General features: G+C 56.8%; 38 protein-coding genes (2 of these 38 cut by a window edge). 18 read left to right on the plus strand and 20 right to left on the minus strand.

The window, feature by feature from the left end:
* The 3 genes from SH661x_RS12570 to SH661x_RS12580 all read left to right on the plus strand — a co-directional run.
* Positions 1 to 2,121, plus strand: the 3' end of a protein-coding gene (locus tag SH661x_RS12570; protein ID WP_437221862.1) for a CHAT domain-containing tetratricopeptide repeat protein. The gene continues 2,868 nt to the left of window position 1, outside the view; the window shows 2,121 of its 4,989 coding nt (coding positions 2,869-4,989); the start codon falls outside the window, past its left edge; the stop codon is at positions 2,119 to 2,121.
* Positions 2,122 to 2,152: 31 nt separating this feature from the next.
* Entirely contained in the window at positions 2,153 to 2,449 is a 297-nt protein-coding gene (locus SH661x_RS12575; protein WP_437221865.1) for a hypothetical protein, read from the plus strand.
* Positions 2,450 to 2,603: 154 nt separating this feature from the next.
* Positions 2,604 to 3,446, plus strand: a complete 843-nt coding sequence (locus SH661x_RS12580; RefSeq protein WP_437221868.1) for a hypothetical protein — start codon at positions 2,604 to 2,606, stop codon at positions 3,444 to 3,446.
* Between the two features lie 404 nt (positions 3,447 to 3,850).
* Here the strand turns inward: SH661x_RS12580 and SH661x_RS12585 are convergent, their stop codons facing one another.
* The gene (locus SH661x_RS12585) at positions 3,851 to 5,287 is read right to left on the minus strand and encodes a DUF1501 domain-containing protein (protein ID WP_437221871.1); all 1,437 of its coding nucleotides are present in this window, start codon (positions 5,285 to 5,287) and stop codon (positions 3,851 to 3,853) included.
* 35 nt (positions 5,288 to 5,322) lie between these two features.
* Entirely contained in the window at positions 5,323 to 8,310 is a 2,988-nt protein-coding gene (locus SH661x_RS12590) for a PSD1 and planctomycete cytochrome C domain-containing protein (RefSeq protein WP_437221873.1), read from the minus strand.
* A gap of 1,339 nt (positions 8,311 to 9,649) precedes the next feature.
* Here SH661x_RS12590 and kdpF point away from each other — a divergent pair.
* The 6 genes from kdpF to SH661x_RS12620 are packed head-to-tail and all read left to right on the plus strand — an operon-like array spanning position 9,650 to position 17,577.
* The gene (kdpF, locus tag SH661x_RS12595) at positions 9,650 to 9,742 is read left to right on the plus strand and encodes a K(+)-transporting ATPase subunit F (protein ID WP_437221876.1); all 93 of its coding nucleotides are present in this window, start codon (positions 9,650 to 9,652) and stop codon (positions 9,740 to 9,742) included.
* A complete protein-coding gene (gene kdpA / locus SH661x_RS12600) occupies positions 9,739 to 11,487 on the plus strand; it encodes a potassium-transporting ATPase subunit KdpA (protein ID WP_437221879.1) in 1,749 nt (582 codons plus the stop codon). The genes kdpF and kdpA overlap by 4 nt, the downstream gene beginning before the upstream one ends.
* A gap of 10 nt (positions 11,488 to 11,497) precedes the next feature.
* Positions 11,498 to 13,561, plus strand: a complete 2,064-nt coding sequence (gene kdpB / locus SH661x_RS12605; protein ID WP_437221881.1) for a potassium-transporting ATPase subunit KdpB — start codon at positions 11,498 to 11,500, stop codon at positions 13,559 to 13,561.
* A gap of 41 nt (positions 13,562 to 13,602) precedes the next feature.
* Positions 13,603 to 14,178 carry a potassium-transporting ATPase subunit KdpC gene (gene kdpC, locus SH661x_RS12610; protein WP_437221884.1) on the plus strand — a complete coding sequence of 192 codons (576 nt, stop codon included), beginning with the start codon at positions 13,603 to 13,605 and terminating at the stop codon, positions 14,176 to 14,178.
* Positions 14,179 to 14,196: 18 nt separating this feature from the next.
* Positions 14,197 to 16,878, plus strand: a complete 2,682-nt coding sequence (locus SH661x_RS12615; RefSeq protein WP_437221887.1) for a DUF4118 domain-containing protein — start codon at positions 14,197 to 14,199, stop codon at positions 16,876 to 16,878.
* Between the two features lie 9 nt (positions 16,879 to 16,887).
* Positions 16,888 to 17,577, plus strand: a complete 690-nt coding sequence (locus SH661x_RS12620; protein ID WP_437221889.1) for a response regulator — start codon at positions 16,888 to 16,890, stop codon at positions 17,575 to 17,577.
* A 94-nt stretch (positions 17,578 to 17,671) separates the two neighbouring features.
* Here the strand turns inward: SH661x_RS12620 and SH661x_RS12625 are convergent, their stop codons facing one another.
* The 6 genes from SH661x_RS12625 to SH661x_RS12650 form a co-directional block, all read right to left on the minus strand.
* Positions 17,672 to 18,259, minus strand: a complete 588-nt coding sequence (locus SH661x_RS12625) for a DJ-1/PfpI family protein (protein ID WP_437221891.1) — start codon at positions 18,257 to 18,259, stop codon at positions 17,672 to 17,674.
* Positions 18,260 to 18,270: 11 nt separating this feature from the next.
* Positions 18,271 to 19,215: a sugar phosphate isomerase/epimerase family protein gene (locus tag SH661x_RS12630; RefSeq protein ID WP_437221893.1), complete on the minus strand. Its 945-nt coding sequence runs from the start codon at positions 19,213 to 19,215 to the stop codon at positions 18,271 to 18,273.
* A gap of 81 nt (positions 19,216 to 19,296) precedes the next feature.
* The gene (locus tag SH661x_RS12635; protein ID WP_437221896.1) at positions 19,297 to 22,281 is read right to left on the minus strand and encodes a PVC-type heme-binding CxxCH protein; all 2,985 of its coding nucleotides are present in this window, start codon (positions 22,279 to 22,281) and stop codon (positions 19,297 to 19,299) included.
* Positions 22,282 to 22,284: 3 nt separating this feature from the next.
* A complete protein-coding gene (locus SH661x_RS12640; protein WP_437221898.1) occupies positions 22,285 to 23,193 on the minus strand; it encodes an alpha/beta hydrolase fold domain-containing protein in 909 nt (302 codons plus the stop codon).
* The gene (locus SH661x_RS12645; protein WP_437221900.1) at positions 23,190 to 23,585 is read right to left on the minus strand and encodes a hypothetical protein; all 396 of its coding nucleotides are present in this window, start codon (positions 23,583 to 23,585) and stop codon (positions 23,190 to 23,192) included. The genes SH661x_RS12640 and SH661x_RS12645 overlap by 4 nt, the downstream gene beginning before the upstream one ends.
* A 354-nt stretch (positions 23,586 to 23,939) precedes the next feature.
* Positions 23,940 to 24,989 carry a DUF1559 domain-containing protein gene (locus SH661x_RS12650; RefSeq protein WP_437221902.1) on the minus strand — a complete coding sequence of 350 codons (1,050 nt, stop codon included), beginning with the start codon at positions 24,987 to 24,989 and terminating at the stop codon, positions 23,940 to 23,942.
* An 834-nt stretch (positions 24,990 to 25,823) separates the two neighbouring features.
* On the opposite strand from SH661x_RS12650, the gene SH661x_RS12655 reads away from it, so the two are divergent.
* Positions 25,824 to 26,888, plus strand: coding sequence for a LacI family DNA-binding transcriptional regulator (locus SH661x_RS12655; protein WP_437221904.1), 1,065 nt, complete (start codon positions 25,824 to 25,826; stop codon positions 26,886 to 26,888).
* A gap of 35 nt (positions 26,889 to 26,923) precedes the next feature.
* Here the strand turns inward: SH661x_RS12655 and SH661x_RS12660 are convergent, their stop codons facing one another.
* The gene (locus SH661x_RS12660) at positions 26,924 to 29,890 is read right to left on the minus strand and encodes a protein kinase domain-containing protein (protein ID WP_437221906.1); all 2,967 of its coding nucleotides are present in this window, start codon (positions 29,888 to 29,890) and stop codon (positions 26,924 to 26,926) included.
* A gap of 577 nt (positions 29,891 to 30,467) precedes the next feature.
* Here SH661x_RS12660 and SH661x_RS12665 point away from each other — a divergent pair.
* From SH661x_RS12665 to SH661x_RS12700, 8 genes are all read left to right on the plus strand, one after another.
* The gene (locus SH661x_RS12665) at positions 30,468 to 31,598 is read left to right on the plus strand and encodes an ATP-binding protein (RefSeq protein WP_437221908.1); all 1,131 of its coding nucleotides are present in this window, start codon (positions 30,468 to 30,470) and stop codon (positions 31,596 to 31,598) included.
* A gap of 448 nt (positions 31,599 to 32,046) precedes the next feature.
* Positions 32,047 to 32,846, plus strand: a protein-coding gene (locus SH661x_RS12670) for an IS5 family transposase (RefSeq protein ID WP_437221910.1) whose coding sequence is annotated in 2 segments (ribosomal slippage) — positions 32,047 to 32,386 and positions 32,386 to 32,846 — 801 coding nt in all. Because the reading frame shifts where the segments join, the coding sequence is not laid out codon by codon here.
* A gap of 68 nt (positions 32,847 to 32,914) precedes the next feature.
* Entirely contained in the window at positions 32,915 to 33,436 is a 522-nt protein-coding gene (locus SH661x_RS12675; protein ID WP_437221912.1) for a sigma-70 family RNA polymerase sigma factor, read from the plus strand.
* A complete protein-coding gene (locus SH661x_RS12680) occupies positions 33,433 to 34,434 on the plus strand; it encodes a hypothetical protein (RefSeq protein WP_437221914.1) in 1,002 nt (333 codons plus the stop codon). The genes SH661x_RS12675 and SH661x_RS12680 overlap by 4 nt, the downstream gene beginning before the upstream one ends.
* 53 nt (positions 34,435 to 34,487) lie before the next feature.
* Positions 34,488 to 37,190, plus strand: coding sequence for a DUF1592 domain-containing protein (locus tag SH661x_RS12685; RefSeq protein ID WP_437221916.1), 2,703 nt, complete (start codon positions 34,488 to 34,490; stop codon positions 37,188 to 37,190).
* Between the two features lie 3 nt (positions 37,191 to 37,193).
* Positions 37,194 to 38,498 carry a DUF1552 domain-containing protein gene (locus SH661x_RS12690; protein WP_437221918.1) on the plus strand — a complete coding sequence of 435 codons (1,305 nt, stop codon included), beginning with the start codon at positions 37,194 to 37,196 and terminating at the stop codon, positions 38,496 to 38,498.
* Positions 38,499 to 38,582: 84 nt separating this feature from the next.
* Complete coding sequence (locus SH661x_RS12695; protein WP_437221920.1) at positions 38,583 to 39,593, plus strand: DUF1559 family PulG-like putative transporter; 1,011 nt, start codon at positions 38,583 to 38,585, stop codon at positions 39,591 to 39,593.
* 189 nt (positions 39,594 to 39,782) lie between these two features.
* Positions 39,783 to 40,262, plus strand: a complete 480-nt coding sequence (locus tag SH661x_RS12700; protein ID WP_437221922.1) for a carboxypeptidase-like regulatory domain-containing protein — start codon at positions 39,783 to 39,785, stop codon at positions 40,260 to 40,262.
* A gap of 340 nt (positions 40,263 to 40,602) precedes the next feature.
* Here the strand turns inward: SH661x_RS12700 and SH661x_RS12705 are convergent, their stop codons facing one another.
* From SH661x_RS12705 to SH661x_RS12755, 11 genes are all read right to left on the minus strand, one after another.
* The gene (locus SH661x_RS12705) at positions 40,603 to 42,231 is read right to left on the minus strand and encodes an NAD-dependent malic enzyme (protein ID WP_437221924.1); all 1,629 of its coding nucleotides are present in this window, start codon (positions 42,229 to 42,231) and stop codon (positions 40,603 to 40,605) included.
* Positions 42,232 to 42,291: 60 nt separating this feature from the next.
* Complete coding sequence (gene poxB, locus SH661x_RS12710; RefSeq protein ID WP_437221926.1) at positions 42,292 to 44,013, minus strand: ubiquinone-dependent pyruvate dehydrogenase; 1,722 nt, start codon at positions 44,011 to 44,013, stop codon at positions 42,292 to 42,294.
* Between the two features lie 419 nt (positions 44,014 to 44,432).
* Positions 44,433 to 47,594: an error-prone DNA polymerase gene (locus tag SH661x_RS12715; RefSeq protein ID WP_437221928.1), complete on the minus strand. Its 3,162-nt coding sequence runs from the start codon at positions 47,592 to 47,594 to the stop codon at positions 44,433 to 44,435.
* Between the two features lie 9 nt (positions 47,595 to 47,603).
* Entirely contained in the window at positions 47,604 to 49,151 is a 1,548-nt protein-coding gene (locus SH661x_RS12720; RefSeq protein WP_437221930.1) for a hypothetical protein, read from the minus strand.
* Positions 49,075 to 49,809: an ImuA family protein gene (locus SH661x_RS12725; RefSeq protein WP_437221932.1), complete on the minus strand. Its 735-nt coding sequence runs from the start codon at positions 49,807 to 49,809 to the stop codon at positions 49,075 to 49,077. The genes SH661x_RS12720 and SH661x_RS12725 overlap by 77 nt, the downstream gene beginning before the upstream one ends.
* 429 nt (positions 49,810 to 50,238) lie before the next feature.
* Positions 50,239 to 51,693: a DUF1501 domain-containing protein gene (locus SH661x_RS12730; RefSeq protein ID WP_437221934.1), complete on the minus strand. Its 1,455-nt coding sequence runs from the start codon at positions 51,691 to 51,693 to the stop codon at positions 50,239 to 50,241.
* Positions 51,694 to 51,745: 52 nt separating this feature from the next.
* Positions 51,746 to 54,973 carry a PSD1 and planctomycete cytochrome C domain-containing protein gene (locus tag SH661x_RS12735; RefSeq protein ID WP_437221936.1) on the minus strand — a complete coding sequence of 1,076 codons (3,228 nt, stop codon included), beginning with the start codon at positions 54,971 to 54,973 and terminating at the stop codon, positions 51,746 to 51,748.
* Positions 54,974 to 55,137: 164 nt separating this feature from the next.
* On the minus strand, positions 55,138 to 55,590 hold the full coding sequence (locus SH661x_RS12740) for a carboxypeptidase-like regulatory domain-containing protein (protein ID WP_437221938.1): 453 nt from the start codon (positions 55,588 to 55,590) through the stop codon (positions 55,138 to 55,140).
* A gap of 76 nt (positions 55,591 to 55,666) precedes the next feature.
* Positions 55,667 to 56,290, minus strand: a complete 624-nt coding sequence (locus SH661x_RS12745) for a DJ-1/PfpI family protein (RefSeq protein ID WP_437221940.1) — start codon at positions 56,288 to 56,290, stop codon at positions 55,667 to 55,669.
* 96 nt (positions 56,291 to 56,386) lie between these two features.
* A complete protein-coding gene (locus SH661x_RS12750) occupies positions 56,387 to 57,334 on the minus strand; it encodes a DUF1559 family PulG-like putative transporter (protein ID WP_437221942.1) in 948 nt (315 codons plus the stop codon).
* 222 nt (positions 57,335 to 57,556) lie between these two features.
* A protein-coding gene (locus tag SH661x_RS12755) for a PVC-type heme-binding CxxCH protein (protein WP_437221944.1) crosses the window boundary here: on the minus strand, positions 57,557 to 57,671 show its 3' end. 3,812 nt of this gene lie beyond the right edge of the window; only the last 115 of its 3,927 coding nucleotides appear in the window; its start codon lies off the right edge, out of view — the gene reads right to left on this strand; its stop codon occupies positions 57,557 to 57,559.

The raw sequence follows: 57,671 nt of genomic DNA on the forward strand, positions 1-57,671 counted from the left end.
ACTTCCGGAAATGGGAAGAAATTGTCGCCCCGCCTCGCTGTCGCTCTCGCCATGATTGCTCTGGCACGCAATGACGCTTCACATGTGATGGAGATCTGGGAGCGAGTCCGGATGGAGCAGGAGGGGGATACAGATGCGGATCGCATTCGACAGCTGAAGTTGATTGTGGCCAATGCTTTGATGCGTCAGGGAGATTTTCCGGCCGCGAAACAGCATCTTGAGGAGATTCTTGCCACCTTCACCGAGGATACTCCCAGAGCAAACAAGCGAATTCCCCTTTACCTTGTGCTTTCTGAACTGGCAGAACGTCAGCACGATGATGCACTGGCCCTGCAGTACAGCCGGCAGGCGTTCCAGTTGGCAGTTGATTCCTCCACGGAATTCAGTATCGCCTTGTCAGAGCGGCAGCAGTTGCTGCTGCGAGAGCAGACCCGGCCGATCGTGGATCGATTTCTAACTCTCGCACTTCGAAACAACGTCGACATCAACGAAGTGTATTCCGTCGTCCTCTGGTGGAAGGGAGGGGTTTACCGGCGTCAGCGTTTTCTGAAAGAGCAGATCAGTCTGGGCGATGCTTCCATCCGGTCGCTCGCTGAAGAACTGGCTGCCGTGAACCATCAACTTTCAGCGACCGCGTTTCTGGGTGTGGCAAAGGACTCCAGTGATGACAAAAGAATCAGCAGTCTGGTTGCTCAGCAGGAGCTGCTCGAGGGAAGGTTGAACGGACTTATCCCCGAAAGTGGCATCGATGCAGATGCGATCCTTCGTCAGGCTGAAGGACTGAACCGGGCGATTCCCGACGAGGCGGTGCTGATTGACTATCTCGTTTATGTTCCCCGGCAGCTGGTTGATGAGCAGGCGACCTCGGGAAAGGAACACCTGCTCGCATTTGTGACGCAGCACGATGATCCGGTCAGAATGTTCGACCTGGGACTGTTGAGTCCAATCTCCGAAGAGATTCATCAGTGGAATCATTCCATCGTGCAGTCGAACGCCAAAGCATTTCGGGAGTCCGGCAATAAAATCCGCAGCCAACTTCTGACGCCACTGCCGCAGATCCCGTTGGAAAAAGCGATCCTTGTCTCCCCGGACGGTCCGCTCGCGCGGGTTCCATTTGCAGCACTGCCGACAGAAACGCAAGAGAAGTATCTGCTCGAAGAGCACCCGCTGGTCATTGTTCCTGGACCTCAGGAATTGATCTCCCCACGCCGTAAAACCGAACGTCCCGATGAGATGCCGAGTGCGGGATTGCTGCTGGTCGGTGACGTGGATTTCAGTGAATCGTCTTCGGTGAAGAAGCCGACTCCAGCGACCACTCCGGCTCCGCTGCTTGCACAGACTTTTCGAGGCGGGAACAACAACCAGATGAGTTGGAACCGCCTCCCCGGAACCCGGGCTGAAATGGAATCGATCGGTCGAATTGCCCAGCAACTCGATGAGGAAGTCCAGGTTGTTCAGCTTTCGGGGAGCGAGGCGACTGAAGACGCCTTTCGCAGGGACGCTCCTCAGTCACGCTGGCTGCACCTTGCGACTCACGGATTCTTCGCAACCACGGAGTCCGATTCAATGCACACTCACACGACCGGGACCCGTTCACTGGATGCTGCGGCACTGGGCCGTGAGCGGATCGCTGGGTTTCACCCGGGAATGCTGTCTGGAGTCGTCATGGCCGGGGCGAATTCCGCATCGACGTCGGACGCTGCCGATGGCATCCTGACGGCACTGGAAATGGCATCGCTGGATCTAAGCGGAGTTGAAATGGCAGTTCTTTCCGCATGCGAAACCGGACTGGGGGAGCGGACAAGTGGTGAAGGAGTTCTGGGACTGCAGCGAGCCCTTCAGGTCGCCGGTTGTCGGAGCGTCGTTTCCAGCCTCTGGAAAGTCGATGATCAGGCGACCCGGATCCTCATGGAAGAGTTTTACTCGAACCTCTGGAAGAAGAAGCTCAGCCGCCAGGAGGCACTTCGTCAGGCTCAGATTGCCATGTTACAGCGATACAACATCGCTGAAGGAGAGTTGCGTGGAATCCGTCGATTGAGGACGGACAACGATGCCGGAAAGTTCAATCGAACGCCACCGGTCTTCTGGGCAGCGTTCACGTTCAGTGGAGACTGGGAGTGAACAGCAATGCATCACCTCATCCCTGACCGCCATGCCGCAACAGATTCATCCGGTTCGTCAATTATTGAAGGTCGCCGCAGGGGGTGAGTCGTCCGAGGGGCGTCGACCGAACGTAAAGATTGAACTGGTCAAATTCCACAGTGAGTATCAGATTACCCACAGCGAACCTTTGCCGCTCACTGGCGATGCCGGGACCTTGCAGATGCACGACGGGGATATCTTTGCGTTACGAATCACCAATCATGAATCTCCGGGATCGGGAAGACCTGTGTACGTGACGGTCTTGCATATCGACTCCAATCCGGGAATCGAAGTGATCCTTCCGTAAAGTGGTTTCATAACTGCTCAATCAATGGGTTCGGGAGGGCGACGCTCCTGCGGAGCCGCATCAAAAATCACGCGTGAAATCCATAGCGGCTCGGCACGAGCCTCGCCCTCCCAGTTTTCAACACATTCTGACGGAAAGCAGCAGCTGAATCCTCATGATTACTGCCCGTTATAAGGCTGAACACGACATTCACGATCCGGGGTTACTCGAATCGATTCTTCAATCACGGGTTCAGGCCCACGTGGATGCCATTGACGATCCGGAGATTTCGGATTGTGACTTGCTGCTGGAAATTTCCCATTTTGACCCCAACGGGAAATGTACCATTCTGCTTTCCGGGCAGATCAATGGTCGCCCGATCGAAGACACTCTGGTCCAGGTCCATCGACCGCCGTCACCCTCTTTGTGGTCGTCTAAAAGTCCGCGACCCAAAGCGGGAAAAGAGTACAGAGAGCATGCTCGAAGAAATGGCCTGGCACTGTTCCTTGTCTGGCACGTCGTGGAATTTTTCCGAAGCATTGTGAGAAAAATATTCCCTTCTGAGACGGTCAATGCCATTGGCACTTCATTTTTCGTGGGCAATGGGCTGAAGTCGTTCGATGCATCAACGGCGGATGTCTGTCACAGCATCGATCAGCAGATCGGCCGTGATCCGACCAACGGCCAGCAGATTTTCTGGACCACCCTGTTACAGACGGTCGGCGTCGTCGTTGTCTTTTCCCTGCTGGGCGGTCTGTGGTTTGAGTTCTCGAAGGAAGCCCCGGGGAAGACAGTTATCGCGGCGTTGCTGGCCGGCGGAGCGCTGGCAGCTTCGACGTTCGCATCCGGAGTCTTGAAGTTGCCTCACAGATACCTGACCGTCGAACCAGCGGGGCGGGCCTTTTTGAGATCGTCGGGACTGCGGAGTCCAAGAATCCTGCGGTTCTTCGCATTCATTCTGTTCATCACGTCCCTCCTGATGCTGGGGGCAGCTGGCTTCCTGTTTTTCGGCAACTAACCCGGCAACGCTAAGCAGCAACGGAGGAAACGAGAATTCGCTTTCCCGAAATGCGAATGCTCCTGCTGTTCAATGCCGACCACTGAGGAAATCGTTCTGCTGAAGTTGAGCCCGGGTTTCAATTGATGTTGGATATGAAATATTCCAATGTGTGCGGATTCTGGCTCGTTAGCTGCTGTCTCAGGGAAGTGTGGCGGCGATTCAGGGAGAGTTGTCGCTCGAAAGCTGTGTTGATCGCCGCCGGAACGCCAAACGTTCGTGAGATTCGCTCTAATGTTTCCGACTGTGTGTCGGCAGACAGACTGGATGTCCCGTTTTTGCAATTCGCCGCCAGAGGAAGGTTCGGCGAAACCTCCCGGCAGGGTGCTGATGCGCTACGCATTCGTTCAGCGACCCCGCCTTGCTCATGCCAGAAGTTCCTTGACGATGTGCCCGTGAACGTCAGTCAGACGGAAGTCCCGTCCCTGAAACCGGAAGGTGAGCCTCTCGTGATTGATACCGAGCAGGTGCAGAATCGTCACGTGCAGGTCGTGAACATGGACTTTCCCTTCCGTGACGGAAAACCCCATGTCATCGGTCGCCCCATGAATCAGGCCCGGCCGGGTTCCCCCGCCTGCCATCCACATGGTGAATGCATCCACATGGTGGTCGCGTCCGATGATTCCATCTTCGGCCTCTCCCATGGGGGTTCGCCCGATTTCGCCTCCCCAGATGATGAGGGTCTCGTCCAGGAGTCCTCGCTGCTTGAGATCGAGCACCAATGCCGCCGACGCCTGGTCCACTTCCTGGCAGACCTGCGGGAGATGTTCTTCGAGGTTTTGAGTCGGTCCTCCGTGATGATCCCAGTTCGTATGGTAAAGCTGCACAAACCGTACCCCGCGTTCGACCAGCCGGCGGGCCAGCAGGCAGTTATTGGCGAACGAAGCCCCGCCTGGCTGTGCTCCATAGAGTTTCAGCGTATCTTCTGTTTCGTCTTGAAGTCGCATGAGTTCCGGGGCGCTGCCTTGCATCCGGAAGGCCGTTTCATACGCATGAATCCGCGTGGTAATTTCCGGGTCCTGAACTGTCCGGTACTGCAAGTCATTTAATTCGGAGACCGTGCTGATGAACTCCCGCTGAGCATCCATGGTGATGCCGTGGGGGTTCTCCAGATCCAGAATCGGGCTCCCTTGTCCGCGCAAAGGGACTCCCTGGTAAGTGGTCGGCAGGAACCCGCTGGACCACAGGGTGTTTCCCGCCCGGGGCCCCCGTGGTCCAGACTGAAGGACCACGAACCCCGTCAGATTGGAGGATTCGCTGCCGAGTCCATACGTCACCCAGGAACCCAGGCTGGGCCGGCCAGGGGCCTGAAATCCGCAGTTCATAAACAGCTTGGCCGGGCCGTGATTGAAGACGTCGGTCGTCATTCCCCGCAGCCAGCAGACGTCGTCCACAATTCGCTGATGATGTGGTAGAAGATCACTCAGCGACATCCCGCATTCGCCATAACGCTGAAACGTGCGGGCGGACCCTTGCAGTTTCGCGTCCGGCTTGAGAAAGGCGAATCGACGGCCTTCCGTGAAACTGGCCGGAGGAGTCTGGCCGTCGTATTTTCGCAGCAGTGGTTTGTCTTCGAACATTTCCAGTTGGCTGGGGCCCCCAGCCATGAACAGGAAAATAACGTTCTTCGCCTTAGCCGGATAATGTCCGGAGTGGGCTGCCATCGGACTGGTCACGGGACCCGCCAGGGCGTTTCCGTTCAACAGCGAAGCCAGCGCCATGCTCCCCAGACCGATCCGGCAGTCCTGGAGAAAATGCCGACGGGTGAGGTGATCTTCGGGGCGGAATGGGAAACTCAGCATGTCGTATCTTCTATGAGAAGGTTTTTCCACGCAGGTCATTTTCGGTTTACAAATTCATCGGTGTTCATCAGGACCCGCGAGAGACTGATCCAGGCAGCAGCGTCCGCCCGCTGGTCTTCCTTGAAGAGCGGGCCCGGTGCCACCTGTTCCGCCGATTTGAGGTCGGCGGCGTATCGGTTCTGCTCCTTCTTCCAATAGCGTTCCAGCACCTGCTGCTCCGCGGCATCCGGAGCGCGAACCAGACAAAGCCGGAACAGGAAGTCGATCCGTTCAGTGAGGTCTGCCTCCGGGGCCGGTTCCGACAAAGCCCGCTGTGCTAAACCTTGCGCCAATTCGATAAAGATCAGGTCATTCGCCAGGGGCAACGACTGGAGCGGGGTATTGGAACGGGGACGCTGGGTGCAGGCTGCGCTGAAGCCTGGAGTGTCGAACGTCGACAGCAACGGATGCGGATCGCTCCGGTACAGCATGGTATACAGCGTCCGTCGATAACGGTCGGCCCCCTGACTTTCCGGCCAGGTTTTCTTGACCTGAGTGAAGCTGTATACGCCATCCGGCTGAGGCGGATGCACGCTGGGCCCGCCGATTGTCGGAGTGAGCCGTCCGCTCGCGGACAGGGCCATGTCCCGTATGATCTCCGCTTCCACCCGGAATCGAGCCTGTTGTGCCAGCAGAAGATTGCGGGGATCAACATTCAGAACGTCGGCCCGCACGTTGCTGGATTGGCGATAGGTGGCGGAAGTGACGATCTTCCTGTGAAACGCCTTCATCGACCAACCTTGCTCCATGAACGAATGTGCCAGCCAGTCCAGCAGTTCCGGGTGGGTCGGCGGGCTGCTCTGAAATCGGAAGTCGTTTTCCGTTTCTACCAGTCCCCTGCCGAAATACCGCATCCAGATCCGGTTGACCGTCACCCGTGCGGTCAGCGGGTTGTCACGGCTGACGAGCCACCGGGCCAGATCAAGACGGTTGTGGAATGTCGGGAGCGGCTGGAGAGACTTCGTCAGGGACGGTGGCACTCCTGGCTCCAGGGGCCCCTGATTTTTGTCGGGTTGCAGAAAGTTTCCCCGGTCCAGCCGATAGGTCTGCGGAGGAGAATCCATGTCCCGCATGATCATCTGGGGGGATTTACGCCCCAGCCCCGGCAGACCAGCTTCCAAAGTATTGATCTGTTCCCGCAAGAGTTTCAGAGATTTGGCGAGTTCGAGTTTTTCCCTGATCGGGACGACGGTCGTGAGATCCAGGGCGAACCGTCCGATCACGTAGCTTTTCGGAAGGTGATGGCTCAGCACCAGCGTCACCGTGTTTCCGGCGCCGACGTCCAGAGTTTTTTCCAGAATCAGCACGAGTTCATGTGGAGCGTTCATCGCCAGATCAGGGGTCTTCTGTTTCTGGTCTTCACCCACGTTGATCGCCCATCCGGTTTTCGCATCCTGATCCAGAACTTGCATCGCAGGAAAGCCGGGTTGTTGATGATCAGCAATCGCCTCGATGAAGCGGATTTGTTTTCCCTCCACTTCCAGTTCCGCATCCGTCAGGACGAAATTTCCGTTCTCCGCCAGTCCGGGACCGTTCTGAGGAAGTGACTCATGCGGCAGAACTCGCAGTCGGATCGCCTGTACTTGTCCTTCAGGAATCGGAATCGTGACGCGATAAGTCACTGATTCGCCTCCGTTCCGGTTGCTCAACAACGACCCATCCGGCAGGCGTTGAAATGTTTCGTTGAACTCCGTCACGGCATCCGTGATCTCCGCTTGTCGCCAGTTCCACTCCGGTCCGTTTGTCGCCTGCGACTCCAGTTCCTTCTCCTGCTGTTCCTGAGCCTCCAACTGTTGGCGCAGGCTTTCCAGTTCCTGTATTTCCGCCTGTTGAGCGGTCGTCAATCCGAACATTTCCTGCTGATAGACTCCAATCGTCGGGCCGTCGTCATTGGCGTCGACACAGCTGTTGAAAAAGGTATACAGCCGGTAGTAATCATCATGCGAGATGGGATCGAACTTGTGAGAATGACACTGGGCGCAGCCAATCGTCAGTCCCAGCCAGACCGCACCCGTCGTGTTGACCCGGTCGACGATCGCTTCGTGACGGTACTGGTCCGGCTTCACTCCCCCTTCCTGGTTGATCATCGTATTACGATGAAACGCGCTCGCCACCAGTTGGGACTTGGTTGGATTCGGGAGCAGGTCCCCGGCCAGTTGCTCGATCGTGAATTGGTCGAACGGCAGGTCCTGGTTCACGGCCTGAATGACCCAGTCCCGGTACGGCCACATGGTTCGGGGCATGTCGACTGTGAAGCCATGTGAGTCGGCATAACGGGCCTGATCGAGCCAGTGCCGTCCCCAACGTTCTCCGTAATGCGGGTTGCGGAGCAGCCGTTCCACCAGTTGCTCATAGGCATCCGGGGAAGGGTCTTTCACGAAGGCCGCCGTTTCTTCTGGTGTTGGGAGCAACCCGATCAGGTCCTGGTAAAGCCGCCGGATCAGGGTCGGCCGGTCCGCTTCCGGAGAGGGGGGCAGCCCATTTCGCTCCAGCCGTTCCAGAATGAAAGCGTCAACTTCGTTGCGAACCCAGGACTGCTGCCGGACGGCTGGAATCGGCGGGGCCTGAACCGGTTCGAACGCCCAGTGTTCTTTGTAGACGGCTCCCTGTTCGATCCACTGTCGAAGCAACTCGATCTGGTCTGCCGTCAGATGCTTGTTGGACTCGGCCGGCGGCATTCTCTCCGACTCCTCCGTGGACAGAATGCGCGCGAGAATCAGGCTTTCCTCGGGACGATGCGGCGTGATGGGCCGGGTGCCATCCCGTTCAGCAATGGCGGCGTCACGGAGATCCAGCCGTAAGTCGGCATGCCGCGTGCCTGCATCCGCCCCATGACATTGAAAACATTTGTCGGAGAGGATTGGGCGGATGTCCCGCCCGAAATCGACTTCGCCCGCCAGACAGAGTGTCCCCGCTGTCTCCATTCCCCACTGAACAAACAGCAGCGACAGCAGGATCGACAGGGACGGCCCTAATTTCGTCATGTTGAAAACGTCTTTGCTTCCACGAGATATCGGGGGCCTGCCATTGTCTCGCCTCCCGAAGGACACACTCCGAATGTTTCGTACTTGTTGAGCGAGGCAAGCCCAGGTCGTTTGAGAATGTTGCGACATGGTTTCCAGCGTGCCGATTCGCGAGCCTGCTGGACGGAGTGAAGGTGAAGGTCAGACAGAATCGCGATGATTGCAACCACGGCGAGTCACTCGAAAAGGATCAAACCACGGGCAAAGGACATTTCCCGGAAATTCCGAATTTTTGCGGAATCTGACAGCGAATTTCCTTCTGATCACTCCAGAAAATTCCAATGCAGGCGAGTGAAACAATTTTCACAAAGCCATATATTCGCATAAAACTCCAGCGGACATCTTGAATGATCTCCGCATTTTTTTGAACAATCTACGCAGGGGGCAGCTGTTCTGAAAACAGTCTTCAGAAACAATCTCGTTTTCATGGTTGCCAAAGTCTTTCAGCGAGAACTCGCACTGTTTCTATTGTAATCAGTAATTGTCCAGTCAGGTTCAGTTTCAGGGACGAACAACTGCCCAGTCTGAACATCGAGCTTAACCCTCGCCTGAAACGTGTCGGGAACTCTTCCGACGTCGAGATCCCGGTGATTGGGTAAGTCGACCCCTGACTCGCTAACTCCTCGGAAGTGACGTGGTGAATGTCGAATGGCGGCAACTGCTCCTGTTCGCCACCGATTCTATCAACGAGTTGGTCTGACCGCTGGCATTCTCATCTGAATTGGGAATGAACGACTCGTGATTCACTCCGCCTTGAGCGAATCTCACGAACGTGTGGCGTTCCGGCGGCGATCAACACAGCTTTCGAACGACAAATCTCCCCGAATCGCCGCCACACTCCCCTGAGACAGGGGCTTGAGATTGCACCGGCCTGAAGGGAAAGGGCATTTCACGTCAGACGGAATGTTCGCGCGATCTTGTGCGAGTCCGTGGTCAGAGTCGCTCTGGGTGCTAACGGACTCTCCCCCTCAGAACTCAACTCAAGCTTCAGTGTTCACTGCATTCAAGCAGCCGTATGGCGAAGCAAAGCGGGCCCTCTCCGCTGCGGCACCGAGGGCTCTCTTGACCCTCACTCGTCGGTCTGCGGGAACGATCGGCACGTGCGTCTTGATAAAAATTTGATATCCCCAAATTCATTCTTAACCCCTTTTTGATGTCCTCGCTGATCTAATTCTTTCACGAAGTTCACCTTTGAAGGAATTGACATGGACATCATCTGGTTGGGGGCGGGAACAGCATTCTTTGCTGTTTCCTGCGGTCTGGTTCGCTTCTTCGCACTCCTGAAAGTGGAGGATTAAACATGGACTGGCCTACGGTTCTTTCGCTCGTCGTTGCAGGTGGTCTGGCGATTTACCTCATTGTCGCTCTTCTGGCTCCGGAGAAGTTTTCATGACGGGAAACACATTCATCCAAACGGCTCTCTTTCTGGGAGTTCTGCTGGCCTGTGCCAAACCGTTGGGTTGGTACATGTTCAGAGTCTATACCGGCACAACTCCGTTCCTGGAAAGACCGTTGGGGCTTCTTGAGCGGCTGTTGTATCGACTCTGCAAAATCGATCGCACGGAAGAGATGAGATGGCAGCAGTATTCCATGGCGGTACTCGTCTTCAGCTTCGTCAGCTTTCTGAGCGTCTACTTCGTTCAGAGATGGCAAGCCCCGCTCCCTTTCAACCCCGCACAACTGGGACCTGTCACGGCGGATTCTGCATTCAATACTGCTGTCAGCTTTGCGACGAATACGAACTGGCAGGGCTACAGTGGCGAACTCACCATGAGTTACCTGACACAGATGCTGGTCTTAACAGTCCAGAACTTTGTTTCTGCAGCAGTGGGAATGGCGGCGTTGATGGCCCTGATCCGGGGGTTCACCAGGCATTCCTGCCAGACGATCGGCAACTTCTGGGTCGATCTGGTGCGAGGAACGATTTATGTCCTTTTGCCATTGTCGCTGGTTCTGGCCGTTGTTCTCGTCTCTCAGGGGGTAGTTCAATCGATAGGCCCTGCTCCGGAAGTCACACTTTTCGAACCGTTGGTTGACGCGGATGGGAAGACGATTTCCACACAGACAATCGCCATTGGTCCAGCTGCTTCTCAGATCGCCATCAAGCAGCTGGGGACGAATGGAGGCGGATTCTTCAATGCCAACTCGGCTCATCCACTGGAGAATCCAACGCCGCTCTCGAACTTTCTGGAACTTCTGGCGATCCTTCTCATTCCAGCTGCTCTGTGCTTCACGTTTGGGGAGATGGTCGGAAACTCTCGTCAGGGGTGGGCGCTTTTCTCCGCGATGGCGGTGAACTTCATTCCGCTTCTCCTGGCCACGACGTTCGCCGAACAGCACGGAAACCCGGTGCTTACCAATTTCAGCGTTGATCAGGTTGCCTCCGAATCGCAGCCGGGAGGAAACATGGAAGGCAAGGAATCCAGATTCGGAATCGCGAACTCTGCAATCTGGTCCGTCGCGACGACCGCTGCATCGAATGGTTCTGTGAATGCGATGCACGATTCATTTACTCCGCTGGGCGGTCTGATCCCCTTGTGGCTGATGCAGCTGGGGGAAGTCGTCTTCGGAGGAGTCGGTTCCGGTCTCTATGGAATGCTGCTGTTTGCCATTGTAGCGGTGTTTATTGCCGGGCAGATGGTGGGGCGGACTCCAGAGTATCTGGGGAAGAAGATCGGAGCGTTCGAAATGAAGATGGCCTCGCTGGCGATTCTGCTTCCCTGTGCGATGGTCCTGGTCGGGACCGCTGTGGCTGTCGTCATGCCAGCCGGGAGAGCAACGATTTTTAATCCCGGCTCCCATGGTTTCAGCGAAGTTCTCTATGCGTTGTCCTCCGCTGCCAACAACAACGGCAGTGCCTTTGCGGGGCTGGGGGCCAACACACCGTTTTATAACGGCCTCCTGGGACTGGCGATGCTGATCGGTCGATTCTGGGTGATGCTCCCGGTTCTGGCGATTGCTGGTTCGCTCGCAGCTAAAAAGTCGGTCCCTTCTGGTCCGGGAACGCTTCCCACCGACACTCCCCTGTTTGTCATGATGCTGGTTGCTGTCGTGATTGTCGTGGGAGCGTTGAATTTCTTCCCTGCTCTGGCTTTGGGACCGATTGTCGAACACTTTCAGCTTCCAGCGATGAAATAGGACTTGGAAAATGACAAGAATATCCACACAACATGTCCATCAAAATGTGATCGGCGAAGCGATTGTCTCTTCGTTTCAGAAGCTCGATCCCCGTGTCCAGCTTCGAAATCCAGTGATGTTCGCTGTTTATCTGGGAAGCATGCTGACGACGCTGTTCTGGATCAATTCGCTAACGACGTCGGGGGGCGAATCGTCCGGTTTCATTCTGGGAGTTTCGATCTGGCTGTGGTTCACGGTCCTGTTTGCCAATTTTGCGGAAGCCATTGCAGAAGGGCACGGAAAGGCCCAGGCAGCTTCACTGAAGAAGAGTCGATCCACCGTGATTGCACGTCGGGTTGCCTCAGCATCTGATCGTCATGGACAGGACATTTCCGCGACTGAATTGAAGAGGGGAGATTTCGTCATTGTGAAAGCGGGTGAGACGATCCCTGCAGACGGGGAAGTCGTTGAAGGGGTGGCCTCCGTCGACGAAAGTGCCATCACCGGAGAGAGTGCTCCAGTCGTGCGGGAGAGTGGAGGAGACCGCAGTTCTGTCACGGGAGGAACCCGGGTCATCTCCGACTGGCTCATCATTCAGGTGAAAACGATGCCGGGAGAGAGCTTCCTGGACCGCATGATTGCCATGGTGGAAGGGGCCAAGCGGCAGAAAACACCCAACGAGATTGCCCTGGCGATTCTCCTGTCTGCTCTGACTCTGATCTTCCTGCTGGTCGTCGCCACACTGCTTCCCTATTCGATCTACAGCGTCCAAGTCTCCGGGGAAGGGCAGCCGATCAGTCTCACGGTTCTCGTCGCTCTGTTTGTCTGCCTGGCTCCGACCACAATTGGAGCCCTGCTTTCCGCAATCGGGATCGCCGGAATGAATCGCCTCAGCAAGGCGAACGTGATCGCCATGTCGGGTCGAGCGGTCGAAGCGGCAGGCGACGTGGATGTTCTTCTGCTGGACAAGACCGGGACGATTACCCTGGGAAACCGGCAGGCAACCCGGTTTGTGCCCGCTCAGGGAGTTCAGGTCCAGGAACTGGCCGAAGTGGCTCACCTGGCATCCATGGCGGATGAGACGGCGGAGGGCCGGAGCATCGCGGTCCTGGCCAAAAAGCAATTCGGATTACGAGGACGGGAGCTGGAGCAGATCAAGCCTCACTTCGTCCCGTTCTCCGCTCGTACTCGCATGAGCGGTGTCACCATCGATGGATCGGAGATTCGCAAAGGAGCTGCCGAAGCGGTCGAGGTTCATGTCCGGTCACGGGGGGGATTCCTACCGGACGATGTGAAACACAATGTTCAGCAGATTGCCAAAGCGGGCGGAACTCCACTCGTCGTCAGCCGGGATTCAAAAATCCTCGGGGTGATTGAACTCAAGGATATTGTGAAAGGAGGAATCAAGGAACGATTTGCCGAACTGCGGCAGATGGGCATTAAAACCGTCATGATCACGGGAGACAATCCCCTGACGGCCGCGGCCATTGCTGCGGAAGCCGGAGTCGATGACTATCTGGCGGAGGCCACTCCAGAAGCCAAGCTCTCGCTGATTCGTGATTACCAGAAGGGGGGCCGGCTGGTCGCCATGACCGGGGACGGCACCAACGATGCCCCGGCACTGGCTCAGGCGGATGTCGCGGTGGCGATGAACAGCGGGACGCAGGCAGCTAAAGAAGCAGGCAACATGGTCGACCTCGACTCGAATCCCACGAAACTGATCGAGATCGTCAACATTGGCAAGCAGCTCCTGATGACTCGTGGCTCGCTGACCACATTCAGCATCGCCAACGATGTCGCCAAGTATTTTGCGATTCTGCCGGCTGCGTTTGCCGCCACGTATCCTGCACTGAAGGCTCTGGACCTGATGCGACTCTCCTCTCCAACCAGTGCCATTCTATCGGCGGTCATCTTCAATGCCCTGATCATTATTGCCCTGGTGCCCCTGGCATTGAACGGGGTGGCCTATCGTCCCGTCGGGGCGACTCAATTGCTACGGAACAATCTGCTGATCTACGGACTTGGCGGGCTGATCGTCCCCTTTATCGGAATCAAAATGATCGACCTGCTGCTGTCGGCAGTGGGCCTGTCCTGATTCACTGTTTGAGTACATCCTGGAATCACAGAGGAAACAACATGCTCCAACAATTACGATCTGCGACTCTCCTTCTCATCGCACTGACAGCACTGACAGGTGGAGTCTATCCGCTGGTGGCCACGGTCGTGGCTCAAACCGTGTTTCCCCATCAGGCAAACGGCAGCCTGCAGAAGCATGGACAGAAAATCGTGGGTTCCGAGTTGATCGGCCAACAATTCACTCGTCCCGAATACTTCTGGGGACGACTCTCAGCGACCTCTCCCGTCCCTTACAATGCAGCTGCCTCCAGTGGTTCAAACTACGGTCCTCTGCATCCAAGCCTGAAACAGGCAGCAGAATCCCGAATTTCAGAACTGCAAAAATGGACAACAGCAACATCAAAAATTCCCGTTGATCTCGTGACCGCATCCGGAAGCGGACTCGATCCTCACATTTCTGTCGCTGCTGCCGAGTTTCAGGTCCCACGCATCGCTCCGTTGCGGAACATGACCGAAGAGCAACTGCGGGAAATGATCCACCAGCATACCGCAGGGCGACAATTCGGTATTCTGGGTGAACCGAGAGTCCACGTCCTGCAGTTGAATCTGGCCCTGGATCAGCCTCCAACGAAGTAACGATTTCAGATGCCGGACATGCGTCCCAATCCCGATCACATCCTGACACAGGTTCAGGCAGCGGAAGCCGAAGAAAAACGAGGTTCGCTTCGTATTTTTTTCGGTTACGCTGCCGGTGTCGGCAAGACCTACTCCATGCTCCAGGCCGCCCGGCAGGCAAAGCACGAAGGCCGGGATGTGGTGATCGGATACATCGAACCACATGGAAGAGCTGATACCGAGGCCCTGCTGGAAGGATTCGAGGCCCTCCCCCTGTTGGAGATCCCGTATCGAGGAGTGCCTCTCAAAGAGTTCCATGTCGATGCCGCACTCGCTCGTCATCCGGACCTGATTCTGGTCGATGAACTCGCCCATACCAACGCAGCGGGCTGTCGACATGAAAAACGCTGGCAGGACATTGAGGAACTTCTGAATGCAGGGGTTGACGTCTGGACGACGCTGAATGTGCAGCACATTGAGAGCCTGAATGATGTGATCGGCCAGATCACGGGAGTCATCGTTCGGGAAACGATTCCTGATGGCGTCTTCGAGAAAGCCGATGTTCTCGAATTGATCGACATCACCCCGGAAGAGCTGCTCGCCCGTCTCAAGGGGGGAAAGGTGTATGTGTCCGAGCAGGCTGATCGGGCTCTTCAGAGTTTCTTTCAGAAATCGAACCTCACGGCATTGCGGGAGTTGTCACTCCGTCAGGCTGCCGACCGGATTCACGATGACGTGGAAGCGGGACGCCGCGCGAAAGCGGCTGTCCAATCATGGGCGACAGTCGATCGGTTGCTGGTCTGCATCGGCCCCAGTCCGACGACAGCACGAGTGATCCGGATTGCCAAACGGATGGCAACGGCACTCCACGCTTCGTGGATCGCGGTCTCTGTCGATCTCACAGGAGAAGAATCGAGCCACGCCGCCCGACAGCAGATCGCTCAACATTTTCGGCTTGCGGAACGGTTGGGGGCAGAGACGCTGACACTGGCAGGCCAGAGCGTGACGGAAACGATTCTCGACTTCGCACGTTCCCGGAATGTCACCAAAATTCTCGTCGGAAAGACGAAGCAACCACGCTGGCGACGATTCCTCTTTGGAACGGTCGTCGATGATCTTCTCGAACAGAGCGGAGAGATTGACGTCTATGTCATCCACGGAAAGGAAGACATTCAACCCTCCACGCCGGTCAAATCTCCTGGCGCTCATCTCAATCGAAGTTCATATCTGAAGGCGACTGTGGCCATCATGGTGGCGGCAGGCCTGGCTGCGGGGCTGCGATCCCTGCGGATTGCGGATGCAGAAGCGAACACGGTGATGATCTTTCTCGCAGGAGTGGCATGGGCAGCCTTTCGTGATGGTCAAGGTCCCGCCGTTCTGAGCAGCATTCTTGCGGTTCTGACCTTCGATTTCCTCTTTGTCCCGCCCCTGTATACGTTTGCCACTGCCGATGCTCAGTATGCAGTCACCTTCGCCGTCATGTTGATGATCGGACTGGGGATCAGCACACTCACTTCTCGTCTGCGGGCACAGATCGAGAGCGCACGCCGGCGTGAACGAAGAACGTCGGCATTGTTCGAACTGGGCAAACAACTCAGTTCGCTCTCCGGGAGAGTCTTTCTGGTCAATGCCGCCGGGAGCAAATTAAGCGAACTCACCAGTGGAGAAATCGCCATCTACCTGTCTTCTCGATCAGGCCCGGCGGAACTGATCTTTGGAAATGAATCAACCATCGCGAGCCATCCTGTCAGTCTGCCGACGGCACAATGGGTGATCGATCATGACCAGATTGCCGGGGCGGGGACAGACACATTGCCTAACGCATTAGCGGTCTTCTTCCCAATGATCGGTTCACAGAGATCGTTAGGCGCGGTTGGCATACGAACCAGTGAGATGCAGACATTACTGGAACCCGATCAACGTCGCTTTATCGAAGCCTGTGTCAATCAGCTCGCTCTCTCACTGGAACGGGATCAACTGGCCATCGCTGCCGCAGAGGCCCATATTCAAGCGGAAACGGAGCAGGTTCGTAACAGTCTGCTGAGCAGCGTTTCGCATGACCTGAAAACTCCGCTGGCTGCGATTGCAGGGGCCAGCAGCAGTCTGCTGCAAAGTTCGAATCTTGATGAAGCGATTCGCTGCCAGTTGCTGGAGTCGATCAATGAAGAAGCGAAGCGGCTGGACAGGCTTCTGGAAAACATTCTTCAGATGTCGAAGCTGGACGCGGGGGCCGCAACTCCCCACTTGCAATGGCACCTGCTGGAAGAGATTGTCGGCAGTGCCCTTCGTCGCACACAACAAGAGCTCCACCAGCATCCGGTCCAGCTAAACATCCCGGACGATCTTCCTTTGATCTTTGTCGATGGTCTGCTGCTGGAACAGGTCTTTGTCAATCTCCTGGAAAACGAAGCCCGGCACACCCCTGCTGGAACAGGCATTCACATCAGTGCAGTTCCGGAAAACGACGTGATTCGAATCAGCGTGTCCGACACCGGTCCGGGAATCCCCGCCGGTGCCGAAGAGAAAATCTTCAACCGGTTCTATCGCGCGTTCCCCGCAGCAGACAGCGGTCGGGGGAGCGGACTGGGGCTGGCAATCTGTCGTGCAATCATCACATCCCATGGGGGGACGATCACCGCTGCGAGTGTTCCGGAAAGCGGTGCGGAGTTCATCATTCGACTTCCGCTCAGGAAGGATGCTCCTCGGATTCAAGTCGAGTAGAATCGGCACATGGCAGGCGATCACCACATACTGATCATCGAAGACGAACCGCCGATCCGGCGGTTTCTGCGGGCATCTCTGTCCAGCGAAGGCTATCTGATCACAGAAGCGACCTCGGGACAGGAAGGTCTGAAAAAAGCAGTCAGCCAGCCTCCTGATGTCGTGATTCTCGATCTCGGATTACCAGATCTGGATGGGCAGGAAGTGCTCGAACGCCTGCGGGAATGGTGTTTCGCTCCCATCATCGTGCTGTCCGCCCGGGATCAGGAATCGCAAAAGATTCAGGCACTTGATCACGGAGCAGATGATTATCTCACCAAGCCGTTTGGGCTGGGTGAACTGCTGGCCCGGATTCGAACAGCCTTAAGACATGTCCACCGCAACAGCAAAGAGTCGACCGTCATGACGGTGGGCGATTTGCGGGTCGACCTGACTTCCCGGTTGGTGTTCCGAAACAACAGCGAAGTCCATTTGACTCCGCTGGAGTATAAACTGTTCGTGACCATGCTGAGGCATCAGGGAAAAGTCCTGACACACCGGTTCCTGTTGCGGGAAGTCTGGGGACCTCAGGACTCACATGAGAATCACTATCTGCGGGTCTTCGTGAACAGCCTCCGAAAGAAGCTGGAACAGGACTCCGCGCGCCCACGTTACATTCTCACCGAACAGGGAATCGGTTACCGGTTCGCTCCCGAGTAAGGTCAGTGGAGGGAACGCCGTACGTGATGATTGCCCATCATTGTGTCCTCCTTGACGGAAGACACAATGAATCAACTTCAATCTCCACGGAAAATCAATTTCGCACTTGCTCCAGTTCGACCGTAGACTGCAGCAATTCGATAAATTTCGGCATGAACAGTGAATAATTGTGCCAGGTACGGGCGCTGATCAGATTGCCGTCCACACAACAGGGCTCGTCGACATAGATTCCACCAAACTGTGTCACGTCGAGTTCACACTTACGCACCGTGGTCGCAGACCGGCCGACGAGGCAGCCCGCTGCCGCGGCAATCTCGACCCCATGACAGACCATGGCAACCGGTTTATTTGCATCGAAGAAGTGTCGGGTGATCCGGAGCAGGTCCAGGTCGTAACGCAAGTATTCCGGAGCACGGCCTCCGCTCAGGAACAGCCCGGCGTAGTCTTCGGGATTCACGTCGCGAAATGCGACTTCCGCCTTGACGTGATATGCCGGCTGCTCGCGAGTGATGTCCCAGGGGATTCCTTCGCCCGGGGGAATTTCGTGCATGACGCCGTTGTAGAGTCGAGCTTCCGGGCCCGCCACAACAACGTCAAAGCCATCTTCGCCAAGTCGAAAAAAGGGATACAGCGTATCCATGACTTCTGTCGCGTCTCCAATAGGCAGCAGTACTTGATGCATTTTTTAAGTCCTTAGTCGTTCTTTTGTGGGCGTGAAATGCCTGCCTGTGCGAACGCGGCAGACATATTCGTATAACACTGGCTGACAGCCGCTTCCGGATCGTAGTCTGGCCGGGACGAAACTTGGCCACTCACTTCGCAGCTGATGTCGCCCCGGTAGTTGCCTCGCTGCAACAGTGTGAGCAGATGGGGATAGTCGATACGCCCTCCTTCGCCTGGCAAGACGAAGCGAGTGCCATTCCCGGCAGGAACGACGTCTTTGACAGCAACATGAGCGATCCAGGGGAGAGCCTGACTGACCGTCCCTTCCAGCGTCATGTCGCGCAAGTCGTAGTGGGAATAGTCGAAACACATTCTCAGATTTTTCGGGCGGTTGAGAGTCTCGATGATCCAGACTGCCTCATCAGGGCGACTGACCGTACTTCCCCGATGCGGCTTGAACGCGATGAGCAGATCGACAGAATCCGCCACCTTGACCCATTCACCGAGCTCTTCAGCATACTGCTGCAGGATCTCTGGTGAAGACCGCTGACCATGCAGCACGGTTTGCATGATTGGCGGACTTTCGGGGGTCAGGTCGTGTGCGAGTTCAGCCGCGCGTTTGATTCGCTCGAGTCTGTCGCTCAGGTCTTCTCCCTTCTTTTGCACATGCAGGTCCTCCATGAGTGCGGTCAATCTAAGAGGGCTCTGTTTCAGTCGTTCCCGGATTCGTTTGCGTCGGCCGGCATCCACCTTGACAGGATCCAGATCCCAGTCAGGCCAGATGGTGAGTTCAATTGAATCAAAGCCTGTGTTTTCGATCAGGTCGATCGCTTTTTCCGTTGTGAACGATTTGAGTCCATAGGTGCTGCATCCAAGTGTCATCCCCGGCTGCGACTCTGCGGACATAGCTGGAGTGAACAGGGGGGGCAACAGTCCGACAGCCAGCGTCCCTGTAAGAAATTCGCGTCGGTTCATTTCGATTCCTTACGTTGTTGAGGGGAACATTCTTCGAGGAAAAGTCACTTAGGTGAACTCAGTATCCAATGCAGGTTTGATTTATGGTGCGCCGTCCGACATCAGATAAGAGAACAGATTTCGAATCTCGTCGGGACTCAATCCTTTCAGCAGGTCTTCAGGCATTAAAGAAGTGGAAAGCATTTTGATCTCTTCAATTTCTTCACGACGGAAATGGAGTTCCTCATCACGAGTGCGTACAGTGACGGCACGTTCATTTGACGCCGTGATACATCCGGTCACCACGCGTCCGTCCTCCAGCGCGAGAATGCTCATCCGGTAATCGGCGGGCACCGTGGCATTTGGGTCGATGATATTCAACAACAGATAGTCGAGGTTTTTACGCTGGGCGCCCGTCAAGTCGGGGGCCACCGTTCGACCTTCATTAAAGAGTTTGTGGCATGTTGCACATTTCTCCTGGAACAGTCGGCGTCCCTGTTTGTCATCGGCTCCATGCAGAGTGTCAGGACGGAGTTGCTGCTTCAGTTCGGCAATCAGGCGACGCCGCTCCTGAGAAGTGGAGCCAACCGATCCCCAGACCTTCGTAAGTCGCTCTAGCAGCGACTCATTGCGCAGGGCCGCGATTTGAGCGGCCTGCCGGGAAGAAATGTCGCGAGAAGAAATCCCTCCCGCTTCGACCGCGTTCAACAGGCTGCCTGCCGAGCCGACCCGGGCAATTAACGCATCGATGCACAACTCCTGATCAGCGGGGGAGAAATATCTGTATTTCTCCAGAAGCACCTTCATCAGCTCAGGATCATCCACTCTCGTCGCCGCGAGCAATGCTTGTGAGACGAGCTGATGATCATTGATCAATTGAGTCAGATGGCGGGCCAGGCTGGGTGGATGCCGCGCGACAAGTCCGGCAAAAGCTTCGCGGCGGAGATCGTCATCAACATTGGGATCATGGATCAGAAGACCAATGGATTCGACCAGCGGTTCCTCTCCCAGGATCATCGCGGTCGTAATAGCAGCGCGACGCACACGCGGATCGTCGTGCTCAGTCCAGCGGGTCAGTGCGCGCTGCAAATTTCCAAGCTGAACACGCGGCCGCGTTCGTACGATCGACTCGTTGACTCCGGTCAGTAGGTCCAGGAAATGTTCGGGAGTTTTCGACCTTTCCATGCTGGTAAACAGCTGGTCGACGACCTGCGGCGAATTCTCGATTTCATCTGCAATTCGTCGAGCAATAAAACGTCGCAACCGGGACGGAATCGGGGATTCGGCCAGTTGCAGACCACGTTTGGGATCACAGGCAACGGCCGGTTCCAGCGAGTACCAGATGAGTCTTTCGAGATTGGCTTCACTGACTGCCGCATGGTTCGTCAACAGCGGGATGAGGATTTGCCATCGCTCGGAAGGGGGCAGGCGACGTCCAGCTGAGGCTAGTTCCCTCCGCACTAACCACGAGGAATCGGTTTTAGCCAGCATGGCAAAAGTGGGCAGGCAGCCCTCTTGGATCTGAGGGCCATCGCTCAAGAGTCGGATCGCCCATGCCCGGACCTGTTCATCCTGGCTCTGCAACTGCTGGAGCAGCCAGTCCGAAGTCGCCCCTTCTGTGGCAAAAATCGCCCAGATTGCCCGGAGCCGATGCCTGACATCACCCGCACTCGTGGCCAGTTCCCGCAACTGCTCGTGGGCCTGCTGCATCGATTCCCCCGCAACGCTGCGTTCCTGCAGCAACTGTCGGCTCTGCCGGACGAACCAGTCATTCGGATGCGTCTGGAATGAGACAAGCTCGGAAATCGTCATGGCAGCGAGGTCGACCTGAATCTGCCGCGGCGCTCCCCGGCTGACCTTGTAGATTCTGCCGCTGGTCCGGTGGATGCCGTCGCGATCATGGCATTCCCCCAGATCAGACCAGTCAGTGATGAAGGTGTCGCCATCCGGTCCATATTCCATCGACACAGCTCGGAACCAGGAATCCTGGCTGCGGAGGAAGTCCCCTTCATGCTGTGCGATCCGCCGTCCGATCGCGTCTGTCGCAATCCGGTCCTGATTAATGCGGCGTCCGTGAATATTGCTGATGAGCGCGCGGCCGCGATATTGCTGCGGCCACCGATCACCGAGATAGATCATCAAATCACAGTGCGCATGTCCCCCGCCGAAGGGATCGTTCCCATGGACCGGCTGGTCAGCCTTCTCGCCGCTGCGGTCATCCCAGTGCAAGTGGTCGCTGGAGGCTTCCATCAGTTCGTAAGTGTAGGGATTCGGGTGTTCGTTCGAACCCCTGCGGCGAGTGTTGCGGGCCCCCGGAATGAGATTCCAGAAGTGGTCGACGACACTTGAGCTGAAGAATCCTTCGCCGTAATCGTCAAAATCAAGCCCCCAGGGATTGACCGTCCCGTCCGCAACGACCTCGAATGTCTGCCGGACTGGGTGATATCGCCAGATGCAGCAACTCAGTGGAACGCGCTCGTCAGCAGGTTGTCCTGGGCGTCCGACAAGTGAAGGCTGCTTGATGCCATGCCGACCATAAAGCCATCCATCCGGACCCCAGGTCAGGCCATTGACGGAGTTGTGTTCGGCTTCAAGAGTAAATCCATCAAGCCGCACTTCCGGAGAGCCATCCGGCCGATCGTCCCCGTCCCGATCAGGAATCCAGGAGATGTTGGGGGCAGCGGCAATCCAGACTCCACCAAAGCCCAGTGCGAGTCCAAACAGCCGGTTGAGGCCTTCTTGAAATACCGTGCGAGTTTCCAGGGTCCCATCGCCGTCACGGTCTTCGAAGATCAGGATGCGGTCGCTTTGCTCGTCAGTGAAAGTCGAGCCGTTGTATGAATAACTTTCGGCAACCCAGAGCCGGCCACGAGCGTCGAATGCGATGGCGATCGGCTGCCGTACGTCCGGCTCCGACGCAGCAAGAGTGACCTGAAACCCGGGTGGCACACGCAGCATCTCCAGCGATTGACGGGCGGATGGCGGCTCCTGCCCCGCTGCCTGAGTGTTGACCGGCTGCCAGGTGTCATGCGCCTGAAGTCCGGAGACCAGCAGGATGACGATCGTGAAACTCAAGTGGATTTTCATAAATCAATTCAGCAGTTTCGCCATCAGGAAGTCGGCTGACGTGTTGAATTCCTTCGGTTGGGACGTTCCGGGAATCAGCAGATAACATTCGTGTCCGACGCGATCTGACTGCTCTTTCATCTTCACGCCGAAAATGCCGTGATGGATCGCATGAGTGACGTCCTTCGGAGGCAGCGTCATATCTTTGTCGAATGACATGAACAGCGGCGGGTCATGGCCATCGACGTGGTTGATCGGAGAGAACTCAAGGTAAAATGGAAGGTGTTTGTCGTAGTGTGCCAATGCTGATTCGATCGTCGATTCTCCGACCGAACTGCTGAGCATGTAATGCCTGAGCACGATCGGACCGAGCCATTCTTCAGCAATCCTGGGATCGATCGATGTCTGGCCGGCTGATGCAGCGGCGGCAGTGACACGTGTCGATTCACGGAGCACGGGATCAGCGGAGTGCGGGTCGGCGAGGTCATCATGCAGGAGCAGCCACATCGCGGTACACGCCCCCGCACTGCCACCGTTGAGCCCGATGCGATCCTTGTTGATATTCCACTCCACGGCCTTCGATCGGAGGAACTGAACCGCCCGGGCGGCGTCATGAACCGGGGCGGGAAGCGCAGCGTCCCCACTCAGACGGTAGTTGATCGAAGCAACAGAGATCCCCTTGTTCAGAAATGGGGGAATCCATTTCCCGTTCAGATCCTTCTTGTCGCCATGTGCCCAGCCTCCACCGTGAATATAGACAAGCAAAGGTCGCGGACCGTCACCGCTCGCCTGCCAGAAGTCCAGAGTGTTTCGTTGATGTGGACCGTAAGCGACGTCGGAATGTGTCGGCTGAATCTCCTGAACCGTCTCTCCGGCACAGACGCTGCCCAGGTTCAGTATCAGAAGGGTGGCGATTATCAGTGAATGATTCATGGTGTCGACTTCTTCTCCTTGCCCTTTCCGGCATTTTTCTCGGGGGTCTCAGGGAGTTGAAAATCAATGGTGTTCTTCCCGAGTTCTACCGTGGCCGTCAGGTCTTCGTAGAAGACCCCGTTGTGCTCGATCATCACTTTCTTCGTGCCGGGGACAGCCCCTTTTCGATCCGATCCATACCTCAGCGTGTACATCCCAGATTCGTCGGTCTGTCCGTAGGCAGGGCCATCCGCCTCGCCGCCGGATGAAGAATTGAAGATCACTCCAGCGCCGACCACGGGCTTTCCATTCAGCGTGACCTTCCCGGTCACTTTCCCGAGTGCCGGTCCACGGGAGCCGCAACCGGACAGAACCAGGGAGGCCAGTGCAGCCAGACAATGTCGACGTTGCATTTCACGCCCTTGAGCAAAGATGTGATCACATTGACCGAATACCGCCGCCGGGCGGCAGAAAAAAACGACTGCCTCAATACGATGTCGTCTGATTCATGCCGGACACCCTGCGCACATCGGATTGATGCACGCAGAGATCCCGACTGGTCGACTGAGCCCCTGTCTCCGGGGAGTGCGGCAATTCAGGGAGATTTGTCGTTCGAAAGCTGTGTTGATCGCCGCCGGAACGCCGCGCTTTCGTGAGATTCGCTTTAGAGCGGTTTTGCAAATAATCTATTACGTTCCGCAGGCGATCATATGGACTTTCATGCGGTGAAAGTCCTGGATCGCCTGCACATGATAGACCAAACTGGTCTAGAATTCGCCGACAACCTGACCGTCGTCACGAACCAGCAGTCGTTCCCAGGTACTGTCGATGTTCGCGTCGATACGCTGATTGATGGTCTCTGAAATGAATCGGACTGAACCGTCGGCCAGAAGAGCATGAACCCCACCAGTATGAAAGCTGGCGTAGCCGCGCATGCAGTCCAGCAGACTGCTGGGTTGAACCGCATCACCGCTCCCGGTCGGTACATTGATGGGCGCCGCACCACGTGCAAACGTTGCTTCCACACCAGGCGTCCCGTTGGCCAGAGTGGCTGTAATACCTCCAGCCACCCCTTTTGTGACCAGGGCTGTTCCAGCACCACATGATCCACCAGAGCGGTTATAGAAACTCCGCTCACCCAGAAGAACCGTATTCGAGCTCCCATCGGTGATGTCGCGGATGTTTAACCGGCTGCGATGAGCAAACATCCCGGAGAATCGCACAGAATCGGCCCCCGTGGCAGTCCCGTCCTGACATGCCCAATGACCGCAATTCCCGACGTAATTCGACGTGGTGACAGAATACCTCGCATCATCTGAAGCGTACGGACTGAAATAAAGATAATTCGGACTCGAGAGACTTGTGTACCAGGCTCCCCAATGAAAGTCGTTGACTGGCGGACCCGAGTCCGAGGGGCAGCGGAAGACGGAAAGTGGTGTCTGAAAGGCGGTCAGGTTCGCAGCCAGCGACTGTTCGGCCTTCTGAGTGTTGACATTCAACGTGTTGTAGAGAGACGACCGCTCGATTTGAGGCAGAATGAAAGCGCCCCAGGCCCAGATCGCATGAGTGGCGGTTGTCGCAGTGTTCAGGCACCCCGGGGGAAAAAGATTGAACGTATCGTGATAGTTATGAATCGCCAGGCCGAGTTGTTTCAGGTTGTTCTTGCACTGACTGCGACGGGCTGCTTCCCGGGCCTGCTGCACGGCAGGCAGGAGCAGCGCGATCAGGACCGCGATAATCGCGATCACCACCAGCAGTTCGATGAGAGTAAAAGCACGACGCATGGGAGATCGACGAGACTGACACGACTTTGGCATCTCAGGCCTCCAAAAGAGAAAAAACTCAGATCAGAACAAGATTCAAGTTGACGTGAGATCAAGAGCCGAACGCGTTTTCCGCGCGGGTCGATCAGCAGCCAGGACATGCCCGAACGTTGACGGCTCAGAAACGTCCGAACGAAACGTTCTCACAAGGGAAAAAGCTCGAGGCCAGATCGAGTGAATCATCAAGATGTCGAAAGGAGCGGCATCTTTCGTTATGTGTGCAACTGAGGGCGATCTTACGCATCGCCATTCAGCCATGCAACTATTTTGCCCTATATTTGCAAAAGTTTCGTCGATTTTTACCGGAGCACGCGCCATCCATGTCCGTGGGTATTCTGAGTCTCAGCTCGTTTTGCGTACCGTTTCGTCCACCTTCCTCGCGGCCGACAATGATCCTGCTTTTCGGTTGAGCCCTCATTCAACGCAGGTTGTGAATTGAGTGTAACGTGTTATCCAGTAGGTGGTAGGGATGAATCGAGAGAGTCAAGGAAAGTCTGTACAGTACCAAGGGCCGTGAGGGGGAGAAGTGCAGTTCAGTCCCGCGATTCGGTGAATTGTCCGTTGGAAACGTCAAAGACTCGCGGTCTTCCAGCGGAACCATTGTGACTGCGTCGGAACGCACTCAGAGTGGAAGCCCCTGTTGTAGTGCAAAAATTTGCATTGGATTCGGAGTGGATTGTGCTAGGATGGCCACACGCAGGAATGGCGAGAGCGTGATCAACGTCAGGATTCGACTCGGCGAGTTGCATGACCGATGCGGGTGACGAGTTTTCGCCAGCGGTCAGTGTCCAGACTTGAAATTACAGACACTCTAGAGAAAGTCGATCCATGAAAGTCACGATGCGAGAACTCGCCGATGCGGCGAATGTCTCGATCAGCACAGTCAGTCGAGTGCTGAAGGGGGATCCGGCGATCAGCGTTCAGCGCGCCGAGCAGATTCGGGCTCTCGCGGTCAAAATGAACTACTTCCGACACCAGCCGGCCCCCGGATCGGGTCACCTCGAGCAGGCGTTGCAAGGTAAGGTGGTCGGCATCGTTTCACTGGGAATGGATCGCAGCCTGCTGTCAGTGCCGGCCGTTGCGCAGGCGATTAATGGAGCCGAGGCGGCTCTTTCCGAAGCGGGTGCAAATGTCCTCTTAAGGCATGTGCCGAAGCTGAACGCGTCCACTCCGGCGTTGCTGTCACAGCCGTTGGATGGTGTCATCCTGCTGGGCGCCCTTCAAGGGAATGAGATCGGACGTGAACACAATCAGCTGATCGATCGCTTACGGGACTTACCTTCCGTCTGGCTGCTCGGAAAGCCACTGGGATGCTGGGGAGACTCGGTCTGCTCGCATTCGTATCATGTTGGAGCGAGGGCGGCAGCGTACCTGGTTCGACAGGGCCACCGGCACTTGGCATTTCTCAATCCGAAGCCGGATCATCAGCAGTTCATGATTCGCGAGGACGGCTTCGTCGCCCAGGCTCGGAGGCTGGGAGTCAGCGTGGTCAGCTTATGTCGGGCTCCTGAAGAGGGGTGGCACCTGCCCCTGCAGCCACCGATCAATGAGGCAGCCGTCGGACAACTGATTGATGAACTGTTCTCATTGGATCCGCGACCCACGGCGATTTTTACCGCGGCTGACAGTGTCGCTGCCGTGTTCTATCGCGCGATGGCGACACGGGGGCTGCAGGTGGGAGAGGAGATCAGCGTCATCTCAGCGAATAACGATGAATCGTGGATCGCCGGATTACATCCAAGCCTCACAACGTTCGACATCCATGCCGAGCAGATTGGTCACCTGGCTGTCCAGCAACTGGTCCGCCGCATGCTGCAACCGACGGAGACGCCGGACGTCGAAATTCAACTCGAAGCAACGTTTGTGGAACGCGAGTCTGTCGTCAAGCGTTAGCATCTCTTTCGTTGCGGATGGCAGGACGAGGTTGATTACTCGTCGAGATACTTCTGGATCGGATGGCCATTGACGGTTTTTAACGATTTCATGCCCAGCAAGACTTTTGCATTCTTCCTGGCGATGTCATCTCGGCAATTCAGTTCTTCCAGATGAAGTACGGTCAGCGGAGACAGGTCCAGCCAGAACACCCCATCTTTCAAAGTCAGTCGCTTCAGCTGCGAAAAACCCTGAAGCGGAGTGAGATCGCGTGTTGAATCGGAAATCTCTGCGTTAATATCGCCGCCCGAGAGCTGCAGAGTGACATCAACGACAGCCCCGTCGCTCTCGGTTGATTTCAACTCTCCGATTTTTCCCTCGTTGAGATCTCGAAGTGCACTGGTCACTCTTGTCGTTTGCTCATTCGCTGGCAGACCGGAAACCTCTTCGGCGAAGTTGTGAGCTTTCTTGCGTGCATCATCCAGTGATTTCCAGTAATCGTCGGGTCGTTGACCGAGTGGCCAGGGCCCATTCAGTTTTTGGAGTGGGAATGTTCGCAGCCATGCTTCATTTGGATCATGGGCGAATTGGGGGATATACCAGAGTTGTTTTAATGGCGTATGTTTGATTGGGGTGAGATCTGCAGAAAAGCCATAGTTATACGCGAAAAGGGTGAGCGGCAGTTCTTCGATTGGGGAAAGGTCACGCACCAGAGTCTGGGTGAGATACAGTTCGGCGAGTGGCATTCCTTTCAGGGGGGTGAGATCAATGACTGCCGTGCTCGAACATGCCAGAAGTTTGAGTGGCATCCCCTGAAGTGGAGAGAGGTCGAACACCGGGCTATGAGCAAACCGAAGAGAAGTCAGCTTTAACCCTTTCAATGGTTTCAGGTCGGAAACGCGAGTGAAATCACAGTTCAGCTGAGACAATGGCATGTCCGCGAGCGGAGCAAGATTAACGACCTCTGTATGGGCACACTCCAGCGTTTCGAGTTGCAGCCCTTTCAGAGGAGCCAGGTCCGTGACCGCGGTTCCCATGCAGTTCAAGTGCTTTAATTGTGAACCACGCATCGGGGAGAGGTCGGACACCTTCGAGTAATTCACGTCCAGGCTTTTGAGAGGCATGCCCTGCAGCGGTTTCAAATCTTCAACACTCGACAAGCCGATCTGGATCTCGATCAACTTTAAGCCCTGGAGTGGAGAGATGTCTTTCAGCCCGGTTGGCCGCCACGCGCTCGGAGAGCAGCTGAATTTTCGCAGATCAGAAAATGCCCTGACGGGCCAGATCCGAAATTCGTTCACGTCTGCGATGACTGAGAATTGAGTGACTTTTTCTTCCTCAATGGAATGGGCGGTCTTTGCGCTGACATAGCCTGGATTGATCTCGATCAGCTTCTGATGGACCGACTGAACCTGCTGCTCGGCGGGAAGCGTTGCCACGTGATCGAAAAACGCCTTCTGTTCGGAAGTCGGTTTCCAATTCCGGGGCTGCTCAAGGGAAGACGCAACCGTCATCGCTTCTGGTTGCAGAGACTCTGTTGCCATTGCCGAGTTCTGAATCGACGTTGCTGGCTCGACTTGGACGATCGCGCTTCCACCGTCAGGAACGTTCACCCGGGCGACCTCCTTCCCATTCTTATCCCTGACAATAACCCAAACGCCCGCCAGCAGCATGAGTGCCACAAACGCCGCTCCTCCGGCAATCAGAAAGTTGCGAGGTGGTTTGCTTCTGGTGGGCGAGAGCAGTCTCGTCGACTGTAGTGACGGGTCTGTCCCCGACCCGAACTGGGATATGAACGTGTCGACAAATAAAGAGGGATCTTCTTCCGTGAGCGAGGCTGATCGGTGGGTGGTCACCGCGGACGTGGCGGCTTTTCCTCTTGCGGTGTCACTTCCCGTCCGAGGCTGTCCCTTCTCCAGTTCAGCCGATTCGTTGCGAGCGGGATGCGGATTCAGCGTGGAGGAATGTTTTGAGAAGCAACGTTCGAGTTCCTGAATCACTTCTGTCATCGTCTGAAAGCGATCTTCCGGCCGCTTGGCCACCATTCGATGAAAGATGGAGTTCAGGGCAGACATCTGCTGGAACCAGATGTTGTCGGAGACACCGGGAGGAGGATCCAGGGGCAGCTCTGGAATCGGAGTGGATTGGTGGGCCATCAGACGTTTCATGACGGTATCGCCACCGTAGGGAACTCGTCCGGTCAGGAGAAAGTGTAAAGTGCACCCGAGTGAATAGATGTCGCTTCGGGCATCGGCATGCCTGGTGTCCATTGCCTGTTCGGGAGACATGTAATCCACGGTCCCCATGATGGAACCGGTGCTGGTGAGTCCCGCCTGCTCGGCACCTCCGCCTACGCTGTTATCGAATCGGGCCAGTCCCATATCGAGGACTTTGACGACGCCTGTCCGGTCCAGGAGAAGGTTTGCCGGTTTGATATCGCGGTGGATGACACCTTGCTGATGCGCAAACTCCAGACCGCGGGCCCCCTGGAGGATGTAATTGACTGCCTGTGGAACAGGTAAGGCACCACGACGTTTCACCAGTGAGAGTAAATCACTCCCCTGAACATACTCCATAACCAGAAAGTGAGTACCATTTGCCTCGTCCGCATCGAACGCAAGGACAATATTGGGATGCGTGAGTCTCGCTGCTGCCTGAACCTCCCGCTGAAATCGCTGCACCGCGTCCGGGGTCTTCACCGCCGTTTCCGACATGACTTTGAGTGCCACTAGACGTTGCATTCGTCGATGCCGGGCTTTTAACACCACCCCCATCCCCCCTTGCCCCAGCTTGTCGAGCGTCAGGTAGTTCCCAAGCACCAGCCCTTTCGACTTTCCGGCAAATGCCTGCTGCGCCTGAAACGTCGTGAGCAGTTTCCGTTTGACGAGCAGTTTCAACAGCTGTTGGGCGTCCTGGGGGCGAGACTCTTCAGGAAGTCCATCGATGCAGCTCTTGATTTCGTTGGCCGTCAAGACCCCCGCCGATGATAACTGCTGAGAAACCTGGTCCAATGAAAGTGACAACGGAACCTCCGGTCATTCATGGCGAGAACGCCACAAAAGTGCCCCAACCCCAGTTCGAATCTGTGCGAAGTCATTCGCAAAGAACCAGCTCGCGTCTGATAGGAGACGAAAACCTTTATGCCCCAAGCTTCTGCAACTGAGGAGCAATTATTTTCGACGCAGGGTTCCTTGTCCAGAACGATCGACCTCATTAAGGTCAAAAGTACCCTCGAGAATCGGCGTCAATCACTGACCGAGTCAATTTTCTGTTGGCCCGTTCCTTCGCTTCGGACTTGGTCGACGCGGCAGGCTCCCAGCATGGTCTTGAGCAACTGGGGATTCTTGTTGGGGGTGCGATGGGGGGGCACTGATCTGCCAGTCACTTCACCGAATCGAAAATACCGATCGCATCCGCCGACAGACTCGTGAAGACGGGTGGTGGATGGATTGAATTGTCCAGGCTTGGACCATGCCGCGAAAATCGCCTCTCCCACGGACTATCTAACTGAAGTCCTCCAGCTATTATGGAACACGATGGGAGACTTTCACGCAGGGACGTCAATGTTGTGGGGCCTCATTCCCGAAGCAGGAGCCGGAAATGCGATTGTCGGAATTCATCTCGGAAAAGATGGAGAGAATTCTGCAAGAGTGGGAAGCGTTCGCCGCCACACTGCTCCCAGCGGCAGAGGGGATGACGTCGCTTGCCCTGCGAGATCATGCCCGGGACATCCTTCTGGCTGTCGCACATGATATCACCACACCCCAGACCCGCGAGGAACAGTCAGAAAAGTCCAAGGGCCGGGCGATTCAGGCGCCGGATGCCCCTGAAACAGCGGCGCAGACGCACGCTGTAATGCGAGCCCACAGCGGATTCGACATCAACCAGCTTGTCGCCGAATACCGTGCTCTGCGTGCCAGTGTCCTCCGAATGTGGATCGACGCCAGCGCTCTGGCTGAACCGGAAATCGACGAGGTCATCCGCTTTAACGAGGCGATTGATCAGGCGATTGCGGAGTCGGTGAGCCATTATCATGCTCTCGTGGAACGACATCGCGATCTGTTTCTAGGGATGCTGGGGCATGATATGCGGAACCCGCTGAATGCCATTGTGGTGACGGCCAACTACCTGTCGACCCTGAACGCCGGAGGAGAGATCTCGGAAGCGGTCGGGATGCTGATCCGCAGCGGATCAGCGATGCAGGCCCTGCTGGATGACTTGGTGGACTTCAATCGAACGAATCTGGGCCTGGGCATCGAAGTTGTCCCCTCCGAGATCGATCTCGCGGCGGTCGTTGCCGATGAACTGGAACAGCTTCGAGTCACGCACCCGGAGAGGCAAATCGAGCTGTTGGCGACCGGCGAGAACCTTGGTCGTTGGGATGGTTCGCGCCTGCAGCAACTGATTCGCAACCTTGTTTCCAACGCGATCCGCTACGGATACGACGACATGCCGGTTCGCGTGACGCTGCGCGGCGAGGAGACTGCCGTTCATCTCGAGGTCACCAATCACGGCCGCGAGATTGATCCCTTGATGAGTGACCAGATCTTCAATCCGCTCCGGCGAGGTTCATCGCCAGGCACCAGCCATGACGACCACAGCGGACTCGGGCTGGGACTTTATATCGTTCGTGAAATTGCGAGAGCTCACGGCGGTGAGGTGGTGGTCCGTTGCAGTCAAGGCGTGACGACGTTCGCGCTCCAACTGCCGAGACGCACTCCCACGAATTAAAAACGATTTTCACACGCAGATACTTTGTGTGGAACGAAACGTCGGATCTCGGGCGCTCGCCAACTTCAGGTGGTCGAAACCGAAGCGAACCCATGAGGCGAGGCAGATTTCCACTCAAATCAGATGAGCATCCGACCGACGGATGAGTGCGCTTCATTCGCCCAGACTTCCATCACCGCGAATGTCAACGGCTCCTTCATCCCGATGGATGGCCCTTGAGTATTCGTACAGCGAACGGAGCGTGCCCTCGATAGCTGTAATGAGGCCATGAAGCCGCATCCTGTGTAGCCGCCGATTGTTACAGGTTTCTGTCGCTTATTCAGACCTGCTGTGCGCCGTCTCTTTTCGAACGAAAATGAAAAACTTAGAGGTTCCGGACAAAACTAATGTTGGCATGGTTTGAAAATTTTGGGAAGGTCTGGTTTTTCCCGTTCACGGAGGAACTGATATGGCCACCCGATTGCTGAGTGATGACTTGTGGGACGAGATCGAGCCGTTCTTTCCGACTTACGAGTTCTCTGTCAAAGGCGGCCGACCGCCAGCGGAGAACAGGACCGTCTTCACCTGCATTCTGTTCGTGCTCAAGACCGGCATCGCCTGGGAGGACCTGCCCTTGGAACTGGGGTGTTCCTACAAGACCTGCTATCGACGTCTCAAGCTGTGGATCGACCTGGGAGTCTTTCAGGACATTCATCGCCACCTCCTCACCGTGCTGAACGCAGCCGGGCGTCTGGAACTGGCGGACGTGCTCGTCGATGCCGGATTGATCAAGGCCCCGTTGGGAGGACAAAAACCGGACCGAATCCGACGGATCGTGGTCGCTGCGGCAGCAAGTCTCACCTGATGACCACTCACAATGGGATTCCGCTGGCGAACATCCTGACGGCCGCCAATGTTCATGATCTGAAACAACTTCTGCCACTGGTGTTTCTGAGGTACCCGAAGATTGGTGGCAAGCGGGGACGCCCCCTGGATTGCCCACGGAGTGTGACCGCCGACAAAGGCTACGACTGCCAGGCAACTCGGGACCTGCTGGGACTGGCTGGCATTGAGACCTTCATTCCCAAACGAGGTCAGCGGCAGGACTCGTCTCTGGGTGCGACCCGCTGGCCGATTGAACGGACCATCAGCTGGCTCAAACAATTCCGCAGGTTGCGGATTCGCTGGGACAGGCTGGAGGAAGTGCACCAAGCGTTCCATGACATCGCCAACTCACTCATCACCTGGAGATATCTCATCGCTGAATAGGTTTTGTCCGGACGCCCTTAGAAATTGTCGGATAAGTTTTGGTTGTTGCGAATCATCTGGTGAGAAGCATGCCCGAACAGGATGAACAGACCCTGAAAGTGCAGCAGCTGTTCGTGAAATATCAGGGACAGTTGTTTGCGTTCGCCGTTTCACTGTGGCCGGACTTTGCCCGAGCAGAGGACGTCATTCAGGAAGTGTTTTTGACCGTGACCGCTAAAGCACACGAATTCGATCCGCAGACCAGCTTTCTGGCCTGGGGTAAAGCGATCGTCCGCCTGAAGCTCCTGGAGTTTCATCGAGCTGCAAAGCGGAACCAATCGAGTGAAGCGATGCTGGAGTGCTTAATCTCATCGTGCCCGGAGGATTGGGCTGGGGAAGAGAAGCTGGCCGCTTTGACCCACTGCATGGCTGAACTCGCTCCGAGGGCCCGTGAAGTCATTCTGTTGAGATATCGCAATGAACACGGGCCCTCGGAAATTGCCCGACGCCTGGCCCGAACGGTGAATTCGATCAACGTCACGCTGTCGAAGGCTCGTGTTGCTCTTCGCGAGTGCCTGGATCGTCAGCTCGATCAGGGGAGACTGTCTTGACTGACAATTATCTGGACCGCTTGATCCAGGGGCATTTCGATCATGCGTTGACGGAATCGGAACAACTTGAGCTTGAGTCGATGCTCTCGCAGTCTGAGGGGGCGAGAAAACGATTCTGGCGGTTGGCCGAGGTCCACGGGCTGGCTGCCCAGGCGGTCCGCATCGCCTTTCCCGATCGGGAAGAAATTCCTGCAACCCAGCTGAAGCGATCGAAGACGAGCGCGGGGGACCGTCTCCTCAGAGTTGTGAAAGTTGTCGCCGAAAGGTCAATCAGTGCACTGGGAATCGGGATTGGGATCGGGATCCTGATGACAGGGGTGGCCTGGGCGATCGCGGGCGGTCCGCGTTCCAGTTCTCGTACTGTGTTGCTCATGGAAGGGTTTGAGTCCGGTCCCCCTCCTTCCGCGACAGAGATTCCCAGTCTTCCCGATCGCTGGGAAGGGGATGTGTGCGAAATTGTTCAGGAGAGCTTCGGAGTTCGTCCTTTTGAAGGACAACAGATGTTGCGATACCTCAGCGCCGACTACCCCGGCAAACCGAATTCCGCGGAAAGCTACTACGGAGACATCTACCGACTGGTCGACCTGCGATCCTATCGCAAACAGTCCCAAGGGGAGCCGTTCATGGCTCAATTTGCAGCACGATTCAACACGTACCGCTTTCCGGATGACGAGGACTACTCCAGTACGGTCGGGATCTATGCATTATCGTCCGAAACGGTCTCCCAGCTCTCAAAGCTGTCGGCGGGACAACTGCGCGATCACTCCGATGCAGCCACGTTTCAGCACTGTCGACGACTCGACCGCGATCCCGCCACCTGGGAACAAGTGCAGTGTGAACTCAGAATTCCTGAGCATTCCGATTACCTGCTTCTTCACTGCAGCGTCGCACATGTGCTGACATCAAACCGGAGAACGACGTTTGATGCACATTTCGCAGACGACCTGCAGCTTTCTCTGACAGCCATTCCGGACGGATTATTGTCGTCACGTCCCTGATGCAGTGAGACACGTTTCCGTTCCACCGTTTGCAAGGCAGTAGCAACGTCTTCATGAATTTTCGAATCGCAATTCTGATTTGCTTCCTTGCATCGGCACGCTGCAGCATGCTGGCTGCCAGTGACGTACCGCAGCCAGTGGTTCCAGCGCAGCATCTCGAACAACTCAGGACCCATTGCCAAAGCTGTCATAGTGAGGAAGCGGCTGAGGCGGGTTTCCGGGTGGACGACCTGCCGTTGGAAATTGATTCCCTGCCTGTTGCGCAGCGTTGGCAGAAGATTCTGAACGCGCTGAACTCGGGCGAAATGCCTCCGGCTGGCGAACCGAATCTAGATGCGGCCGCCAAAGCCAACCTGCTGGATGACCTGGCCCATACGATGGTGGTCGCACGCAAGAGCCTGAGCGATCAGAACGGTCAGATCACACTCCGCCGACTCAATCGTCGTGAATATCGGAATTCACTGCGAGAGCTGCTGGGGGTTGAGATCAATGTCAATGATCTTCCGTCTGACGCCGGGAGTGGCCGCTTCGATACCGTTGGAGCGAATTTGTTCATGTCAGGACCGCAGTTCGAGCAATACCTGGCCCTGGGCCGCGAGGCACTTGACGAGGCTTTTGAATGGCATGCGGCGGCTGCTGTCGAAAAGAAGCTTCATTTCGAAGGGGAAGAGATTACCCCCAAAGTCGAAAAGTTCATCGAAAGACAGCTGGATGCACAACAGCGGGCCCGGCAGTGGACTCAGCTGGTGGACGCTGCCGTCGCGTTGCCTGAGAACGCAGCGATCGTGGAAGAAATTCGTAAAGGTCCGCTGGGGAATCACCGGCACATCTTCTATCGATCCTGGAGAAAGTTTCCGAACGTTCCCGCCCCGGAAACTTTCGGATTCAAGACGGAAGAGGACAACGCTGACAAGGCAGTGACAGCCCTCTCACCCTTTCACTTGCCCTATCACCGTTATTATCTCGAGCAACCGGCAGTCGATCGCGGAGCCTACCTCGCAATTCCCAACGAGCATCCGGCAGAGCTGGACAACGCGACGGTGAATCTGCTGATTCCATTTGACTGGCCATCCGGCAACTATGTCGTTCGGCTGCAGGTGGCCATCACGGAGCATGCGACGCCCGATCGACGCTTCATTGAGTTCGGCATCGATCCTCGAATTGAGCAGCCAATCAGTGCCCATGAAGTCACCGGGACGATCGACTCTCCACAGCTGATCGAATTTCCGTTAACGATCACTCGGGGAAATCGGGAACGGGCCAATCGCTCGATGTTCCTCCGTGAAATCGGCACGCGAGACCACTATCCGCACACACTGAGAATCGCGGATGCGGAACGCAGGGCCAACAATAATATCGGACGCACGTTCGCACTGTGGGTCGACTGGATGGAAATCGAGAGGGTTCCCAATTCCCGGCTGCCGGTCCCGCCGGGGATGTCAGCACTTACCCCAGTGCTGGTGGATGACAAGACTCCCGTTTCTGCCAGCGAAGTCCGGCCCGCCATCGAGCGTTTCGCCGTAGAAGCATTTCGGGGAGTTGAACCAGCTCCGGATTACATCGATCGACTGGTCAGCATCTATGACGAGCAACGCCAGGCGGGGATCAAACAATCGGATGCCCTGAAAGAGACGCTGGCGATCGTTCTTTCGTCCCCGCAATTCCTGTATCTCGGTGAACCTCAGAATGCTGATGGTCGTCGAAAGTTGTGTGGGCAGGAACTCGCCTGCCGGTTGTCCTTCTTTCTCTGGAGCGCTCCGCCGGATGCAGAACTGCGGGGGCTGGCGAAGTCCGAAGAACTTCTGCAGCCCGAGATTCTGCGGGCTCAGACAGAAAGGCTTCTCAACGATCCCCGTGCCTTTGGTTTTATCAAGTCGTTTGCCGATCAGTGGCTGGGGTTGGAACGACTCGATTTTTTTCAGGTGAACCTCGAACGTCATCCCCGGTTCACCAACATGACCCGGCTGAACGCCCGTCAGGAAATCTACGAAACAATCAAACACCTGTTCGCGAACAATGCTCCACTGTCGGACTTGCTGATGGCAGATTACGTGATCGTCAATGCGTTGATGGCGAACTACTACGGCATTGAAGGCGTTCACGGAGATGAGTTCCGCAAGGTGCCGGTTCCTGCAGATTCACCGCGAGGAGGGCTGCTGGGAATGGCGGCGGTACATCTCATGGGCGGAAACGGAGACAATTCCAGTCCAGTGGAACGCGGAGCCTGGGTGCTCCGCAAGTTGCTGCATGATCCTCCTCCCCCCGCGCCCGCCAACGTTCCACAGCTGGCTCGGCTCGCGGGCAAAGCGCTGACGACACGAGAACGACTCATTGCTCATCAGGATGCCCCCCAGTGCAACAGCTGTCATCGCAAAATCGACCCGATCGGATTCGGTCTGGAAAACTTCGATGGCGTCGGCGCCTGGCGAACCGAGGACTTTTATCAGGTCATCAAAGACAATGGTCAGCCTGATCCCCAGGGCCGCATCACCTGGACAATCGATCCCTCATCCAAGCTGTACCACGGGCCGGAGTTCAAAGACTTCTTCGAACTGCGTGAACTGATTGCTGCCCATCGAGACGATTTTGTCCAGGGGTATAGTGAAGCTCTGATCGAATTCGGTCTGGGGCGGCCCGCCGGTTTCAGCGATCAACCTCTGATCGACAGCATGGTGCAACATGCCCGCGAAAACAGATACGCGGTCCGGGATTTCGTACACACACTGATTCAAAGCCAGGAATTTCAGAGCAAATAACTCATGGAAAAACGCCTCTCAGACAGCTCGCGTCGGCTCTTTCTGAAGTCCAGCACTGCCCTGATTGCACTCCCTTTCATGGAGTCATTCGGGTTTCGACGCTTTGCGTCCGCGAGTCCGGTGGCGATCCCTCCCAAGCGTCTTGTGTTTCTGGGATTCGGCTGGGGGATTACCGAGGAGTCGTGGTACCCGGATATCAACACGCCGGGGCGGGATTATGTCCTGCCCGAGGGGTTGAAGCCTCTGGAACGACATCGCGCCGATTTCTCCATCGTTCAGGGATTGCGAAACAAATTCTCCAACGAAGGGCATGCCGGCAGCACCTGGTGGCTCACCGGAGCCAATCCGTACGCTCAGCCCGGTCAGAGCTTCAGCAATACAATCTCTGCCGACCAGGTGGCAGCCCTCCAGTTTGGCAAGGAGACCCGGTTCAGTTCGCTGCAGTTCAATCACAGCGAGCAAGGGGATCGCTCCGGGCACGGAGTCGGGCTTTCATTGGCCTGGGACGTGAGCGGAAAACCGATCAGCGGCGAGAACGGACCGCTGGCGGCCTATCACCGGCTCTTCTCGAAGAACACCACTCCCATCGAACAGCAGAAGGCGATGCTCGCCCGCAAACGGAGTGTTCTCGATGCCGTCATGGAAAATACACACAGCCTGCAGCGTGGCCTGAATCGCACAGACAATCAGAAGCTCGAAGAATACCTGGCGGGTATCCGGAGCATCGAAACTCGCCTCACGAAAGATGAACAGTGGATGGCAAAGGAGCTTCCACAAGCTCCCTTTGGTGCCCCCAGCCAAGAGTTGCAAGGGAAAGAGGAAATCGAGCTGATGTACAGGCTGATGGTCGCTGCCTTCCAGACAGACAGCACGCGGGTCATCACGTACCGGCAGCCGGTCGCCACATTACTGACGAGCCTGGGCTGTGATACGGCTCCGCATGACATGAGCCATTACCATGCGACTCGGGGAGCCAAGCTGGTCACTTCCCAGACGCGGGATGTCGCCCAGAGCAGACTGCTGGCCGGCCTCATTGATCAATTGAAAGAGACCAGAGAGGCGGACGGAAGCCGCCTGTTTGATCACATTGCCCTGGCATATGGAAGCAACATCCGGACCGGCCATGATCTCACCAATTGCCCGACGCTCATTACCGGCGGGGGTGCAGGTGTGCGGCTCGGGGAGAACATCGTGGCGAAAAAAGACGCACCGCTGTGCAACGCGTGGCTGGCACTCCTGCAGGGCGTAGGTGTGAACGTCGATCGCCACGGAGACAGCACTGAACCGTTGCGGGAGTTGCTGGTTTGAACCAGTCCGTCACTGATTCGCTTCTGCAGAGCATTTCTAAATTGATGTTTTTCAAATCTTTGTCACAGAACAGAGAGGTTTATCATGTCCTTGGCATTAAAACGAATCCGTACCGGATTCACGTTGATCGAACTTCTGGTTGTTATCGCGATCATTGCCGTTCTGGTGTCTCTGCTTCTGCCTGCTGTGCAGCAGGCACGTGAAGCCGCACGGCGTTCGCAATGCAAGAACAATCTGAAGCAGTTTGGACTGGCAATTCACAACTATCACGACGCTTACAATGCCCTTCCGCTGGGACGCAGCGGTCCCAATCAGGTTGGCAATCGTTACAGCGCCCATGTGGCACTTCTTCCGTTTTACGATCAGGCAGTTGCCTATAACAACCTGATGACGCAATTAAGCCCGCCCTACTGGGGAGGCGGAGCGATCAATGTCAAAGTGCCAATCCACAGGTGTCCTACGTCTCCTACGGTGACTCTGGCTGCGGCGAACCTGCCCGGAACAAACTACGTTTACAATTTGGGAGATGTCTCCTGGAGCCTTAACGAACTTCCCAGCATTCGCGGACTGTTTGGAGGGTCATTCAAATTTTCACTGCGTGATGTGACCGACGGCACCTCCAATACCGCCATGATGTCGGAAACGATCCTGTGGGATGACGACGGCACGGGTGTCTCCGTCAATGGATTCGGTGCTTCGAGCCGGACGGACACGCAGTCTCCATCTGCTTGCAAAGCAAAGTGGATCAATCGCCAGTTCACCGTTTACGATTCCACGACAGCGATGCCGCGCGAAAGGGCTCCAGGATGCTGCTGGGCTGATGGAATGATGGCCAAGATCAGTTTCAATACTATTCTTCCACCGAACTCGGCGGTCTGCGCGGATGTCGCGGGCAACCAGGGAGTGATCCCCCCCAAGTCGATGCATGATGGGGGTGTCCATCTGCTGATGGCCGATGGTGCGGTTCGTTTCGTGAGTGAAAACATCCATTCCGGCAATGTCACTGCTGCGGTTGCCACCACAGGCCGCAGCAACTTCGGAGTCTGGGGAGCCCTGGGAACCCGGAGCGGCGACGAAGTTCTCGGAGAGTTCTGATTGCATCAGCAGAGGGATCTGCCTTGGTCATTCAGAACGTCTGGGCGGCTCTTACTCTGTCAATGTAATGGATGCCGGAGAGACAGACTTCGCTTCTGATTATTCTTAATTGTGGTATCGCCTGGATGAGCCTTTGACGAAGTGCACGTGAGTATCCCATTTCCTTTCACTTTCTCTGACACTTTCGCCATGTCGATTCGCCGATTCAAAGTTCTACTGATTCTCTGCCTGGCCACGGTGTTGCCAGCAGGGTGTTCCCGTCAGGACAGATGGGAAAAGAATCGCCCCAAAGTCTACAAATCAGGGGGCATCGTCCGGATGGACGGCCAGCCTCTTGAAAAGGCTGTCGTCACCTTCAATCCGGTTCAAGGAGAATTTGGCGGCACTGCTGTGACCGATGCAAGCGGAAAGTTTCAATTGACGACCTTCAAGGACTTCGACGGCGTGACGGAAGGAGAATTTCAGGTGGCTGTCGAAAAAATTGACTGGGTTCCGATCGGAGAAGGGAAACCAGCCACGGCCACTGCCCCGAAGGAGTATCCACCACTCCAGAAAGTTCCGATGACCCCGGCCGTCTATGCCGACTTCAGTAAGTCTGGATTCACTGCGACAATCACACCGAAAGGCCAGAATCAGTTCGAGTTTAATCTCGATTCAAAAGCGAAATAAACCTCGCTCCAGGGGGGACGTTCCATCAGCGGCGGGGTGGATGGACTTCCCGCTTGAGGATGTTTCGAACTGTCTGTTTGCTGGTTTTCTTGATTCCGATTCGCCGAAGCTCGCCTCGGGTGGGAAGGGACTCGGCCCCGTGATCGTCGTGATCTGAATTACACGTACCTGATACCCCCGGTGTCAAACCTCGGTCGAGGATTGCAGGTCGATGCAGAGAGATACAACTGGCGTTCACATCGCACTGAAGAGACCCTTTTCCGGTACGATCTTTTCGGCATGGCACGAATTCTGTTCGCGTCTGACTGATAACTCTACTGTGTTTGAATCGATGAAAGACTCACCCCGGGTAGACTGGTCGATATGCTTGTGATCGCAATTCCGCCTGGATGTCGCCTGGACGGGGGGCGCGAGCAAGCCCCTGATCGTAGATGAACTCGGCGACTCTGGCGGCGACGTGCAGCGAGGCCGAGAAGATCTGGCTTTGAGGCGGGTAAATCAGGCCTTGAGACAGACTCTCGTCGGAAACCTGTTCCGCGACCGCACGGGCAGCCACGATAAACATCTGCTCAGTGACGCGCGAGGCTTCGGTCATATACACCGCCATCCCCATCGCAGGAAAGATGTAGACGTTATTCCCCTGGCCCGGGACAAACGTCTTTGCACCGATGGTGACGGGCGGGAACGGGCTGCCGCTGGCGAAGATGGCCCGACCGTTCGACCAGCGGTACGCTTCCTCCGCTGTGCATTCCGACCGGGAGGTCGGATTGGAATAGGGGAAGATTATGGGACGTTCGTTGATTGCTGACATGGCTTCGATGACTTGCTGGTTGAAGAGCTTCGGCACCGTACTGACCCCGATGATCCCGGTCGGTCGAAGTGCTTTGATGGCGTCCACGAAGTTGGAAATCGGAGGTCGATTGATTGCGAACGGTTTTTGAAAATCGGCCAGGTCTGTTCGAGAGGTGACCATTAGTCCCTGAATATCGAACAAGGAGTTTCGTTCCCGCGCAGCCTGGAGTGTGATTCCTTCCATGGCCATTGTCTGGCTGACCAGTTCGGCGATCCCCGTCGCGGCCGAACCTCCTCCGAGAAAGAGAAACCGCTGATCGGTCAATTTCTGACCGGTGATTCGCAACGCTCCCAGGATGCCTGCAAGTGCGACAGCTGCTGTCCCCTGAATGTCATCGTTGTAAGTGCAGATCCGGTCCCGGAAACGCTCCAGAATGGGAACGGCGTTCAGATTCGCGAAGTCTTCCCATTGGATGCAGCACTTCGGGTAAAGGGTCTGCACTGCATCCACAAACTCATCGATGAAGGCATGGTACTCGTCACCACGCGCACGTGGCTGGCGGAGTCCCAGATAGAGAGGATCCTCGAGTAACGTTTGACTGTTGGTGCCGACATCGAGCATGACCGGCAGGCAGAATTGAGGAGGCACTCCTGCACAGGCTGTGTATAAGGCCAGCTTACCGATTGGGATTCCCATCCCTCCCACACCTTGATCACCAAGTCCCAGAATCCGCTCGCCATCGGTCACCACGATGAACCGGACGTCTTTCTGAGGCCAGTTGCTGAGGATATCTCGAATGCGGCCACGTCCGCTGATCGGGAGGTACATTCCCCGCGTCGCCCGAAAAATGTGGTCGAACTTCTGACAGCCCTCACCGACCGTGGGGGTATAGACGATCGGCATGAAGCGTGCTGGATCCGACATCAGCACTGCGTAGAACAGAGTCTCGTTCCGCGCCTGCAGATCTGACAGCAGGAGATATTTTTGCAGATCGTTATCCAGATTTTCCAGCTCGGCATGAGTGCGAGCCACCTGCAGTTCGAGTGTGCTGACGCCGGGAGGCAGCAATCCTTCAATGTGAAGCGATTGGCGCTCCTGCAACGTGAATGCGGAACCTTTATTCAAACGAGGATTGTGCAGTACCAGATTCCCGGTGACGGTCTCTTCGTTTGCCATGCTCACAATTCTCCTGGATAGTGCTGAAGCGGGGTTGGAAGAGAGAGCTTCACAGCCCGTTTACCGAAACAGATTTGTTTTCGCGAGATCGATGACTTCATCTCCGCGCCCGCTCATGACCGCGCGAATCATGTACAGACTGAAGCCCAGCATCTGCTCTGCAGTAATGGTCGGCGGCATGGTCAGTTCCTGCCGATTCACCAGGACCTCGACCAGTGCCGGACCGTCGTGGTCGAACGCCTGTTTCAGACTCGGCCGGAGATCTTCCGGCCGTTCGACCCGCAGGCCAAGCACGCCTGTGGAATCTGCCAGCTTGGCAAAATCGGGATTCACCAGGTCTGTGGCGAAATCCAGAAACCCGGTCGCTTTCATTTCCAGCTCCACAAATCCCAGCGAGCTGTTGTTGAAGACCACCAGTTTGACGGGCAGCTTCAATTGCCGAAGGGTCAGAAGATCCCCCAGTAACATGGCCAACCCACCGTCACCCGAGAGGCTGACGATCTGCCGGTCAGGAAAGGCTGCCTGAGCTCCAATCGCCTGCGGAAGTGCATTCGCCATGGAACCGTGCGTAAACGATCCCAGTAACCGCCGCATGCCATTCATTTTCAAATAACGTGCCGCCCAGACGGTGGGGGTGCCGACATCACAGGTGAACACTGCATCATCGGTTGCCAGTTCGTTGATCACGCTGGCGACATACTGCGGATGAATCGGCGTCTTTCCCGGCGTGCCCACAGCGAGCTCATCTAGTCCCTTGCGGGTCCGCTCATAGTGCGAAACACACGTCTTCAGATAACCTGAGTCGGATTTCGCTGAGATCATTGGCAACAGTGACTGCAGTGTGTCTTTCACGGAGCCAACCAGTCCCAGGTCCACCTTCGTCCGTCGACCGATCTGCTCTCCGCGAATGTCGACCTGAATGATTCGGGCTTTCGGCGGATAAAACTGCCGGTAGGGGAAGTCGGTCCCCAACATCAGCAGGGTGTCGCAGTTCATCATCGCATGATATCCGGACGCAAATCCCAGCAGCCCGGTCATGCCGACGTCGTAAGGGTTGTCGTACTCAATGAACTCTTTGCCGCGGAGGGCATGCACGATGGGGGATTGCAACCTCTCGGCGGCTGCGATCAATTCGGCGTGGGCTCCCGCGCATCCCGCTCCGCCCAGAATCGTCACTTTTTCTGACTGATTCAAGATCTGTGCAGCCGTCTGGAGATCACCTGGGGCAGGAATCACGACAGCAGGTTGCTGGGGAAGGCCCAGTTTGATGAAGGGAGCCGAACACTCACGCAGTGCGACATCGCCGGAGATCACAACCACAGCGACACCTCGGCGCAAGATTGCGGTCCGCATCGCAATGCCGAGGATCCTCGGGAGCTGGTCTGGATGCAGCACGGTCTCGCAATAATAGCTGCAATCCTGGAAGAGCTGCTGTGGGTTCGTTTCCTGAAAGTAACCCCCGCCAATTTCCTGGCTGGGAATTTGAGCTGCAATGGCCAGCACCGGAACACGGCTGCGATGACAGTCGAACAGCCCGTTGATCAAATGGAGGTTCCCAGGTCCGCAGCTGCCGGCGCAGACTGCGAGCTGATTCGTGAGATGGGCCTCCGCTCCGGCCGCGAACGCTGCGGATTCCTCGTGCCGTACGTGCATCCACTCTAAAGAATCGCCGCGTCGAATGGCATCTGTAATGCCATTGAGCGAATCCCCCGCAACTCCGTACATCCGCTTGACACCGGCGGCCACGAGCATGTCGACGAGAACCTCTGCAGCACGCGCCATCTGGATCTCCAATGGAGAGAGACGATCGAATTTGCCTGATATCGGTTTCGAGGGACCGACAGTGTATGATTTTCGCGTTGCCTGACACAAGTGCCCGCTCAACAGTCACTGGATTCAGAAATTGGTGAACCGGATTCGCGATTGATCGACCGATGTCGAAACAGAGTCGCAACTGAAATGAATCACGGCGTTCTTGTCGTGCTGACCTTTGCCCAGAAGTCATCGAGGGGAATCACGATGCTGTTTTCTGGTGAAAACGGGAGAATCGCTCTCGTTTTCGTAGAAATGAAACGAGACATCGTAATGCGAAGCGTCATTCGCAGAGATCGGTGAAAACTGGAAACGGAACCGTTCACCCTTTTGAATTGTCAGGAAAGTGGCGTCTATTTGAGGATGCACAATGTCTTGAGACCTCCCTTTCACTGAAAATCCCGGGACTTGACTCTCACTCCGTGCAGCAGCTGTGAGCCGTTGTCCAGTCGGCGGACGACCACGTGGATCACGCCGTGGTGGCGCTGAAGCTGGCCGGTGGCGATCATCAGTGAGGAACTGACAGCAGCCTGGCGGTACTGGTCCCAGATGTTCTGATACACAATCAGATTCACGTGCCCGGTTTCATCTTCCAGGGTGACGAACGTGATCCCTTTGGCGGTGGAAGGACGCTGCCGCAGCAGGACCAGTCCCGCGACTTTCACCGGACGATCGGGGTTACCTACCAGCAGCTGATCCGCCGGCGTGATTCCCAGGCTCGCCAGTTCTTCCCGCAGGAACGACACCGGATGGCTGCGAAGTGTCAGCCCGGTCGTCTGGTAGTCGGCGGTCACTTCTTCCTGCGGTGCAAGCGTCGGGAGCGGAGGAACCAACTCTTCAGAGTTCTCACTCTCAAACAGCGGTCCGCTGTCGGTCGGCAGCAGTGACTGCCAGCCCGCCTGACGACGATTGATCTGCAGCGAGCCGAACGCATCCGCCCGGGAGAGTCGAACCAGCACTCCTTGCGAAAGCTTGGTCCGCCGGCTGAACTCCGCGAACGTTTGAAACGGTTCATCTGTTCGAGCGGTCACGATCCGTTCCGCATCCGAGCGGCTCAGTCCGCTGATCATCCGCAGTCCCAGACGAACCGGTTTCCAGGTCCCTTCATCCGCTTCCTCCAGTGTGCAGTCCCAGTCACTGCAGTTCACATCGACCGGCCGGATTTCGACATCGTGTTCCCGGGCATCCCGCACCAGTTGGGCGGGAGCATAGAACCCCATCGGCTGGCTGTTGAGCAGTGCGCAGCAGAACACATCGGGGTAATAGCACTTGATCCAGGCGGAAGCATACGCCAGCAGTGCAAAGCTGGCGGCATGGCTTTCCGGGAACCCGTACTCTCCGAACCCCCGCATCATCTTGAACAGCTGTTTGGCCAGCTCCTCGCTGTAGCCGTTCTTCTTCATCCCGGCGATCAGCTTCGGTTCAAACTCATCCAGACTCCCGTTTCGTCTCCAGGCGGCCATCGCCCTCCGCAGCTGATCCGCTTCCCCCGCACTGAACCCCGCGGCCACCATCGCCAGCTTCATCACCTGTTCCTGAAACAGCGGCACCCCCAAGGTTCTCCAGAGCACCTCCTTGAGTCGCTCGTCGGGGTAGTCCGGCTGTTCCTCTCCGGACCGCCGCCGCAAATAAGGGTTCACCATGTCCCCCTGAATCGGACCGGGTCGAACGATCGCGACCGCCACGACCAGGTCATAGAACGTCCGGGGTTGCAGCCGGGGATGCATTGCCATCTGGGCCCGAGACTCCACCTGAAACACACCGACCGTATCCGCCCGCGAGATCATCTGGTAAACGGTCTGATCCTCCTGCGGGATCGTCGCGAGATTGAGCGGTCGATGATGATGAACTTCCAGCAGTTCGAACGATTTTTGGATCGCGGTCAGCATTCCCAGCGAGAGGCAGTCCACCTTCAAAATCCCGATTGTATCCAGATCATCCTTGTCCCACTGAATGACTGTGCGGCCCGGCATTGAGGCATTTTCAATCGGGACCATCTCACACAGGGGACGCTGGGTAATGATCATTCCTCCCACATGCTGGGAGAGATGCCGCGGGAACCCCAGAATCTCCCGGGAGAGCCAGAGCAGCTGCTGCCCCGTGCGGGACTGCAGGCTCAGCCCCTGTTCCTGAAATCGACCGGCGAACTGGCTGCTCTCGGCAAAGTGGTCGACCCCTTTGGCCAGTCGATCAATACGGTCCAGCGAAAGACCGAGCGCTTTCCCGACATCCCGGATCGCCGAGCGAGGACGATAGGTGATCACCGTGGCGGTCATGCCGGCCCGTTCTCGTCCGTACTTGTCATAGATGTACTGCAGGACTTCTTCCCGGCGTTCGTGTTCGAAGTCGATATCGATATCAGGTGCCTCTCCCCGCTCCGCGGAGATGAACCGTTCGAACAGCAGGTCGAAGTGCGCTGGATCGACGGAGGTTACTCCCAGGCAGTAGCAGACGGCGGAGTTCGCGGCCGATCCCCGTCCCTGGCAGAGGATCCCCTGACTGCGGGCGAACCGGACCAGATCCCAGACGGTGAGGAAGTACGATTCGTAGTTCAGCTGCGAGATCAGCGACAGTTCATGCTCGATCGCGCTGCGGATCTTGGGGGGAACACCATGGGGATACCGCTCCCGGATTCCTGCTTCGGTCAGTTCCCGCAGATATCCAGCGAGAGTCTTCCCCGGTGGACAAAGTTCCTGAGGGTATTCGTACTTCAGTTCCTCCAGCGAGAACGGACACCGGTCGGCGATCTCCTGCGTACGGATGAGCGCTTCGGGAATCGTGGAGAACAGTTCCCGCATCTGCTCCGGAGACTTGAGATAGCGTTCCCCGTTGCAGAACCGGCGAGCCCCCAGTTCCGCCACAGGGCAGCCATACCGAATCGCGGTCAGGACGTCTTGGAGGATCCTCCGCTGGGGCACGTGATAATGGACATCATTGCTGGCGGTGAGTGGCAGGTGAGTCTGGCGGGAGATGTTGTGCAATCGTTCGAGCAGACCGGCATCATTCGGCCCCAGGTGCAGCGACCCCAGTCCGTAGGCCCGGTCTCCGAACAGGTCGCGGTAGCGGTAGGCATGTGCGATTCCCTCTTCCCATCGCAAAACCTCATGAAGCAACACCCCTGCGATGAGATGCGAACTGTGAGCGGCGATGTCCGCAAAATGGAGCGTACAGTTCCCCTTCTCGCTCCGTCTGCGGCCCAGGGTCAGTAACCGGCACAGGTTCGCATACCCCTCCCGGTTCTGGCAGTAGAGGATCACCGGCGGAGCATCCACAGGGGTGACCTCCGCTCCGATCAGCAGTTTGAGACCAATGATCTTGGCGGCAGCATACGCCCGGACCACTCCGGCAACACTGTTGAGATCGGTGATCGCCAGTGCCCGATGGCCCAGATCCGCGGCCCGCTGGACGAGTTCATCGGGATGGGACGCTCCGGTCAGGAACGTATAGTTCGTCTTGCAGTGGAGTTCGACATAGTCGACGCCGACACCCGCCCGCTGCTGCGGAGGATGAGGCAACGGCCGGGCCGGTCTCGGGTGAGGTTGCTCAGGCATGGATCAAAATCAATCAAACGCGGCATGCAAAAACCACTTCCCTGTCACCAGTTCCCGGTAGAGCCAGAACCGCTCTCCCTGGGTGCACTCCACCTGAAAGTAATCCCGTCGCACCAGCGGTCCCCGCCACCAGGCGGTGGTGATCCGTTCCGGTCCCCAGGACTCCCGGATGGTCCAGTCCCGACCCTGCCAGCGGAACCGGGCGGGAGGCCCCTGCCGATGCCGGGCGATCACCTCCACCGCGACCGGTTCCCGCTGCAGCCACAGTGGACGGGTGCGAGCGGACTGACCGGGGATCGCCGGGAGCCGGAGGGGATCACTCTGGGACTGTTCCCCAATGACCGGGTGCAGCGAGAACGCCAGCTCCGGTTGATCATCCGCCCGCAGGACCGCCCGCAAGACCGCATCCCGTCCCAGCCGGCTGCTGAGAGTCTCGACCAGCTGATCAATCGAGGGGGAAGAATCGTCTGTCTCCAGTTCCCAGAGTGTCTGTCTGCGGGGGGTGAGGAACTCAATCTGCTCTCCCCGCAGCTGCACCCCCTGAATCCCCCCACTCAGGGAGATGCGTTCCCATTGGAGCGCCAGTAACGTGAGGAGATGATCCCGCTGGATCGAAGGCTGCACCAGCTCCAGGGTGTGAGTCATGCTGCGCTGGTCCGGCCCAGTCAGGGTCCAGACCAGCCGCTTGATCCCCTGTCCGCGGGGCTGTAACAGACTCAGCATCCGGTCCAGCAGATCACCGGCGATCAGTTCCAGCACCGCGACATCGAAGAACGGATCTTCAGACTCCAAGGACTCCTGCAGCGGCTCGGGTCGACGTTCCGCCTGGATCAGTTCAGGCACGGTCCCCAGGGCCTGATCAATCCGTAGCAGCAGTTCGGTTCCAAACCGGGCCGGCAAGGTCTCACGCGGCAATCCCAGCAACTGACCGATCGTCCGCAGCCCCACCTGCTGCAGCCGGTCGAGCGTCTTGGCAGGCAGCCTGAGTGCCGACACCGGCTGCGGGCGAAGAAACGACTCCTGTTCTCCCGAGGGGACACACAACACGGGGGACAGCGCTGTGTTCTGGTGAGCGGCGGCCCAGGCGGTTCCGGTGCTGTCCGCCAGACCGACTCGCGCCTGCAGGCCCCGTTCCTGACAGAACGCGATCACCTGCTGAGTCAGCCCCTGCTCCCCCCCGAAATGCTCCGCGCAGCCGGTGACATCCAAGAGCAGTGATTCCGGGAACTCGGTCTGCTCCAGTCCCACCAGCGGGCTGAACCGTTCACAGTCCCACGCCAGCTGACGCAGCGCCTGCTGATCTCGTTCCGGTTCCTCCGGTAGACAATGACCGATCTCCGGGCGACCGGAGCGTGTCTGCAGCAGAGTCCGGGCTTCCGCCAGCGGCATGCCGGTCCGGATCCCCCGACGGGATGACAGATCACAGCCATGGCCGACGATCTCACGCCCGTGATGGGAAGCGATAAGCACCAGCGGCTGTTCACGAAGCGCAGGGGAGGATCGCAGTCGTCTTTGAATCGGCCAATGGGGGAACCACAGACAGAGCACCCGAGTCATCGCAGCGTTCCAGCACAGAGTGAGTAGCGGTTCCTTCCAGAGAGTTCAGCGCCGTCACCTTGTACCGGCGGGAGGATGTGGAAGAGCGGGCCGGTTCGACCAGCAAACGAAAATCGGCCCAGGAGGGGGAACACCGGAGGCTGGCCTCTCTCACGAAGAGTCCCAGGTTCATGCCCCGTTCGGCTGCCAGCTTCAGCCGGCGATACGTATTGGCCGGAATGCGTCCCAGCGTGCTGAGAACAACAACGTTCCCCTCACAGCGGAGGGCCTGCTCCATGGCCCACAGCTGATCCGCCAGGGACCGGGGTTGAACGACCATCAGATGGTCGAGATCCAACCCCAGCTCCGCGGCCCCTGGCGGAAAGAACTCCTGCTGGTTGTCGATCAGGATGGGAGTGACCCGTTCCCGCTGCAGGTGCCGGACCAGCTCCAAAGCCAGTTCCCAGGCTCCGCACCCCGCTTGAGCAGGGAGCAGTTCCACCAGACTCCCTGCGGGGAGGGGCCGTTCCGGCAACAGGCCTTCCAGCCCCGGCCACCGCCACGCCTGACACGTGCGTGAGCGCAAGGGAGCTGTTCCCAGCCGGGCCTGCAGCGACCGCAGCCTCTCCTGCCGGATCGGTAAGGGATCCGCCAGAGGTGGGGAGGAACTGGTCATCATGACTCCTTCGCAGCGCGGTGTGGGGCTCGGTTGTTCTGTGTGGACTATACGTGAACACGCGTACACGTCAAGGGGAGTTCACACAGAATTCGGAAGCGAGGAGAGCGGGCGCTGGCACAGGTAATCCAAATGCCGCTTGCTGAGGAGGATGATATTGACCAGACATTTCCCAGCGGACTGTTCCGACAAATCGTTTACACCTGCCGTTTCGCCCCTGACAGAGAAGTCTGGCGGCGATTCAGGGAGATTTGTCGTTCGAAAGCTGCGTTGATCGCCGCCGGAACGCCACACTGTCGTGAAGTTCGCTCTAGAGCGGTTTTGCCAATAATCTATTACGTTCCGCAGGCGATCATATGGACTTTCATGCGGTGAAAATCCTGAATCGCCTGCACATGATAGACCAAACTGGTCTAGCCCCTGAGACAGGGGCTAAGACAAGATCGCGTTGACCACCTTTCCCCCGACGTCCGTCAAGCGGAAATCACGACCGAGGTAGCGGTAGGTCAGACGTTCGTGGTCAATCCCCAGGCAGTGCAGGATCGTCGCCTGAAGGTCGTGGACATGCACAGGGTCTTCCACGATGTTGTACGAAAAATCGTCCGTCTTCCCGAGCACCGTGCCGGGTTTGATGCCGGCACCCGCGAGCCACATGGTGAAACACCGCGGATGGTGATCTCTTCCGTAGGTCTCGCTGGTCAGTGACCCCTGGCAATACGCAGTGCGTCCGAATTCTCCTCCCCAGATCACCAGCGTGTCCTCGAGAAGGCCCCGCTGTTCCAGATCGAGCACAAGAGCCGCACAGGCCTGATCCGTCCGCTGGGTCTGCTTTCGAAGATTGACCGGGAGATTGGCATGATGATCCCAGTCCTTGTCGAAGAGTTGTACGAAGCGAACTCCCCGCTCAACCATTCTGCGAGCGATCAGGCAGTTTCCAGCGAACGAACTCTCACCGGGGACCGCGCCGTACATCTTGAGGATATGTTCGGGCTCTCCTTGAATCTCCATCAGTTCGGGAACCGACGTCTGCATCTGAAACGCGAGTTCATACGCATTCATGCGGGCCTCGATTTCCGGGTCTCCTGTCGCCGCGAATTTGATTCGATTCAGGTTGTTCACGGTCTGGATGGTCTGTCTGCGTTCGTTCCGGGAGATGCCGGGAGGATCGTTGAGTCCCAGAACCGCATTTCCCTGAGAGCGGAACTGCACCCCCTGATGCTTCCCGGGGAGAAACCCGCTGTGCCAGTACTTTGTGAGCAGAGGTTGACCACCGGGACCGCCGGAAGAGGTCAGCACAATGAAGTCCGGGAGATTCGAATTTTCTGATCCAAGACCATATGAGAGCCACGACCCCAGACAGGGGCGGCCCGTGATACTGCTTCCGGTCTGCAGAAAGGTCACGGCGGGATCGTGATTGATCGGGTCTGTCGACATGGAGCGGATGACTGCCAGTCGATCGACAATCTTCGCAGTGTGCGGGAGCAGTTCGCTCACCTCCAGTCCGCTGTCCCCACATCGATCAAATCGAAAATGCGAGCCTGCTACCGGAAACGAAGCCTGCCCGCTGGTCATCGTGGTCAGACGTTGGGATCCGATAATACTTTTCGGGATCTCCTGGCCATTCATTTCCTGCAGCACGGGCTTGTGGTCGAACAGGTCCATCTGGGACGGCGCCCCGGACATGAAAAGATGAATCACACGTTTTGCACGTGGTGGTTTCGTCAGAAACCGGGAGTCGGAGCCGCTTGATTCCGCACGAGCGCCCGAGAGATTCAACAGCGAAGCACAGGCGGCCGTCCCCAACCCCATGGACGTTTCGAAGAGAAATCGACGGCGCATTCCGCACCACTCACGAGGAAACGGGTTGAAATTGTAAGAGGTTGGCATCGGCTTGCTTCCTTCAGATTTCCCCGACTGTCGTAAACTGACGCTTCCCGAATCATTCCCGCGTGATTGCTTCATCCAGATTCAGAAGAACGTTTGCCAGCAGCGTCCAGGCTGCCGTCTGTTCTGCGGAAGTGAAGTTTTTATCGATTCCTTGCCCAGTCAACGTCTGTGCATTGGCCGGTTGGGAGGCGTAGTGCTTGAGTTCCTCTTCGTAGAATTGCAGAAGGATCCCCTGCTCCTCGGCCGTCGGAAACCGGGTCAAGACGGACTGAAACAGGGTCTGAATCCGCTCACTGACTGTCCCTGTCCGCCCCGCCATCTGGATCCCGAGAGCCTGGGCAGCCTCCATGAAAACAGGATCGTTCAATGTAATCAGAGCCTGCAGCGGAGTGTTGGTTGTTGATCGGGCGACCACGCATTCTCCTCGACTGGGGGCGTCGAATGTCTGATACGCCGGGTACGGGGAAGTCCGGCGGATGAACGTGTAGATTCCGCGTCGATGGGAAGAGGGTCCCGGAGAAGTATTCCACTGCCACTCGCCCGGGTCATCTTCCTTGTCCGAGTAGAAGTCACTGGGCTGGTACGGGAAGACACTCGGTCCTCCGACTTCGCGGGCGAGCAGTCCGGACGCCACCAGGGCGGAGTCCCGGATTTCTTCAGCCGTCAGGCGGAAGCGTGTTCCCCTGGCGAACAGTCGATTCGTCGGATCCCGCTCCCTCAGCTCGGGCGAGAGGACGGAAGACTGTCGGTACGTCGACGACATCACAATCAGTTTCATCAGCTGCTTCAGATCCCAGCCCATCCCGGCTGCTTGATCTCGTCCGGAGGTGGACGTGGCGGATTTGTTCGCCGGAGTGTGAAACCTTACCGCCAGCCGGTCGAGTAGTTCCGGATGCGTCGGTAACTCTCCACGAATCCCGAAGTCATCCGGAGTCCGGACCAGTCCGGCGCCCATCAACTGGGTCCAGATCCGGTTGACGATCACACGTGATGTGAGTGGGTGATGTCCGCCCACCAGCCAGCGGGCAAGCCCCAATCTGTTGCGGGGGCCATCTTCTGGAAACTGCGGGAAGATGCCCGGAACGTTGCGTTCCACGACGTCCGCTGGCTGCTGGAAGTCTCCACGCTTCAGAATACGGGTCATGCGAGGTGTCGGCATCTCTTTCCAGATCATGGCCAAGGGGAGCGTGTTGTCGTAGTCCGTCAGCTCTTTTCTCGCCAGTGCCAGATCGGACAGTCCCTGCTGATACGCGGGTGCATACTCCCGGAGGAAGTAATCACGCAGCTGTTGCACCTGCTCCGGCAGGCGGTCTTTTACAGGGACTCGCAACAGCCGGTGAATCCGTTGTTGTTCGCCCTCCCCCAGTGGAGTGCTTTTGACGTATCCGAAGCGGTGGCCGTCGTCCTGGTTGCGATAGCCTGTCCACTTCGGATCGTCGAGCAGCAGTGGCTTCCTCAAATCTCCTTCGGGCCCTGCGAGATAGGAGAGTTCGTCGAGATAGAACTCGATCGGGACGTTCTGCGAATCGAGGCTGCGGACGGAAATTCCGAATGCGTTGAAGGACAGATCAGGAAGTTCAGCCTCCTTCAGATCCAGGGCAGCCTGTCCTGTGGGGTTTGATTCGTGTGAAACCATCACGGTCAGGCGTTTCTCGTCGGCCTGGTAAATCCACTTCCATTCGTAGGTCTTCTGGTATTCCGCGTTGATTGCCTGGGAGTGGATGACTTTTCCGTTCGGGAGCGTCACCGCCGCGAAAAATCGGGGCCCTTCAGCCACTTCCATCCCAATGGCAGGGAACTGTGGCGAACCTGAAGCAGCAGAGAAATACCCGACGGTCGCCTCCGTATTGACCCCACTGGTGACGAAGATCCTTCCTTTGGCCTGCAAAGGGGTCGAGAAGGAGAGCCCCGTTGCCAGTTTGAAGTCGCCGAAATACGCTGGCAGACTTGTCCGCGCAATCACCCCTCCGATCGAACCCGCTTCGGCGGGTGAGTCGTCAGCGGGGAGAGAGTCCGACTCAGTTGCCAGCCATTGTTCGAACTGGCTTTGATTCTCGTTTTCAACGTCGCGCACGCGGGACTCGCCAGCCACGATTCGCTGTTTGAGTTCGTCGATTCTTCGTTGCTGGTCAGAATTCGGAACCCGGATCTGTGGGGGACACACTGCCCCTTTCAGAATAGGAACTTCACCTTCCAGGCTGTTGAAGAAGGCAAACAGCTCGTAGTACTCCTTCTGAGTGACCGGATCATATTTATGATCATGGCACTGGGCACATCCGAACGTCAGACCCATCCAGGTCGCTGCTGTCGTGTTCGTGCGATCCACAGTATAAACGACGCGAAACTCATCGGGGTCGGAGCCCCCCTCTTCATTGTGTCGATGCAGACGGTTGAATCCGGAAGCGACCAGCTGAGAACGCGTTGCCTCGGGAATGAGGTCTCCCGCGAGGTTCTCGATCGTGAATTGATCGAAGGGAAGATTACGGTTGAAAGCGTCGATGACGTAGTCGCGATAGGGGAAATTCGGACGGTCATTGTCGTCCTGGTACCCGCTGGTGTCCCCGAATCGTGCCAGATCCAGCCACGACTGCGCCAGCTTTTCCCCGTAATGCGGTGAAGCGAGCAATTGATCGACCAGACGCTCGTAAGCGTCCTCGGAGCGATCCTGCTGGAACGTTTGAATCTCCTCCAGCGTGGGGGGAAGGCCGGTCAGGTCCAGAGAGAGTCGACGCAGGAGAGTCAGTCGATCCGCTTCGGGGGAGGGGCCCAGTCCCTCAGCTTCGATTCCTGCAAGAATGAAGCGGTCGATTTCGTTCCTGATCCACTCTGTGTTCCGAACGTCCGGGAGATCTGTCAGGACCGGTTCTTCGAACGCCCAGTGCTTTTCGTAGTTTGCTCCTTGCTTGATCCAGTCTGTCAGCAGCGCTTTCTGTGCGGCCGACAATTGATGCTTCGAATCGGGAGGCGGCATCAATGTTTCCGCGTCGCTGGATCCGATCCTCGCGATCAGTTCACTGCTGGACAAGTCGCCGGGAACGATCGCCATCTTCCCCGACGGCAGTGTGCGGATCGCATCCTCACGCTGGTCAAGCCGCAACTCCGCCTGGCGCATCTCTCCATCCGGTCCATGACAGGTGAAACAGTTCTCAGCGAGAATCGGCCGGATGTCTTTCAGGTACCCCAGCGGCCTGGCATGATCTGCCAGCGCGGGAGCGGTGTTCAACGTGATCACGTACAGCAACGCACACAGGACGGTCGGAAGGTTTCGGAGAGTCTGCATCGTGGCTTTCTCTGGCAACTTTCGCGAAGCAGGAGGAAATGAGTTCAGGCGGCTGAGTGAAGCATGCGTGTACGAAATCAGTTTTCAAAATGACATTCAGTGATCAGCTCGAACCTGATGTGGTCATGCGCCTGAACCGTCTACACACGTTCGAGCGAACTGATCTATTTCGTGGTCAATTCGAAATTGACGGTGTTGGTTGCATCTTTGACATCCGCGGTTAATGCGCCGGGCTTGTGATACTTCTCGGGGACCAATTCCGGAATTTCGGGGGCAGAACCAGGTTCGTCGCCCCCTTTCTGATATGTCCAGATGCGAACGTTGTAGGATCCCAGCTTGGCCCCTTTGACATCCAGGCCATACCTCAGGTCGTATCGCCCCTGAGCGTCCGTAAAGCCGGAAGAGGAGCGGCCCTCCGCAGTCGGGTCGAAGGAAACATTGGCATTGCTCAGCGGTTGTCCGTCCAGCGTGACGACCCCTTGAACTGTGCCCAGCTCCGGCAGATTACGTCCAGATCCACACGCGGAGAGAATGAATGCTGACAACAGAATGCAGGGGCCAAGGAATCGCAGTGACGTCCTGACCCGTTTGACAGCCAGATTCGTAGGTGATGTCATTGATAAAACTCCCTGTTGAGACCTGTGCTGAAATGATGTTTGCTTTGATGATCAATCCGGTGGGACAAAGATCGTCTTAACGAACCGAGGAATCTGCCAGGACTGCGTGACGATCCAAAGATGCCGCTGGCGACCTGTGCCGTTGCTGCCGCGCTTCCTTCAAGAGTTTGATCCACGGTCCCAGATACAGGCCGTTGTCGTGATAGGTTCGCCCTGAGACCAGATTGCCATCGACGACGCAAGGTTCGTTCACGTAGATGCCGCCGCAGACTTCAAGGTCGAATCGACACTTCGCCACGGTGGCCATTCGGCGTCCGGAAACACACCCGGCACGGGCTGCGATTTCCACTCCATGGCAGACGCTGGCAATCGGCTTGTTGACTCGAAAAAAGTTTTGAGTGATCCGAATCAGGTCCGGGTCATCGCGAAGATATTCGGGGGCCCGTCCGCCGCTGAAGAAGACTCCCAGGTAGTCATCCGGGTCGACATCGCGGAAGCTGATGGTCGCTTCCAGCTGATAGCCTTCCCACTCCTTTGTGATTGTCCATCCCGGTCGGACTTCGTGCATCACCATCTGATATCGCTGTGCCTCAGGCGCCGCGACAACCGGAATAAACCCGTCTTCCTGCAGACGGTAATACGGATAAAGGGTATCCAGCGTTTCACTGGCATCGCCGATGACGATTAAGACTTGATTCATGGTCTGTCTACAAATGTTTGAAAGGGATTCGCAACGAACTGGGGGCGTTCCGGACCGGAAGCAGGTCCGGGACACCCCCGCTGAAGTCAAGCGGTTTCAGAATTCACCGATGGGATTTCCGTCTTCCCGTGCGATGAGATATTCCATGGTGCTGTTCACAGCCGTGTCGGTGTTGTGATTGGTGTTTTCGCTGATAAAGCGAACCGAACCGTCACACAGTACGAAATGGGCCCCGCCCACGTGATTACTGCTGAAACCACGAGGGTCGAGATTCAGCAGATATTTGCCACTGGCTGTGACGGTCGACATCCCATAGAACTGCGAAGTCGCAGTGATGGATGTGGGAAGATCTTCGTCCATGTCGTTCGCTGCAAATAGAAGAGCAGCTCCAAGCGTATATCCTTTGATCGAGTAGGCCCGTTCACCCAGAGCAATAGTGTTGCTGGTTCCGTCGGTGATATCTCTCATGGAGATCTTGCGTAGCCCGATGAAATATGGTGTTCCTGCGCATCCGAACACTCCGTTTGCATTGTCACCCCGTTGCCCTGCGAATGAGCAAATTGACGCCACGTAATTCGAATTGCTGGTGCCGATGCTGGCTCCGTTGAGGCCCTGACGGAATGTCCAAACAGAATTTAATGTCGGGCCTGTATCAGAAGGACATCGGAATGCCGGGTACCCGGTTTGAAGTGCGGCAAGCTTGGCAGTCACTTGTGCGGCGGAATGGGGCTTATCAGTGTTGACGCCGATTACATTGAAGGCGGCCGCCTGATCGATCATGGGAAACAGCATCACGCCCCAGGCCCAGTTATTCCCGGCACCGCCCTGTTCACCATAAATTCCGCCGGGAAAACAGTTCACCTGTTCATGATAATTGTGAAGCGCCAGGCCCAGCTGCTTCAGGTTGTTTTTGCACTGTGTTCGTCTTGCAGCTTCTCTCGCCTGCTGCACTGCCGGCAACAGCAGTGCGATCAGCACTGCGATGATGGCAATTACGACTAACAGTTCGATCAATGTAAAACCACGCTTTTGCGAACGCTGCATGACGAGACCTCCAGAAGACCGGGAAGAACGGAAATCGATATTGGAGCGGATGCGGGCAGGAGAATTGCTTTGAAGGCCGCATCAGGATTCATCAACTGTATTTGAAGTACGCTTCGGGGAGACATGGTGTTTCTGCTAAATGATTTGTGAAAATTGATATGTTCGGGGTCAGACCTTTCTGTCTCAATTCTCGTGGTGGTGAGTGATGCCTGATGTGGATTATCACTGCGGGGAAGCTGACTGCCGTTCGACGTCCTGAATGAAATCCTGACAGGCAGATGCCGCATCGAACTCTCCCCCCTCATGGATTTCCACAGCGAACACCAGTCGCAACGCT

This window comes from Planctomicrobium stercoris, assembly GCF_051465655.1.
GTDB lineage: Bacteria > Planctomycetota > Planctomycetia > Planctomycetales > Planctomycetaceae > Planctomicrobium.

Coding starts and splice junctions, on each gene's coding strand:
- kdpA (WP_437221879.1), top strand. CDS start 9,739: ATGACGGGAAACACATTCATCCAAACGGCTCTCTTTCTGGGAGTTCTG.
- SH661x_RS12735 (WP_437221936.1), bottom strand. CDS start 54,973: ATGCAGACTCTCCGAAACCTTCCGACCGTCCTGTGTGCGTTGCTGTAC.
- poxB (WP_437221926.1), bottom strand. CDS start 44,013: ATGGCGCGTGCTGCAGAGGTTCTCGTCGACATGCTCGTGGCCGCCGGT.
- SH661x_RS12640 (WP_437221898.1), bottom strand. CDS start 23,193: ATGAATCATTCACTGATAATCGCCACCCTTCTGATACTGAACCTGGGC.
- SH661x_RS12580 (WP_437221868.1), top strand. CDS start 2,604: ATGATTACTGCCCGTTATAAGGCTGAACACGACATTCACGATCCGGGG.
- SH661x_RS12750 (WP_437221942.1), bottom strand. CDS start 57,334: ATGCAGCGTTCGCAAAAGCGTGGTTTTACATTGATCGAACTGTTAGTC.
- SH661x_RS12625 (WP_437221891.1), bottom strand. CDS start 18,259: ATGCATCAAGTACTGCTGCCTATTGGAGACGCGACAGAAGTCATGGAT.
- SH661x_RS12675 (WP_437221912.1), top strand. CDS start 32,915: ATGCCCGAACAGGATGAACAGACCCTGAAAGTGCAGCAGCTGTTCGTG.
- kdpF (WP_437221876.1), top strand. CDS start 9,650: ATGGACTGGCCTACGGTTCTTTCGCTCGTCGTTGCAGGTGGTCTGGCG.
- SH661x_RS12685 (WP_437221916.1), top strand. CDS start 34,488: ATGAATTTTCGAATCGCAATTCTGATTTGCTTCCTTGCATCGGCACGC.
- kdpB (WP_437221881.1), top strand. CDS start 11,498: ATGACAAGAATATCCACACAACATGTCCATCAAAATGTGATCGGCGAA.
- SH661x_RS12700 (WP_437221922.1), top strand. CDS start 39,783: ATGTCGATTCGCCGATTCAAAGTTCTACTGATTCTCTGCCTGGCCACG.
- SH661x_RS12585 (WP_437221871.1), bottom strand. CDS start 5,287: ATGCTGAGTTTCCCATTCCGCCCCGAAGATCACCTCACCCGTCGGCAT.
- kdpC (WP_437221884.1), top strand. CDS start 13,603: ATGCTCCAACAATTACGATCTGCGACTCTCCTTCTCATCGCACTGACA.
- SH661x_RS12695 (WP_437221920.1), top strand. CDS start 38,583: ATGTCCTTGGCATTAAAACGAATCCGTACCGGATTCACGTTGATCGAA.
- SH661x_RS12730 (WP_437221934.1), bottom strand. CDS start 51,693: ATGCCAACCTCTTACAATTTCAACCCGTTTCCTCGTGAGTGGTGCGGA.
- SH661x_RS12665 (WP_437221908.1), top strand. CDS start 30,468: ATGCGATTGTCGGAATTCATCTCGGAAAAGATGGAGAGAATTCTGCAA.
- SH661x_RS12690 (WP_437221918.1), top strand. CDS start 37,194: ATGGAAAAACGCCTCTCAGACAGCTCGCGTCGGCTCTTTCTGAAGTCC.
- SH661x_RS12745 (WP_437221940.1), bottom strand. CDS start 56,290: ATGAATCAAGTCTTAATCGTCATCGGCGATGCCAGTGAAACGCTGGAT.
- SH661x_RS12725 (WP_437221932.1), bottom strand. CDS start 49,809: ATGATGACCAGTTCCTCCCCACCTCTGGCGGATCCCTTACCGATCCGG.
- SH661x_RS12620 (WP_437221889.1), top strand. CDS start 16,888: ATGGCAGGCGATCACCACATACTGATCATCGAAGACGAACCGCCGATC.
- SH661x_RS12575 (WP_437221865.1), top strand. CDS start 2,153: ATGCCGCAACAGATTCATCCGGTTCGTCAATTATTGAAGGTCGCCGCA.
- SH661x_RS12590 (WP_437221873.1), bottom strand. CDS start 8,310: ATGACGAAATTAGGGCCGTCCCTGTCGATCCTGCTGTCGCTGCTGTTT.
- SH661x_RS12630 (WP_437221893.1), bottom strand. CDS start 19,215: ATGAACCGACGCGAATTTCTTACAGGGACGCTGGCTGTCGGACTGTTG.
- SH661x_RS12740 (WP_437221938.1), bottom strand. CDS start 55,590: ATGACATCACCTACGAATCTGGCTGTCAAACGGGTCAGGACGTCACTG.
- SH661x_RS12615 (WP_437221887.1), top strand. CDS start 14,197: ATGCGTCCCAATCCCGATCACATCCTGACACAGGTTCAGGCAGCGGAA.
- SH661x_RS12715 (WP_437221928.1), bottom strand. CDS start 47,594: ATGCCTGAGCAACCTCACCCGAGACCGGCCCGGCCGTTGCCTCATCCT.
- SH661x_RS12655 (WP_437221904.1), top strand. CDS start 25,824: ATGAAAGTCACGATGCGAGAACTCGCCGATGCGGCGAATGTCTCGATC.
- SH661x_RS12705 (WP_437221924.1), bottom strand. CDS start 42,231: ATGGCAAACGAAGAGACCGTCACCGGGAATCTGGTACTGCACAATCCT.
- SH661x_RS12650 (WP_437221902.1), bottom strand. CDS start 24,989: ATGCCAAAGTCGTGTCAGTCTCGTCGATCTCCCATGCGTCGTGCTTTT.
- SH661x_RS12720 (WP_437221930.1), bottom strand. CDS start 49,151: ATGACTCGGGTGCTCTGTCTGTGGTTCCCCCATTGGCCGATTCAAAGA.
- SH661x_RS12635 (WP_437221896.1), bottom strand. CDS start 22,281: ATGAAAATCCACTTGAGTTTCACGATCGTCATCCTGCTGGTCTCCGGA.
- SH661x_RS12645 (WP_437221900.1), bottom strand. CDS start 23,585: ATGCAACGTCGACATTGTCTGGCTGCACTGGCCTCCCTGGTTCTGTCC.